The following is a 57671-nucleotide window of genomic DNA, read 5'->3' on the forward strand; positions in this document are numbered from 1 at the left end:
CCTGCCAATCCTCGCGCCGTGGATCGAGCGCTTCGGCAGCGGCGACTAGGCCCGGCGGCGGCGCGCGCGTGCCGCCGCCTTGCCTACGAAGTCCACGGTCTCAAAGCATCCCCCGCGAGCGCTGCACGCATACAAAAAGGGGCGAGCCTTGCGGCCCGCCCCCTGTTTGCCCGTGCCGGAGATCCGTCAGAACTTGACGGTGGCGCCGACTGCGAAGCGACGGCCCAGCGCGTCGTAGGTCGACGGATAGGTGTTGCCGCTGTTGAACGTGGTCGAACCGACGGTACCACCGACGACGGGCGGGTCGCGATCGAACAGGTTCATGACCGTGAAGGTCAGGTCGAAATGGTCGCCAATGGCAAAGCGCGTCGTCAGATCGAAGTAATCGTACGACGGGATCTTGCCGAAGTTGACGGCCTTGCCCGCCAGTGCGCCCGTGGCGATCGTGCCGCTGAACGTCGTGACGCCCGGCTCGACGCGCATCGAGCTGATGTGGCGCCAGTTCACCGAGAAATCGACGCGGTTGAAGGTCAGCGTGGTGCGCTGGTTCCACGTGATCTGCGGCTGGAGCGAGCCGGCCGACGACGACGGACCAGCGGAAGCGGGCGAACCGCAGTTCTGGCCGTAATAGCCTACGCAGCTGCGGACCAGCGACAAGGGTGTCGCCTGGAACTTCGACCGCGACGTCCAGTTGCCGAGGAAGCCGAGGTTCAGCTTCGCGAAACCGAGGTTGCGGCGATAGTTGACGTTGAGATCGATACCATCGGTGAGGACCGTACCGAGGTTGCTCGGAGCGATGAACAGACCGGCCGTGGTTGCGGGATCGCCGTCGAGCGCACCCGTCGCCGGATTGCGGCGGATCGACGTACACGCCACGTTCGACGCGCTGGCGGCGGTGATCCCGGCGCCCGTGCGGTTGCCGAAGCACAGATTGTAGGCGTCGCCTGCGGTCGGCTGCGAAATCGCGTTCTTGATCGAGATATTGTAGTAATCGACCGAGACCGACAGGCCGGGAACGTAGTTCGGCTGATATACGAGGCCGAGCGTGTAGGAGTCCGACTTTTCGGGCTGGAGCGCGAGATTGCCGCCGCCGGTGAAGTTGGCCTGCGCTGCGGTCGGGGTCTGGATGCTGCCGATCGAGGCCGCCGGGGCGCCCTGTGCAAGGCAGACCGCGCGGAGGTTGGCATTCGTGGTCGGCCCGGTGCCGGCGCACGCATCGTACGACAGGTTCGTCAGGCCGGTCGAAACCGGTGCGAACAGTTCGTTGATGTTCGGCGCGCGAACAGCGCGCTGATAGGTGCCACGGATGCGGATCCCGCTCGTCGGCTCCCACGTTGCGCCGCCCTTGTAGGTCAGCGTGTCATAGCCACGCGAACCCGCGGTATCGACCTTGTAGCTCGAATAGCGCAGGCCGCCTTCGAGCGTCAGGCTCTTGAAGAACGGCTTGTCGGTGACCACCGGAACGATCAACTCGCCATAGCCTTCGGTCACATGATAGCCGCCCTGGAAGGTCGGCGCAGCACCGCCTGCGCCACCGAGCTCGCCCGGCGTCTGCGACAGCGTGTCGGACGCCTGCGACGCGGTGTATTTGCGATACTCGGTACCCAGCGCGAACCCGATCGGCGTATCGGCGAAGGGCGACGTCACGCCGATGTCACCGTTGAGCAGCGCGCGCGCTTGCGCCAGCGACGCGCGGTTTGACGTCGTGCTGTTCGCGGTCAGATACGACACCTGATTCGGCGTGATCGATCCTTCAGGTCCGAACAGGTTGATCGGAACGCAGCCGGTCCCCGCCGTGATGCTGGCGGCACCGTTGGGCCCGTTGGGAAGGCAGCTCGTGGTATTGGTGGCAAACGCCGCAGCGCGAAGCCGCGAGGTCAGCACATAGTTCTGGATCGACTGGATGTTCTCGGATTCGCCGTACGAACCGTTGATGTCGAGCTTGATCGAATCGGTGATCCCGATCTTCACGCCGGCGCGGTAATCGAACAGCGTCGTGGTGTAATCCGACAGACGCGAGCCGACTTCGGTCGTGCGGCGGTTGGTCGCCACCGTGAAGTAGCGGAAGTTCGGATCGGTCGTCGCGGTTGCCGTCGCTGCGGCGGCGCACTGCGCTGCCGTCAGCTGAGCGACCTGAACGCCCGTCGCGCTGAAGGTCGGGTTGTTATCGCAGAAGGTCTGCCGTGCTGCCGCTGGCAGATACGGGTTCGAGAACGGAATCGCGAGCGACGAACCAAAGCTGCCCGACGGCGCGATGATCGTGCTCACCTGGTTCTTCGAGAACATTCCGCGCGAATAGACTTCGACATGGTCGGAGATGTCATACCGCGCCGCGCCGTAGATATTGTAGCGCTGGAACGGCGTCTGGAAGATGTTGTACGGGTTGAAGTTGAACGGCACGACCGGCGACTGCAGCGCGCCCGTGGTCGGGTTGATCTGGCGATTGCCCGAAACGCGTGCAGCTCCCGTGCCAAGACCGGCGACCGAGAAGCGCGTCGGCACCGTCGTGCCCGAACCACCGGCCGCGCCGCTGGTCGAGGTGTAGTTGTTGACCGCGATGTTGCGCGCGCCCTGATAGACCGGGTCGGAATGCTGATAGCCGACCGACAGCACCGCGTTGCCACGGCCGTCGTCGAAATTGGCGCCAATCGTCAGATCGGCGCGATAGGTGTGGCCATCGCCGCGCTCGGTGATCTGGTTCGACACCGTCGCCTCGACGCCCGAGAAATCCTGGCGCGTGATGAAGTTGATGACGCCCGACACGGCGTCGGCGCCATACGTCGTGGCAGCGCCGCCGGTCACCGTCTCGACGCGCTGGACGAGCGCGAGCGGGATGTTGTTGAGATCGACGCGACCGACGGTGTTCGACGGCGTGATGCGGTTGCCGTCGAGCAGCACGACGTTGCGGAAGTTGCCGAGGCCGCGAAGATCCGCGTAGCTGGCGCCGCCATTGCCGTTATTGACCGCCGAGCCGATGCTCGCGACCGCGCCCGGCAGATCGCGCAGGACCTGTTCGGCGGTGTTGGTCTGGCGCAGCGCCAGTTCGTCCGAACCGATCACTGCAACCGGCGTCGAGCTGACGAGATTGGGATTGCGGATAAGGCTGCCGGTGACGACGATATCGGCACCGCTTTCCGTGGGAGTCGACTGCGCTGCGGGCGCGGGTTGCGCGGTGGTGTCGGCGGGCGGCGTAGCGGGCGCGGTCTGCGCGAAGGCAGGCGCCGAGGCCAGTGCCGCGCTGGCGAAGAGAGTGGACCCAAGCAAAATGGACCGCGTCGTCGATTTCATAAAACCCCCATTCCGGCCTGTTCGGCTGGTGTAATCTGTGCCCGATCTTGGACGGATGTTGACACATGGGTATGATATCCCGAGGTAGGACCGCAACGGGCTAATACGTCGCCGTGTGAATATTGTTCGGCCTGTGATGTTTTAGATACAGATCGCAACGTTCGGACAGATTTCCGCCCGGCGGGCGCCCGCTACGACGGCTACAACCATGGGAGCACGGTCTCTTGCCCACACGCGCCACTGCCCTGATCGCCTGCCTTGCGCTAGCGCCACTCCCTGCCGCAGCGCAGACCACCGAGAGCCGGGGTGAAGGCTTGGTCTCGGCGCTCGCTGCATGTCGCACGGCAGCCGCCGACCAACGCCTGGCGTGTTACGAACAGGCCAGCGCGGCCCTTATCTCCGCGCGCGATCGCCACGAGATCAGGATCGTCGACCGCGAAGCGGTCCAGCGCGCCAAGCGCTCGCTGTTCGGGTTCTCGCTACCGCACCTCAATCTGTTCGGCACCGGCAAGGAAGATCCCCGCGCCGACTCGGACACCGACGTTCGCGAGATCACCAGCACCGTGACATCCGCCCGCCAGGCGGCCTACGGCCTGTGGGCGTTCGGGCTTGCCGAAGGCGGGGAATGGCAGTCGACGGCCGAATCGCCGACCTTCGATCCGCGCAAGGGCGACACGGTCACCATCAAGGCAGGCATGCTGGGCCGCTATACCGCGAAGATCGGCAAAGGCCGCGCGGTCGATGTGAAACGGCTCCGCTGATTCGGTCGCGGTCGCATCGCCCCCCCCCGGCGAAGGCTGGGATCGTGTGACGCGCATGCGCTGCGCCGGGTTGAAGCGATCCAGGCGTTAGCCCGGATGACGGCGGCAATCGCCGCGTCGGCACCGCACACAGCAAAACGGCGCAGCGTCGGGGCTTTCGCCACGACGCTGCGCCGTCCCGCCGGCACCCCCGAGCAGGCAAACCCGCTCGGGGAGCCGCGAGATCAGAACTTGAAGTTCGCCCCAGCGCGGAAGCTGCGACCGACGATCCCGGCCATGTGCCAGGTCGGCAGGTAGTTGGCGCCCGAATACGATGCCGGTGCCAGCGGGGCCTTCTCGCCGGTGATGTTGCCGACATAGACGTTGAAGGTGAAGCTGTCGTTCACCTTGAAGGCAGCGTTGACGTCGGCATAGACGAACCGCTTGATATAGCAGAAATTGTTGCCAGTGCCGTACAGGTTGCCGGTGTTCTCGCCCTTCGCATTGGCACAGCTCAGATCGTCGCCTTCGTCAGCGGCGACTTCCTTGATCCGCGACACGTAATAGGTCGTCGCGGTCAGCGCGAAGCGACCGAAGTCGAGCGTGTTCTGCCAGTTGCCGCGGACGCGCGGCGTGCCAGCACCCGACGACAGTTCGTAAGGCCCAAGCGTACCGGCATATTTCTGGATCTTGCCACCGGTCGCCGGATCGAGGTCGTACTGGATCACATAAGTCATATCGAGGCGGCTGGTGAACTTCACGCCGTCGGCGATCGGAACGGTCACGTTGGCGCCGAAGTCGAGGCCCGAGCTCTTGATCGAGCCGGCGTTGACGAACGGCACGTTGATGATGAGCACGCGCGGCAGCGCGTTCGGGAACAGCGGATCGGGCGAGTCGACGGCCGAAACGGTGTAGCCTGCCGGCAGCGCGGTCCCAGCGAAATAGTTCGCACGGGCAGTGAGCGCATCCGGACCGGTCACGATCACGTCGGTCTTCTTGATGTTGTAGTAATCGACCGTGAAGCTGACGTTGCGGACCGGCTCGGCCACGATCCCGGCGGTGAAGCTGCGCGACTTCTCGGGCTTCAGATTGGGGTTGCCGGTCGAGCCCGAACCAAGGCTGTAGGCCTGGGCGTAAGGGTTGGTGTTGCCACCAGTGATCAGGCCACCATGTGCCAGCTGGAAGCTCGCCGGCGGCGTTACCGTCACGAAGCCGGCATAGCTCGACGCCGGATTATTTTCGGCGAAGGTCGGCGCGCGGAAGCCGTTCGAATAGGTGCCGCGGATCGCGAGCTGCTTGATCGGTGTCCACTTGGCGCCGATCTTGGGCGAGAAGTGGCTGAAGCCTTCCGAATAATGATCGTAGCGGCCCGAAGCGTTGACCTCGAGCGTATCGAGGATCGGCGCGTTGACTTCGAAATAGCCAGCGAAGACATCATGCGTACCGAACGCCGCCGAGGTGTTGGCGTATTTGGTCAGACCCGGGTTGTTGCTGTTGTTGACTTCGGTCTCGTGGCGGAACTGCCCGCCGACCGCGACCTGCAGATTGCCACCTGGCAGGGCGAAGAGGTCCTTGGCGATCGATGCATCGACCGAGATCAGCGAGGTGTGCGACGGAGTCGTGTAGACCGGCGCGATCGTGTTGCGCACCGCCTCGGTGTTCAGCGACGGATTGACGAAGTTGTAAGCACCGGTGTTGATCGCGTTCTTCAGCCCGGCAATGTCGAGCACGCCGTGGTTCTCGATCGAGAAATTGTCGCGCGCGCCGACCGCATCGACCTTCCAGTGATAATCGCCTGCAATGTCGCCGTTGAAGCCGACTGCGCCACGGATCACTTCGTTGTTGCGGATCGAATAGACCGGGATGTCGCCGAACGCGTAATAGATGCGCGCTGCATTGCCCTCGGCCGCATACGGGTTGTTGGGGTTGAAGCGGCGATCTGCGGCGGTCAGGCAATTGATGCCGGCTGCGCACACGAAGGCCGGAAGCACGATGCCCGGGTTGCTCGACGACTGGGTCGGCGAAGCACCGTATGGCTGCGTCTGGCGGATGCCGTTGGGCGCGCGGCCGATCGTGACCTGGCTGTGCGAATAGCTGCCGGTGGCATAGCCCTCGATTGCGTCGGAAAGGCGAACGCTCAGTCGCCCGCTGAAGTTGTACCGCTCCTGCGACGGCTGGATGTCGTTATAGCGCGTGCCATATTCCTGGCCGTAATCGTGCGCGCAGCCCGTGCCCCCCGCAGCGCCCGCCACCGTGAAGGTGCCGCGCGTGCACTGCGCGGTCCCGCCGAGCAGCGTGTAGGTGCCCGAGGCGGCGCCGCCGGCGAAGGGATTGTTGGGATCGGTCTGCGTTGCGCGGCGCACGACGGCGTTGGTCGATTGGAACTGCAGCGAACTGTCGCCGCTATTGTTGTCGAGGCCACCGATCGAGCTCAGATCGTTGGTGTTGTACGGGAAGCCGCGCGTCGTCGCGCCGATCGGCTGGTCCTTCTGATATTCGCCGTTGACGTAGAAATTCCAGCCCTTGGCGTCATAGTCGCCATAGCCGGCGGTCAGGTTGGCGCGATAGCGGGCGCCGTCGCCCTTCTCGGTCACGCCGCCTTCGACCGTGCCCGAGACGCCGGTGAAGTGCTTCTTCATGATGATGTTGACGACGCCGCCGATGGCGTCTGCACCGTAGCTCGACGAAGCGCCGTCCTTGAGGACTTCGATCCGCTCGACCGCGCTGAACGGGATCGAGTTGAGATCGACATAGGCGTTGTGGCCGTCGTCGTTGAGCGGGAAGTTGGTCGAGCGCAGCCCGTCGATCAGCACCAGCGTCGACGAGACGCCGAGGCCGCGCAGCGATACCGCGGCGCCGCCGGCCGAGAAGCCGTTGGTGAAGCCGGTCGAGATCGAGCCCGCGCCATCGGCCGAGATCGAGCGCACGGCGTCGTTGATGTTGGTGATGCCGGCACGCGACAGCGTCTCGGTGGTCAGCACGGTGACCGGCGACGGCGTCTCGGTATTGGTGCGGCGGAAGATCGAGCCGGTGACGACGATGTCCTTGCCTTCTTCGCTCGCCTGGGTCGGCGCGGACTCAGGTGGCAGCGGTGCGGTGCTCTGCGCAAAGGCTGGCCCCGCCGAAAGCGCAATGAGCAATGCGACGGGCGCTGCGGTTGAACGAAGACGCGCGACTGCGCGGGCTTGCATGGACTGCATCGAAGAAAACCCCTGTTGTGCTGACGGCAGTGTTGCCGGCGACGACCACGATCCCCCGTGTCGTCGCTATGTCACGAGACTGTAAGGCAGAGACCGTATTGTAAAGGGTTCGTAACGGAACTTTTCCAAGTGTCGCCGCAATGCAACACTATTTCAAATGAAACCGGTTTGGCGTTACAAACGCCGCTTCACCGATCGCCGCTCATTCCGAACGCGGCATCGGCCCCGCAACCAGCAGCGGATCGATCTTCGCTTCGCGCCACTTCAGGCTCCAGTGCAGATGCGGCCCGGTCGCGCGCCCGGTCATCCCCGACAGCGCCACCGGCTGCCCGCGCCGGACTCGCTCGCCGACGCGCACGTCGATCCGCGCGAGGTGGAGGAACGCGGTGTTGAGGCCATTGCCGTGATCGATCATCAAGAGGTTGCCCTCGAGCGTGAAGGGGTGATCGGCGGCCAGAATGACCACGCCGTCGGCGGGCGCGAGGAGCACCGAGCCCTGCGGCTTGGCGACATCGAGGCCCGAATGGTACGACCCTGCCTCGCCATTCTGGTAGATCCGCTGCGAGCCGAACAGCGTCGAGATGCGGCCCGTCGTCGGCCACAGGAAGGTCTGCCGCCAGCCTTGCGAATCCGACTGGACGCGCCGCGCGGCGTTGATCTGCGCGAGTTCGGCGGGGCGGAGCCGGTCGAATTCGGGTTGCGGCAGCGGAATCTTGGGGAGCGTCGACAGGCGCGAAATGTCCCAGCCGCGCGGCGCGATCGTCAGCGTGTCGCGCACGACGCGGCCATCCTCGAGCGTCGCGACGAGGGTCGCGCTCGGGCCGGCATCGCGGTCGAAGCCGATCAGGAAGCGGCCATCGCTCGCCACCGGGATCGCCGCGCCGTTGAAGCTCAACAGGCTGGTGCCGGCGGGCGCGATGCCGATGACGATGCCGCCCTGGATCATCGATCCGGTGTAGCTGAGGTTTGCCGGACGGCGCGCCGGCGGCGCGGTGACGCGCTGGGGGGCCGCTTGTTGAGGGGCCGAACGCTCGGCCGCCGCCGCGCAACTGCCGAGGACGACCATTGCGGCGAAACCGGTGGTCCAGCTGGCGATGATCGAAATGCCCCCCCGGGCCTTCATGCGGGCGTCATCGCTTCGGTCGCGAGCGCCGCGCTGGCATAGGCTTCCTGCTTGGCGACGCTCCAATAGCGCAGGTCGTCGAGCGCGATGCGCGTGCCGCTGACCGCGCAGACGACGTGATCGCCGGGCGCCAGCACGCGAAACCCGTTCGCCATGAAGTGGAGCCGCGCGGGGCGATCGGTATTGGACATCAACATGGCGCGGCTCTTTTAGAGGAGGGTGGGCTGTTCGGGTGACGGGCCACCATATGCCTTGGCGCCGCTGCGCTCAACCTTGGCGTCGACCTCGCCGTCGCGGAAGTGGAGCGTGACCGTCCCTGCGCTGCGCGCCGCGCTCGCCGAGCCGACCACCGCGCCCGAGGGCCTGGCCGAGACGAAGGCATAGCCGCGGTCGAGGATCGCATTGGGCCCGAGCGATTCGACCAGCCGCCACGTCGCGCTCAGCCGGTCGCGCCCGCGTTCGAGCTGGCGGTCGAGCGTCGCGAGCCGCAAGGCGCCTGCCGAGCGATCGAGCTGCCCGCGCGCGACGACGACGCGGCGCTCGAGCCCCCGATCGAGCCGCGCGCCGAGATCGTCGGCCTTCTGCCGCTGCGGCCCCAGGAGCGCGTCGCGGCGCGGCAGCACGCGGACCAGCGCGTCGAGCCGCTCGCGGCCGCGCTCGGCATAGCGCCGCGCGCATTTCTCGGTGCGGTTGCCATAGCCCGCCAGCGTCAGGCGCAAATCGGCGAGCACCGGCACCGCCATTTCGGCCGCCGCCGTGGGGGTCGGCGCGCGCAGGTCGGCGGCGAAATCGGCGAGCGTGGTGTCGGTCTCGTGGCCGACCGCCGAGATCAAAGGGATGCTGCACTTGGCGATCGCGCGGACGACGACTTCCTCGTTGAACGCCCACAGATCCTCGATCGACCCACCACCGCGCGCGACGATGACGAGGTCTGGCCGGTCCCCGAGCGGCATCGCGTCGAACCCGGCGATCGCGCGTGCGACCTCCTCGGCGGCGCCCGCACCCTGCACCTTGACCGGCCAGACGAGCACATGCGTCGGGCAGCGATCCTCGAGCCGGTGAAGGATATCGCGGATGACGGCGCCCGTCGGCGAGGTGACGACGCCGATGCGGCGCGGCAGGAACGGCAGCGGCTTCTTGGCGGAAGGTGCGAACAGCCCCTCCCCCGCAAGCTTCGCCTTGAGCTTTTCGAGCAGCGCCATCAGCGCGCCCTCGCCCGCCAGCTCCATCCGATCGATGATGATCTGATATTTGGAGCGACCCGGATAGGTGGTGATCTTGCCCGTCGCGATCACCTCGGCGCCGTCCTGCGCGGTGAAGCCCAGTTGCGCGACATTGCCCTTCCAGATGACGCCGTCGATCACCGCGCTGTCGTCCTTGAGGCTGAGATAGGCGTGGCCAGACGACACGCGCTTGTAGCCCGAGATCTCGCCGCGCAGCCGGACGAAGCCGAATTCGGTCTCGACGACGCGCTTGAGCTTTCCGGCGAGTTCCCCGACACTCATCGGCGCGGCGTTGTCGCCGGGAGCGGGCTCGGCTACGAGGCCGCCCAATCCGGCGCCCATCCCCTCGCGCCGCGCAATCTCTAGAAAAGGGTCCGCCATTGAATGTCCTGTTGATCGGCTCGGGGGGTCGCGAACATGCGCTGAGCTGGAAGCTCGCGCAATCGCCGCGCCTGCGTACACTGTTCGCCGCACCCGGCAATCCGGGCATTGCAGCGCATGCGCAGATCGTATCGCTCGAGTTGACCGATCACGCCGCGGTGGTGGCCTTTTGCGCCGAGCAGTCGGTCGAACTGGTCGTGATCGGCCCCGAAGCCCCCTTGGTCGACGGTCTCGGCGATAGTCTCCGCGCGGCTGGTGTCGCGGTATTCGGCCCGGACAAGGCGGCGGCGCAGCTCGAAGGCTCGAAGGCGTTCACCAAGGCGCTGTGCGACCGCGCGGGCATCCCGACCGCGGGCTATGTCCATGCGACGAGCCGCGCCGAGGCGCGCCATGCGCTCGATCGCTTCGGCGTTCCCGTGGTCGTCAAGGCCGATGGCCTTGCCGCCGGCAAGGGCGTGACGGTCGCGATGACGCGTGAAGAAGCCGAGGCGGCGCTCGCCGATCTGTTCGGCGCGCGTGGCGGGGAAGCAGTGATCGAGGAATTCCTCGAAGGCGAGGAAGCCAGTCTGTTCGTGCTGACCGACGGCACGGACATCCTCAGCTTCGGCTCGGCGCAGGACCACAAGCGCGTCGGCGAAGGCGATACCGGGCCGAACACGGGCGGCATGGGCGCGTACAGCCCGGCCCGCGTGCTCACCCCCGACCTCGAAGCCCGCGCGATCGAAGATATCGTCAAGCCGACCGTCGCGGCGATGGCGGCGGCGGGGACACCGTTTTCGGGCGTGCTCTATGCCGGGCTGATGCTGACCGCGGACGGCCCCAAGCTGATCGAATACAATGCGCGCTTCGGCGACCCCGAGTGCCAGGTGCTGATGGCGCGGCTCGACGAGGATCTGCTCGAGCTGCTGCTATCGGTGGCGACCGGCACGCTCGGCGAGCGTGAGCCCACGAAGTGGGTCTCGCAGACCGCGCTGACCGTCGTGCTCGCCGCCAACGGCTATCCCGGCACACCGGCGAGCGGCGGGACGATCGACGACGTGGCAGAAGCCGAGGAGACCGGCGCGTTGGTCTTCCAGGCGGGAACGCGGCTCGACGGCGAGCAGCTCGTCGCATCGGGCGGGCGCGTGCTCGCGGTGACGGCGCTTGGCGATACCGTCGCCGCCGCGCAGCAAGCGGCGTATCACGCAGTCGACCAGATCGTCTTCCCGAGCGGTTTCTGCCGCCGCGACATCGGCTGGCGCGAGATTGCGCGCGACGCGGGCTGAGCTTGTGCGTTAGCCTTTGTAAACATCAGGAGTAGCGTCATGTCTTCCGGCCCCCAGAACCCCAATCAGGCAATCGACGTGATGGTGCCGATCACCATCTCGCACGTCATCCTGATGGTCGCGCTCGCCGCCGCAGCGATCGCGATCCTGATCTACGGCACGATCATCGCCCGCCGCCGCCGCAATGCGGCAAAGCAGGTCGAGGAGAATTTCGCGATCGCCGAGGAGCACGGCGCGACCGCCGAGCCGGGGAGCGCGTCGATCGACGGGACGCCGGCGGTGTCGTCCGACGTGCCGAAGGCGGAGCGCGCGCCCGATGCTGCGGAGATGCCGCGTCCAGCGCCTGCGGCTGCACCAGTTTCTGCTCCGGCTCCGACTCCGGCTCCGATTGCCGCACCTGTCGCGGCTCCAGCGCCGGTTGCGACCCCAGCCCCAGTTGCAGCACCTGTCCCGGCCCCAGCGCCCGTCCCCACTCCAGCCCCGGCTGCAGCGCCCGCCGCGGCGACACCGATCGCGAGCGACCTTACGCAGATCAAGGGGCTCGGCCCCAAGCTGGCGGCAACGCTCGCCGATCTCGGCATCACCCGCGTCGAGCAGATCGCCGCGCTGACCCCCGATGCCGCCGCCGCGCTCGACGCCAAGCTCGGCGTCTTCAAGGGCCGCATGACGCGCGACCGCTGGATCGAGCAGGCCACGCTGCTGAGCACGGGCGACCGCGCGGGCTATGAGGCGGCGTTCGGGAAGCTGGGCGGGTAAACAGGGCAACGGGGGACGCAGGTCGGGGGACTTTTGCTTGACTCGATTGACCCCAAGACGCGACATCTTCAGCGGCGATCGTTTCCATTTCTTGCATAATGCAGGCGGGAGCGTTCGACGATTTCAAAGAGCCTGGAGGGCATATCACAATCCCGTGATGTAGGACAGCGCGGGGTCAGCGGACGCTCCATTGCAGACGCCCGATCCCGGGCATATCCTCGGCGGCGGGCTACTCGTCGTGGCTATCTGTCGGAGACCATCGATGCGCTATCTGGCACTTCTGTTCGCGCTCGTCACCACTCCGGCGCTTTCGGCAAGCACGCCGACCGATGGTGCCGCCGCCTTGCTGGCGCAGACCGCCGGTCGCTGGCAGGGGGAGCTCGCATATCGCGATTACCAGTCGAACAGCTGGCAGGCGCTGCCCGTGACCGTGACGATCGCCGCGCAGCCCGACCAGGTGACGACGATCCGCACCGCCCAATTCGACGACGGACCCAAGACGGGGATCGTGACGATCACCACGGTAACGATGGTCGACCCCGCCGCCGCGACGGTGGCCTACGCCAGCTTCCGCCGCAGCCGCGCGCCCGATTCGGGAAGCGCCAAGATCGTCTCGGTCGTGCCGGGGGTCGATGCGGCGCACTGGACGATGGTGACGACCGAGCGGCGCGGCGACGGCAACGACATGGCGCAGGTTCGGGAAACGACCACGCGCGCGGGCGATACGATGACGACGCTGAAGGAGGTGAATCCCGATGGCGACAAGCAGGACGTCTGGCTTCCGCGCAACCGGTCTGTGCTGCGCCGGACCGGATCCTAGTCTCCAAACCGATGTCACTCTAGAGGTCGTGGGGGCGCCTCAGCCGCCGCGAAACCCGCCGGGTCAGCCCAGCCGGAACCCGGCCTCGCGCGCGCGGCTCACTAGCAGCTTGTCGATCCGTCGCCCGTCGAGATCGACCACCTCGAACTTCCAGCCCTGCTCGACGAAGCTCTCGCCCTCGCCCGGCAGATGCCGGAACACCGCGAGCGCGAGCCCCGCGACGGTCGCGTAATCGCGCCCCTCGGGCAGATCGATCCCCAGTCGCTCGGCGAGCGCGTCGACCGCCATCTGGCCCGCGACCAGCAGCGAACCGTCGTCGCGCGTCACCACCGAGGGCGCATCGTCGGGATCGGTGTCCGAGGCGAATTCGCCAGCGATCGCCGCGAGCAGATCGGCGGGCGTGACGATCCCTTCGAAATGGCCGTATTCGTCGTGGATCAACGCCATCGGCACCTCGGCCTGGCGCAGCGCATCGAGTGCGTCCATCGCGTCGATCTGGTCGAGCACGACCGGCGCCTGGCGCATCAGCGCGCGCAGGTCGAATGCCCCGCCCTCCAGCAGGGCGACCGCGATGTCGCGCGCCTGCACCACGCCGATCACGGTGTCGACCGAGCCTTCGGTTACCGGCAGCCGGCTGTGCGATGCCTGCATCAGCGCGGCGCGGATCCCGGCATCGTCCATCGTCGCGTCGATCCACTCGATGTCGGTGCGCGGTGTCATCACCTCGCGCACCGGGCGATCGGCGAGGCGGACGACCCCCGAGATGATCGAGCGTTCATGCTCCTCGATGATCCCCGACTTGCTGGCCTCGGCGACGATCAGATGGAGCTCCTCGGCGGTGACATGCTCCTCGCTCTCGCGCTTCAGGCCCATCAGCCGGAACAGCAGCCCCGACGACGAATCGAGCAGCCACACCAACGGCGCGGTAATCCGCGCGAGCAACAGCACCGGCCCCGCCATGATCGCGGCGAGCGGCTCGGGCGCGCGCAGCGCGATCTGCTTGGGGACGAGCTCGCCGATCACCAGCGAGGCGTACGTCGTGATGCCGATCACGATCGCGAAGCCGAGCGACTGCGTCGTTTCGGCGCCGAGTCCGAGGAATGCCAGCCGCGCCGCGACCGGGCCGCCGAGACTCGCGCCCGAATAGGCGCCCGAGAGGATGCCGATCAGCGTGATGCCGATCTGCGTGGTCGAGAGGATCTTGCCCGGATCGGCGGCGAGCGCGAGCGCGGTGCGCGCGCCGCGCGCGCCGACGCGCGCCATCGCCTCGAGCCGCGCCTTGCGCGCAGAAACGATGGCGAGCTCGGACATCGCGAAGACGCCGTTGACGATGATCAACACGGCGATGATCGCGACGTCGATCCAGGGAAAGGGGGGAAGCGGGTGCATGGCGCCGCGCACCTTTCGCGCGAATCGGGTCATTGCACAACCGTTCTCGCGCTCCATCGTGCAGGCGGGTATGCGTCAGGGCGTGGCTGGACATCGGTGCGCAAGCGGAACAACCGGCGCATCCGGCGGGTTTGATCAGCCCTAGCAGCGCGTACCGGCTGGAAAAGGGATAGCAGCATGACGACGACCTTCCGCACCTTGGCGACCACCGCCGCGCTCGGCGCCCTGCTCGCGACCGGCGCGTGCGCGACGCCGCAGGCGGCGCAGACGCCGCGCGTGGCGGACACCGCGGTCGGTGGGATCGGCGCGGCGCTCGGCGGCTATCTGCTCGACGACGTCATCGGCGGGCGGCGCGCCCGCACCGCGAGGATCAGCGCCGCCGGGATCGGCGGGATCGCGGGCGCCGGGATCGGCGCATACATGGACCGACAGGAAGCCGAGCTGCGCGCGCGGATCACGGGGACCGACGTTCAAGTGACGCGGCGCGGCGACGATCTGATCCTGACGATCCCGTCGGGACTGAGCTTTGCCTATAAGGATGCGAGCGTCGCGCCGGGCTTCCAGCCGACGCTCGACCAGATCGCCAGCGTGCTCAAAGCGTACGATCACGCGCTTGTCGACGTCTATGGCCACACCGATTCGGTCGGGTCGGATTCGTACAATCAGCGGCTGTCCGAACGGCGGGCGGCGTCGGTCGCGGCGTATCTCGTCTCGCATGGGGTCAACGCGGCGCGGCTCGGCACCAAGGGGTTCGGCAAGGCGCAGCCGATCGCCTCGAACGAGACGCCCGACGGCCAGGCGGCGAATCGGCGCGTCGAGATCAAGATCGTACCGATCGCCGATACCGATCTGCGCTAAGGCGCGGCAGTGCGCCCGTCACCCCAGCGAAAGCTGGGGTCTCGTGCTGCTCGCGCGGTGCCTCCAGGCCGGAGCCCCCAGCTTTCGCTGGGGTGACGGATGGGGTAACGGTCCGCGGGTCTCAGCGCCGCGCGGCGAAGAAGCCTTTCAGCAACGCCGCAGCCTCGCCCTCGCCGATCCCGGGAAAGATCTCGGGCCGGTGATGCACCGTGCTTTGCGAGAACAGCCGCGGGCCGTGCTCGACCGCGCCGCCTTTCGAATCGCTCGCGCCGTAATAGAGCCGCGCGATTCGGGCGTGGGCGATCGCGCCGGCGCACATCGCGCAGGGTTCGAGCGTGACCCACAGATCACAGTTCTGCAGCCGATCTTCGCCAATCGCGGCGGCGGCGGCGCGAATCGCCAGCATCTCGGCGTGCGCGGTCGGATCGTGCAGCGCGCGCGGAGCGTTTGCCGCGGTCGCGATGATGCGGCCGTCGAGCACCACCACCGCGCCGACCGGCACTTCACCGGCGGCACCGGCGGCGGCGGCGGCATCGAGTGCGGCACGCATGAAAAGGGGCATGGGGATCACGACCGTCCCCATGCCCCACTCAGGCGCGAATCGCTACTTACTGCGTGGTGACGCTGTTGCCGTCGGCGCCGGTCGGCTTGTTGACGCGCAGCGTCGGGACCGAGATCGTCTTGGTCGTGGTGGTCACGGTCGGGACTTCGATCTCTTTGGTCTTGCTGCCGAATTCTACGGTCGCCATGTTGGCGGTGACCTCGGGCGCCTTGCCGCCGTTGACGCTGAGCGACGGCAACGAGCCCGCCCTGGTGTCGATCTTGAGCATACCCAGCGATACGAGCGCGACCACGACAAGCGCGGCAAGGCCGACCAGAGCTAACAGAAACCGCATGATCTTCTCCAACAGGACACTCGAACACTGCGCATTCGAATCGTTACCGTAACCAACGCCGCGTCTTCCTGAAGGTTGCAAGCGGTGCCGAACACGCAGCCGAATCGCCACGCGCGGTTGACCGACTGGCTCGCGTTCGGTATGCGCCCCGCCTTCACGAGCTGCTTCACGGCTCAATCTGGTATTCAGGAATTCAAGATGTCGCGCATCTGCGAACTGACCGGCAAGGGCCGGATGGTGGGTAACAACGTTTCCCACGCGAACAACAAGACCAAGCGTACGTTCCTGCCGAACCTGCAGAACGTCACGCTGATCTCCGACGCGCTCGGCACCAGCGTCAAGCTGCGCGTCTCGGCGCACGGCCTGCGCTCGGTCGAGCATGTCGGCGGGCTCGACAACTGGCTCGTCAAGACGACCAACGACAAGCTCTCGCTGCGCGCGCGTCGCCTCAAGCGCGACGTGTCGAAGAAGCTGACGGCCGCTGCGCCGCAGGCTGCCGCCTAACCTACCCTTTGCTCCGGTCGGGCTTATGCTCGACCGGATCGAGCCTGAACTTGAACAGCAGGCTGCGCTCTAGCGCGAACTGGTTATCGTCCGAGACGAGCCAGATAATCGTCGTGCCCGCTTCGCGCGTGGCGGCGACTCCCTCGAAATTGTCGTGCAGCAGCGGTGCCGCGATCGTCGCGATGTCGCGTCCGCGCACGCTCGCGCCCGGCTTGACCTGCTGTGCGTCGACGATCGTCAGCGTGCTCGAAAAGCGCAGCTGCGCGAAGCGACGGCTGAGGATCAGCCAGCGTCCGTCGGGAAGGACCGTCATATCGGTCACGTCATACCCCTCGGGCGGAATGAAGTTGAAGCGGAAGCCGCCGCGCGGGTGCACGACCGGATCGCCATAGAAAACGATCCCGCCCCGCCCGGGCTGATCGGGCCAGGGCGTCGTCTCGTTGATCGTCGCCATCCCGCCGCCCGGCAGCAGCGTCATCGCCTCGGGCCCCTCATTCTCGGGCCAGTTCTTCATCACCGGCGGCGCGACATGCGCCAGCGCGCGATGAAAGCCCGAATCGTAGCGCCAGAACTGGTTATAGCTTTCGAACCCGACCCAGACGTCGCCGGTCTTCGGGTCGACGCTCATCGATTCGCTGTCGCGGTCGCGCTTGCTCCAGCCCTGCCCCGGTCCGTCGGGGAGCGTGGTGATACTGCGCTGATGGACACGAAAATCGCGCCCCATCGTGAAGCGCAGCACATCGCCGCCGTCGCTCAGCAGCGTGAAGCGGTCGCCCGCGACGTGCAGCGACGAAAAGCCGCCAAAGGCGGGGTCGCCGCTCGACAGCTTGATCCCGCCGAGCCACGCCAGATCCCCCACGCGCGTGCGGTGCGGATCGGCGAAGTCGAGCTCGACCGGCTCGACCTGAAAGGGATAGGCTGGGTCGAACACCTCGCGCCGCTGCGCTCCCATCCAGTCGGGAACGAGAACGACGCACAGCAGGACCGACCACAGAATTCGCATTCCCCGCCCCTGCGGGAGGCATCAAGCGCGCGCAACCGCGTTTCGACCCAGTGCTGCGATGAACGGTGGGTAACAAGCGCATTCAGGCTTACCTCAGCAGCGAGTCGCCATACCGTCAGCATTGGAACACCGCCTACCAGGAGACGCATCATGATGAAGACGCTCACGCTCGCCGCTACCGCGATTGCCATGACCGCCTCGGGCCTGGCCGCAACGCCCGCTGCCGCGCAGCGCTATGACGATCAGAGCTATGCCTACGCCCAGGCCTATCGCGACGGCTACAATCGTGACGATGGCTATCAGGACCGCCGCGCATACCGCGATGACCGCCGGTATGACGATGGGCGGCGCTATGACGACCGCCGCTATTACAACCGTTCGCGCTGCAATTCGGGCAATACGGGAACGATCCTCGGCGCGATCGCGGGCGGTCTGCTCGGCAACACCATCGCAGGGCGCGGCGACCGGACGCTCGGCACCGTGCTCGGCGCAGGCGGTGGTGCGCTGGCCGGGCGCGCGATCGAGAAGGACGGGCAGCGCTGCCGATGACGAGTGCAGGCGCGGCTACGACCGCGCCGATGCGGGCTTAGCCCGCAGCACTCGGCACGGCCGGCGGGTCGCCCCCCGGGCGAACCCGACCGACGGCGGCTTTGCCGCCGGCGCTGGAGGATTTCAGAGTTACCCTCGGCGCACGCAAAGCGAGGGTGTGAGGCCGGCTTCTCCTCGAGGAGGCCGGCCTCTTCTTTAGCTATCCGTCTGGCTGGGATCGCCGCCGGCAAAGCCGTCGGCCGGATCGGGGTGAACCCCGTCCGCCGGCCGTGCCGGGCGCTGCGCCGCAGGCGCATCGGCGCGGGCGGGGCCGCGCCTGCGCCCGTCAGTACATATGCTGCCCGCCATTGATGCTGAGCGTCGACCCAGTCACGAACCCACCCTCGTCCGAGCACAGGAACGCAACGCCGCGCGCGATCTCGCTCGCCTGGCCCAAGCGGCCGACGGGGATCTTCGCGACGATCTTCTCCAGCACATCGGCCGGCACCGCCGCCACCATGTCGGTGTCGATATACCCCGGCGCGATCGCATTGACCGTCACGCCAGCGCGCGCGCCCTCCTGCGCCAAAGCCTTGGTGAAGCCGTGGATACCCGATTTCGCTGCGGCGTAATTGACCTGGCCGTACTGCCCGGCCTGGCCGTTGATCGACCCGATATTGACGATCCGCCCCCATTTGCGGTCGCGCATCCCCGGGAACACGCCCTTGGCCATGTTGAAGCAGCCGCCGAGATTGGTGTCGATCACCTCTTTCCACGCCTGGTAGCTGAGCTTCATGATCGTGCCGTCGCGCGTGATGCCGGCATTGTTGACGAGCACATCGATCGGCCCGAGATCGGCCACGACACGTGCGCACCCGTCCTGGCAGGCGTCATAATCGGCGACGTCCCATTTGTACGCGGCGATTCCGGTGCGCTCGGTGAAGTCGCGCGCGCGGTCGTCATTGCCGGCATAGGTCGCTGCGACGGTCATCCCGTGATCCTGGAGCGCAAGGCTGATCGCCTCGCCGATCCCGCGGGTTCCGCCGGTTACGATCGCGACGCGTGCCATTCTACTCTCCTCAAAGGATCTGTGTCCGGGCGCCACGCTAAGCGGCGCTCACCCAGCCTTCAAGTTCACGCGCGAGTAAAGTGCGCAACATTTCGACACCGGTGTCGCTGGCATTAAGGCACGGGATATAGGCGAAATGCGTGCCGCCCTTCTCCTCGAAACTCTCGCGCCCGCGGATCGCCAGTTCCTCGAGCGTCTCGAGACAATCGGCCGAGAAACCGGGTGCGACGATCGCGATCTTGGTGATTCCCTTGGCCGGCAATTCCTCGAGCGTGATGTCGGTCGCCGGCTCGAGCCATTTCGCGCGCCCGAAGCGCGACTGGAACGACACGATCAGCGGCTTCCCCAGCCGCTCGCCGAGCAAGCGCCCGGTCTTCTGGCAATGGCAGTGATACGGATCGCCGAGTTCGAGCGTGCGCTGCGGCATGCCGTGGAAGCTCGCGACGATCGCCTGCGGCTCGAAATCGAGCGCCGCGACGCCCGCTTCGATCGAGGTCGCGAGCGCGTCGATATAGACGGCATCGTCATGATAGGGGGGGAGCGTGCGCAACGCGGGCTGCCAGCGCATCTTGGCCAGCGCCTCGAACGCCTTGTCGTTGGCGGTCGCGGTCGTCGCGCCGCAATATTGGGGATAGAGCGGCGCGACGAGGATCCGCTCGCAGCCCGCATCCTTCATCGCTTGCAACCGCTCGGGAATCGACGGCTTGCCGTAGCGCATCGCCCAATCGACCATCACGCCCGGCCCGAACGCGCCTTGCAGCGCTTTGTTCTGCGCCTTGGTGATCGCGGCGAGCGGCGATCCGTCCTCGCTCCACACCTGCGCATAGGCCTCGGCCGATTTCTGCGGCCGCGTGTTGAGGATGATGCCGCGCAGGATCGGCTGCCAGATCAGCGGCGGAATCTCGACCACGCGCCGGTCCGACAGGAATTCCGCCAGATAGCGTTTGACCGACTTGGTATCGGCGCCGTCGGGCGTGCCGAGATTGGTCAGCAAGATGCCGACTTTCCGCTTGGGGATGGGGGGATGATCGGCAGGCAGCATCACAGGGTTCCGGGCATTAGCGGCAAGCTCCGCAGGCGATAGCCCGTAGCGGCTTGCAGCGCATTGGCAATCGCTGGCGCGACGGGCGGCACGGCAAGTTCGCTCACCCCGCCCGGATCGGCCTCGCTCGGCACGAGCTCGACGGTAATATCGGGCGTGTCGGCGAGCCTTGGCAGCCCGAGGCCGCCGAACCCGCGAACGGTCGCAAGATTATCCTTGAAGCCCGTCGTGCAGCCCGTCGCCGCCGCCATGCCGAACAGCAGCCCGCCCTCGATCTGCTGGCGGACGAGGTCGGGGTTGATCTGCCGCCCGCAATCGACCGCGGCGACGATGCGGTCGACGCTGACCGCCTGCCCCTCGCCGACATGCGCCTCGACCAGCACCGCGATGTGGCTGCCACGAAAGCTGTGGCAGGCGATCCCCTGCCCGCTTCCCGCGACGCCGCCTTCCCAGCCGCCGAGCGAGGCGGCGGTCGAGAGACACCGCGCGAGCCGCGCGTCGCCGCCGAGCATGGCGATGCGGAACGACAAGGCCTCGGTTCCGGCGACATGCGCGAGTTCGTCGAGGAAGCATTCGGTGAAGAAACTGGTGTAGCTGTGCGCGCCCGAGCGCCAATGCCCGGTCGGCACGCCGATCTCGGCGGGATGGTGATCGATCGCGACGGCGGGGATGCGATACGCCGGCATCGCGCCCGCGACGGCATAGGGGTCGGCCGCCCCGGCGAGCGCGAGCGCGGCGCTCGTGCCCGCGTCGTGCGCGAACATCCGCCGCGCGAGGTCGTGCCCCGTCGCGGGTGCGGCGATCTTGGCGGAAAGCCCGAGGATCTGGCCGTTGGTGCCGAGCCGCGCGGTCATCCGCGCGTGCGCCGGCGGGCGATAGCGATCGTGCAGCAGATCCTCGACCCGGCTCCAGACGAGCTGGACCGGACGCTTGATCGCGTGCGCCAGCACCGCCGCCTGCGCCGCGCACTCGGTCTCGAGATTGGCGCCGAACGACCCGCCGATGAGCATCGGGTGGACGAGCACTGCATCCTCGGCAATCCCGATCGCCGCCGCTGCTGCGGCGCGCGCCACGCCTGGGGCTTGCGTCGGCAGCCACAGTTCGAGCCGGCCATGGCTGAACTGCGCAGTCGCGGTCATCGTCTCGAGCGCAGCGTGGGGCGCGAGCCCGACCTGATACGCCGCGCTGACCAGCCGCGCGCCCTTGAACGCCGCGGCGACATCGCCTTGCGCGACCATCTGCGTCCCCGGCGCTGCCAGCGCGGCGGCGAGCGCAGCGGCGATGCTCGCGCTGTTCACAATCGGCCCCCTGGTCTCGAAGCGCGGCGCGAGCGCATCGAGCGCGCGGTTGGCCGACCACCAGGTATTCCCGATCGCCGCGACCCAGCGATCGTTGGTGACGACCTGCAGCACGCCATTAACGCGGTCGGCCGCAGCACGATCGACGCGCACCACTCGGCTGTCGCCGACCGGACCCTGGCGGATGCTCGCATAGACCATGTCGGGGAGCCGGACGTCGCCGGCAAAGGTCGCCGAACCGTCGACCTTCGACGGCGCATCGAGCCGCGGCAGCGACTGTCCCGACAGCCGCCCGGCGGGATCGCTGCGCAGCGGAAGCGGATCGGGCAGCGCCGCCCTCCCGAAATCGCGCACCGCTTCGACCGCGAGCTCGCCGAAGCGCAGCCGGTCCTTGCCGTGTACGACGAAGCCCTCGCCGGTGGTGCAGGCCTGCCAATCGATCTTCCACCGCGCGGCGGCTGCCTTGCACAGCAGGACACGCGCCGCTGCCCCCGCCGCGCGCAGCGGATCCTCGAAACTGCGCACCGAGCTCGACCCTGCGGTCAGCGTCAGCCCGATCCGCACCGCATGGCCATCGCGCCAATGCTTGAGCAGGCCGTTATCGGGCTGTTCGAACAATTGCTCGGCGCCGAACGGGTTGGCGTAAAGCGGATTGCTCGGCGCCGGCTCGACCCCGACGGTGCGCCAGTCGGCGCCGAGCTCGTCGGCGACGATCTGCGGCAGCGCGGTATAGACGCCCTGGCCATGTTCGGCCTGCGGCACCGCGACGATGACGCGTCCATCGTCGCCGATCTTGAGCCACGCGCCGAAGATCGTCTCGCCAGGGTCGGCGGTGAGATTGCCGACATAATTGCGCGGCCACAGCTGCCACGCGACGACCAGACCGATCCCCGCGCCGCCCGCGATCAGCAGCGTGCGACGGTCGACCGTGGGGAGCGTGGGGGATGCCATCGCCAAGCTCTATCGCGCCGCGCGGTGCGCCGCCAGTTCGCTGTGCACCGCGCGGCGACCGGATGCAGACAGACTGCAAGGCGGCATGGCGGCATCGAAGCGCCGCGACCGCGTGTCGATGATTCGAGCCTGATCGTGCCCGGGTCCGGTGCCGCGCAGCTGCTGGCAAATGCCGGGCGTAGGGCTATCACGGGCGGATGATGTCTCTCTACGCGCTCGCGCTGGCCTCAGCATTGCAGCACGCCGACACCGCAAATGGCGGTCCCGCGAGCACATCTGAGGTCGACGCCATAAACTGCCGCCTCGATGTCCCCGGCTACACGCAGTTCGCCATGGCGATCGATGGCGAGGAGAAACTCGCGCAAACGCGCCGTTGGAAACGGATCGCCTCGCGCAATGCCTTCCTGAACGAATATGAGCTGCCGCAGGCAATCACCGTCGCCGGCGCGTACAGCACCCGCCGGATCGCGTTCACCGCGAACGCGATCCTCGCCATCCTCGACTTGCCCGAGCCAGCTACGGTCGCGCGCCCCGAGCAGGTCGAAAACGCCATGTCCAGCGACCCGATGATCGCCGCGCTCGTCGACACCGGCACCATGACCGATGCGCAGGCGGAGGCTGCGGTCCCGTTCCGCAAATTCATGGGCGAGCGCATTCTGAAAGACGTCACCGAGCCGGCGGCGGAGGGACAAAGCTACGGCAGCCATATGGTCGTCGCGCGGACCATCTCCAACGCCACGACGCATCCGGGCAAGACCTTCTACGGCTGCAGCTACCGCTTCGAGATGCTCGACAAGGACGGGGTGCCGCTGTGACGCCGCGGCCCCGCCCGGCGGCATCAGGGTGGCGCGGCCGTTTGCCGACGCCGCGGAGGATCCGCTGAGGAAACCGCGACCGCTCGAAACGCGGCCGCGGATCGGCAGCCGCGTCTAGCGCAGCGTCGCACCCGCCAGGTGCGCCGTGGCAGACAGCGTGGTCTGCGCCGCGTTCAGCCCAAGGCGGAAATCCTTGTCGTCATAGGTGCTGTAGAGGTCGCTCGGCTGGTGCCACTGGGGGTCCCAGCCGCTTCCGACCTGCGCGCCGCGGTCATTCTCGCGGAGGCTGACGGCCGGTGCCAGGTCCATGAACGGACTCGAATCGGTGTTGGTCATGTGCCGTCCGACCGCGGCCGGATAGTCTGTCGCGTACCGCTCGTTCGCCGCCTGCAGCGCCCAAGCCAATTCCTGCGATTGGCCGGCCAGTTTGGATGCAGACTGGAATTCGATGTTCACGTCGGCCTCGGGACGCTGCACCGGACTCATGCTGCCGTCGGCGCGGGGCATGCCGTGATCGAACAGCATCATATCGTGTTGCATTACGCCGAGCCATTTCGGCTCGGGGTAGCGGCCCGATCCGGCAGGCGACTCCTTGCCTTGCAGTGCCGCCCGCTGCTCGACATAGGCCTTCGCGCCGTTGAGGCCGGTCTCCTCGTTGTTCCACAGGATGAAGCGGATCGAACGATCGGTCTGCACGTCGGGGCTGCTGAACACGCGCGCCAATTCCATCACCAGCGCCGTGCCCGAGCCGTCGTCATTGGCGGCTTCGCCAAAGCCGATCCCGTCCATATGGGCGCTGACGATATACATCTCGCCAGGGTGGCCGCTCCCGATCTTGGTGCAATAGACCTCCTCGCGCGCGCCCGGGACCGCCGGGGGCGTGTCCAGCGCCCTGATCCGCGGGTCAGACTGCGCGCCAGGATCGCTGTTCACGCCGGTCTTGCGCGTGAAGCCGCGCGAGCGCCCGCCACCGACCGACCGGCCGGGTTCGTCCGACCCGGCCACTACCGCTGCCTTGGCCGGTGCGACCGTATGGACGGGCTCTTCGCCGAACGTGTACTTCAAGCGCTCGGTATTGGTGCAGCCATAGCTCTTGAGTTGCGCTTCGATCCAGTCGGTCGCGGCGCGGTTGCGCGCGGTGCCCTGGCGGCGATCGCCGAACTGGGTGAGCGCTTTGATCGTCGCCTTGTAGCGCTCCAGATCAAGCCGCTTGACCAGCACGCGGACCGGATCGACCGGCTGCGCCGTCGGCTGGGCGAGGACCGGGGCGGTCAGGACGGGGGCGGTCAGGACGAGGGCCATCGCCGCGGAAAGGGCGCGAAGGACGCTCTGGGGCGTCGGTTGGATCGGGCGGTGGTTCAAGGCGTCCCCTTCTCGCCGCCATAATCCGTAAAGGATCAGCGGCATGTGTCTCCATCGTAGCCGAGGATCGGCTGGGCGCCATACCCGAAATGGCGCCGCGTCAGCCGATCACGGCTTTGCGTTCGAGATCCGCTTCGAGCCCGAACACGCCATTCTCCCCGCCGATACCGGAGTGCTTGATGCCACCGAACGCAGCGGACATCGCCAGCGTCTGCGCCGTGCGGATGGCAGGCGCCTTCCGGCCGGTGCGCTGCATGCGCTGATCCAAGCGCTCAAGGTCAAGGGAGTCGCGCGGCCAAGCCGTGCCCCATGCTGGGTATTTTCCGAGGCTGACGCGCGGCCCGCGGTGCGCCGATCAGGCGGCATTCTCCCGCCCCTTGATCAGAGGTATTGCGATGCACGACCGGACCCACGCCGCTGCAGCCATTGCGCATGCGGCATCCACCGAGCGCGATGGCGAGACCCCGTCGTCCGCCGCGCGATCGCCCAAATGGGCGAAATACCACGCCAAGATGGCAGGCGAATTTCCCTCGCCCTTTCGCGGCGATGACGATCCGCTCGCGCGCCAGATCAACACATTCGTCGAGAAGCTCGACATGCTGCGCCCCGAAAAGGGCGGCCCGGCCTTTCTCGGCAAGAACCCGGCGCTCACGTATGCCTATCCCGACGTCAAGAACATCACCGTGCCGCAGGCGATGGGCGATCTCGACCAAGTGCTCGACGATGTCGTCAAGCTGTTCGAGGGCGCGCCCAATTGGGGCAACCCGCTGACGATGTGCAACGTCATCCCGCAGTCGAATACCGCGGCCGTCGTCGCGTCGATGCTGTCGCAGGTGTTCTCCGCCAACATCCTCGAGGGCGAATATGCGTGGAACGTCCACCGTGCCGAGCTCGAGACCGCGGGCATGGTCGCCAACATGTTCGGCTGGACCCCGGTCAACAGCGGCGCGATCTACACCTATGGCGGTGGCGGTTGCTGGACCTACGGGCTGAAATACGGGCTGACGCGCGTCCTGAAGGACTCCCGCGACAAGGGCGTGCGAACCGACGCCAAGGTCATCTGTTCGCAGCAAGCGCATTACGTCCAGCAGAACGCGACCGACTGGCTCGGCCTCGGCATGGACAATATCGTCCATGTCCGCACCGATGTCGCGACCAACCAGATGGACCTCGGCCATCTCGAGGAGCTGCTGACCGATTTCGCGGCGCGCGGCATTCCGGTCGCGACCGTCGTCTGCACGATGGGGACGACCGATGCGAGCGCGTTCGATCCGATCGCGCTGGTCCGCGAAGTGATGGATCGTCACCCCAATCCCGCAGGCTTTGGCAAGGCGGTGCTCTATGCCGATGCGGTCGTCGGATGGTCGTGGGTCTATTTCAAGGATTATGATTTCGACGCCAATCCGCTCGAATTCTCCGAGCGGATCCTGCCCGTGCTGCGCCGTAATGGCGAAGCGATGCGCGCGCTCGATCATGCCGATTGCGTCGGGATCGATTTCCACAAGGTCGGCTGGGCGCCCTATGTCAGCAGCTGCTTCCTGTACCGCGACGCGACCGAGTTCGAGTCGATCCACCGCCGCGGCGCGGACGCCTATCTGCAGGCGCGCACGCCGTACAATCCGATGTATTATACGCTCGAAGTCTCGCGCACCGCATCGGGCTCGCTCGCGGGTTGGGCGACGCTCAAATATTTCGGCAAGGAAGGGATGCAGGCGATCCTCGGCGGCATCCTCGAGACCAAATACTACCTCTACGACCTGATCCGCAGCCATCCCGACATGGTGTGCGTCAACCCCGACGACACCGGACTGATCACGCTGTTCCGGGTCTATCCCGAGGATATCGACGCGCAGGTCCAGTTCGGTCGCGAGCTGAGCGACCCGGCGCTGCGCAGCGACCTGATCAAGCATAACCATTTGACCGAAGCGGTCGGCAACAAACTGTTCGAATGGTTCCGTAGCGGCAAGCAGATCGACGGCAAGTACACGCCGTACATGAGCTTCAGCACGGGCTTTCGCGCCACGACCTACAATCGCGACGGGACCGACGACGAAGCCGTCGTCTACGCGCTGAAATCGTTTCCGATGAACGTCTTCATCACGCCCGAGACGATGCAATGGGCGCTGCACTGCGTCGCGGCAGCGCGCGACGAAGTGCTCGAGCGCTAAACACTTGGTCCGACGTCTGCGCCGCCGGCAACAGTCGGCGGCGCGCTTTTTCAAGGCTGTTCCCATGACCGAGCCCTCGCCCGCCGCCGCCATGCCCGGCGGCACGCCCAAGCCCGCGGGGTGGCTCGCGCATGGCGGCCAGACCAAGCCACAACCCAAGATCGTGATCGGCATGCTGGCGTTCGCGGTCATGAACGTGACGACGATCGTCAGCCTGCGCGGCATGCCCGCCCAGGCCGAATACGGCATGGCGTCGATCTTCTATTACCTGTTCGCCGCGATCGTGTTCCTGGTACCTGTGACGCTGGTCGCTGCCGAACTCGCCGCGACCTTCCCCAAGCAAGGCGGCGTGTTCCGCTGGATCGGCGAGGCGTTCGGCCCGCGCTGGGGCTTTGCCGCGATCTATTATCAATGGCAGGCGGTGGTGATCTGGTTCCCGACCGTGCTGATCTTCGCCGCCGCCGCGCTCGCCTATATCTGGTGGCCGCCCGCGTTCGACCAGGCGCTGGCCGACAACAAGGTCTACACGATCACCGTCCTGCTCGCGGTCTATTGGTTCGTGACGCTGGTCACCTTCCGCGGCATGGCGGCATCGACCCGGCTGAGCTGGCTCGGCGGTCTGTTCGGGACGATCATCCCCGGCGCGATCCTGATCGCGCTCGGCGTCGCCTATGTCGCGGCGGGCAAGCCGATGCACCTCGACCTGCACGCCAGCCTGATCCCCGACTTCAGCGATTTCCACAACATGGTGCTGGCGGCGAGCGTCTTCCTCTATTTCGCGGGCATGGAGATGCAGGCGGTCCATGTGCAGGACCTCAAGAACCCGACGCGCAATTATCCGCTGTCGGTGCTGATCGCGACGGTCATGGTCGTGGTGATCTTCGTGCTCGGCACGCTCGCGGTCGGTGCGGTGATCCCGCGCGAGGCGATCGACATCAACCGCGGGCTGCTCGTCGCCTATAACGAACTGTGGGCGGCGTTCGGGCTGCCGTGGCTCGGCAACGTGATGGCGGCGATGCTGGCGTTTGGCGTGCTGGGGCAAGTCAGCGTGATCGTCGCGGGGCCCTCGACCGGGCTGCTCGCGGTGGGCAAGGCGGGGTATTTGCCGCATGCCCTGCAGAAGACCAACGCGCACGGCATTCCGGTCGCGATCCTGATCCTGCAGGGTCTGCTCGTCACGCTGCTGTGCGTCGCGTTCACCGTGCTGCCGTCGGTCGAATCGGCCTATCAACTGCTCAGCCAGATGGCGACGATCATCTATCTGGTGATGTACGTCCTGCTGTACGTCGCCGCGATCCGGCTGCGCTACACCCAGCCGGACCGCGAGCGGCCGTTCCGCATTCCCGGCGGGAATGTCGGGATGTGGCTGGTCGGCCTGCTGGGGCTCGCCGGGGCGCTCGTCGCGCTGGGGTTCAGCTTCATCCCGCCGGCGCAGATCAGCACGGGCAGCCCGGTGCTCTATGTCGGCGCGCTGGTGGTCGGGTCGGCGGTCTTCCTCGCCATTCCCTTCGTGATCTACGCCTTTCACAAGCCCGACTGGAAGGCGGCGGAGTCGGACTTCGAACCGTTCGAAACCGCGGCGTGACGGCACTCGACACCAGCGCGCTGGTGACGATGACCGTCGGCCTGTTCGCGATCACCGCGCCGATCGCGGTCCTGCCGTTGTTCATCGCTGCTACCGCTGGCCAGACACAAGGGGACCAGCGTCGCACCGCGCTGATGGCGGCGGCGACCTATGTCGTCGCGGGGCTGCTCGCGCTGTTCGTCGGCAATGCCGCGCTCGGCGTCTTCGGTGTCAGCATCGCCGCATTGCGCGTGGCGGGAATGGCGGTGATCGGCGTGATCGGCTGGCAGATGCTCAACGCCCCGACCCCGAGCGAAGCGACGCCCGTCCGCAGCCACCACCACCGCGCGTCCAACACGCATGTGCCGGTCGCCGCGCACGATGCCGTCGCCCCCTCCCCCGCATCGGTCGGAATCCTGCCGCTGGGCTTCCCGATCTATGCCGGCCCCGGGGTCTTGTCGGTCATCATCGCCTGGGGCAGCGGCAGTCGCCCGGTCTATCTCGCCGCGATGGCCGCGATCCTGGCGAATGCGGCGGTCATCGTCGCGCTCGATTTCCTGGCCGCGCCGATCACGCGGGTGATCGGGGAGAAGGCCTTGCTGATCACCGAAAAGATCTTCGGCCTGCTCGTCGTCGCGATCGCGGTCGGCGGGATGGCGAGCGCGCTGGTCGTGCTGTTTCCCGGGCTCGGCGGGCGATGAAGACGGTGTGCGCCGCGGTCGCCCTGTGCGCGCTGGGATCGCCTGGCGCAGCGCTGGCGCAGGACGGCGACCTCGCGGTTCGCAATCAATGGTTCACCGGCTCGCTCGAGGCGTCGTCGCCAGCCTTGTCGACGGCGGGGACGCTCGCGATCGAACCCTATCTCATCTACAAGATCGATACCGGCGCCTATGACGATCGGGGCCATCGCCACTCCGGCGGAGACGGCGTGCAGCAGACGCAGTCGGTGACGGTCGTGAAATATGCGCTCACCGACCGGGTGAGCTTTCAGGCGCTGCCGACGGTCGTCCGCGTGACCGATGGGCATGACGCGCGGGGCCTGGGGATCGCCGATCTGCCGATCGAGCTGGAATATCGCCTGACGGATGAGAATGGCCGAACCGGATCGCCCTCGATCACCGCGAGCGCCGGCCTCGTGCTGCCGATCGGCCGCTACGACCGCCTGACGACCGTGCTCGACGGGCTCGGCACCGGCGCGCTGCTGGCAAAACAGGGGATCGTCGTCGAATCGCTGTTTGACACCGCGGGCGGCCACCCGGTTCGTCTCCGGCTCTTCGCCTCAATGACCGAGGCGCTGGCGTCGGCGGGCGTTCGCGATCTGAGCGTCTATGGCACGACGGACGGCTTCGTCGGCCACGCCATGCCGGGCGTGTCCGCGCAGGTCGGTGTGGCCGCCGGCTATGCGCTCGACCAGCGCTGGGTGATTGCGCTCGATCTTGTCCGGAGCGATGCCGGTGGTTCGCGGCTGACGGGCGTGGATGCCAGCGGGACAGTGCGACGGACCACGGGCCGGCGGGCAAGCCGAACGACCTTGGCGCCGGCGCTGGAATATAATTGGTCGGCTCGCGCCGGGCTCATTGCGGGGGTCGAAGTGACCGTCGCGGGCCGCAATACACCGTCCTACGCCGCACCCCAGATAGCATTTGCCGTGGCGTTCTAGCGTTCGTCGCGTCGAGCGATACCCCGATGGTGTGCGTAATTTCCGACGCTGCTCGCGCCGGGGGAACGGGACTACCGCGGGATCCTTGGGACAAGAGGATCAACGCATGAGCAGCTATACTCTCGTCAGCAGCGGAATTGCCGCGCTTGCCGGGGCGGTCATCCTGCTGCGGGATGGAGAAGTCGCGGGCGCGGACATCACGATCCTCGAGGAACGTCACCAGAGCGGCGGCGCGGTCGATGCGCACGGTAGCGCCGAGGACCGATATTTCCTGAGCGGCAGCCATATGCTCGAAGCGATGTACCAGTGCACCGTCGACGTGCTCGACGACATTTCTTCGGCGAGCGACCCGACGATCTCGGTGCCCGAGGAAGCCAACCCAGCCGCTGCGGAATGGCGGTGGGACAATGAGGTGCGGCTCGCCAATCTGGACGGCTCTCGCCCGGATGCGCACGCTATGGGATTCACCGAGCACGACCGGATCGACCTGCTCGCGCTGATCGGTGGATCCGAGCGCAGGCTCGACGACAAGCGCATCACCGACTGCTTCGCGGCCCATTTCTTCGAGACCACCTTCTGGCTGGAATGGGGCGCGCTGTTCGCGTTCGAGCCGTGGCACAGCGCAATCGAATTCCGCCGCTACTTGCGACGCTTCATCGATCATTTCTCGGCGATCGATGTCTAGGACGACATCTGTCGTACCATTTACACCCAGCATGACGGCATGATCGTGGCGTTCAGGTCCGCCATCGCATCTGTCTCGAGGATCTCGGCTTTGCTGCACGCAGCACCGCGATCACCGTGAGCGGCATCTCACTGGCCGCCCCGAACACGCGTTGCCGTGTCCATCGCAGTCGTGAGCGCATGCAGGGTGAAAGGCTTGGCGAGCACCACGGCGTCCGGCACCGCCTTCAAGAGCTGGATCGTATCCCCGCTCATATAGAAATGCGCGACGAAGCCGCGGGCAAGGATCCGCCGCATCGCGGATACTCCGCTGCCCTCGGCAAGATTGCCGTCGACGATCAGCAGATCGGGCGCCAAGCGCTGCGCCGCCGCCACGGCATCGCTCTCGGTCGATGCGATGTGACACACATCGTGCCCCATCGCGATCAGCAGGTCGGCAAGATCCATCGCGATCAGGACGTCATCCTCGACGAGGAGGATTCTGCGTCCAGGGCTCACAGCCGCGCACGCCTTGCCTCATCCGCGCGACGTCCACGCCGGGGCACACCGTGGTGCACCGCCGGTGGCTGCGCGCGCACGATCTTGGGCAAGCTGTTCGGGTTCGGGTACACTGTCTAGCCTCCAGGCCACCCCGTCGGCGATAGACATGAACCCGGGCACGATCGTGAACGGCGTTGTCATCAGGGTCGTCCGCGGTACTGCCTCAGAAAAATGCGCGCAGTCAGTCTCGGAAAATACTCAAGCTCATGGTGCGCACCGGCGATTTATTTTTCAGCGTAACTATGCGTAGGATGGATGGGACCAGACAGTGCTACGTCCATTTCATGACCGTAAATAAAACACCATCGGTGGGGGCAAGCGACCAGCCTCTGCCCCATCCGGCGTCGCCGATGCCGCAAAAAGCTACCCCCAAAGTCGCTGGGCCGCGGCTTGCGGAGTCGGTCCCGATCGTCGCGATAGGCGCTTCGTCGGGGGGACTTAAGGCGGCATCCAGACTGCTCGACGCGATCTCACCCACCACGGGCATGGCGTTCATCGTCGTTCAGCATCTCGATCCGACGCACAAGAGCATGATGGTCGACCTGTTGGCCGATCATACCACGATGGACATCGGCGAAGCGATCGATGGCTGCGTGATCCGCCGCGACCATATCTACGTCATTCCCCCCGGCCGATATCTTTCGGTCGAAGACGGCGCGCTGGCCCTTTCCCCGCAACAGGCGCACCATGGCGCGCGCCTGCCGTTCGATTGTCTGCTGGCGTCGCTGGCGGAAGAATGCGGTGACCGGACGATTGCCGTAATCCTGTCGGGAACGGGCGCAGACGGCAGTGGCGGGCTTGCCGCGCTGAAAGCCGCAGGCGGCTATGCGATCGCGCAAAAGCCCGAACAGGCCGATTATGACGGTATGCCGCGGAGCGCGATCGAAACGGGGCTGGTCGATCAGACCCTTGCGCTGGAAGACATCCCCCAGGCCCTGGCGGACCGCAAAGTCGCGATCGCGCAGTCCGCCGCCGCACCGAGCGTGCCCGCCCCGCCGAGCATGCCCGCCCCGCCCGCATCGACCGACCTGAACGCGATCATCGCCTTCCTCAACGACAACACGGCGCACGACTTCCGCCAGTACAAGTCGGGGACGCTGGAACGGCGGATCGAGCGGCGGATCGTGCTACGCACGCTCGCGCCCGGCAATCTTGCCGGCTATCTCGATCTGCTGCGCACAGAGCCGGCCGAGCGCGACCTGCTCGCCAAGGACCTGCTGATCAACGTGACGCGCTTCTTCCGGGATCCGGCGATCTTCGATGCGTTGGCGCAGACGATCCTTCCCGACCTCGTCCGGCTCCTCCCCGAGCAAACACCGCTCAGGATCTGGGTCGCGGGATGCAGCACCGGTGAAGAGGCCTATTCGATCGCGATGCTCTGCCGCGACGCGATCAAGGCGTCGGGACGCGACATCAAACTCAAGCTCTTCGCCTCCGACGTCGACCCGGACGCGATCGCGACCGCACGCGAGGGGCTGTATCCGTTCGATATCGAGAACACGGTCCCCGCGGACCTGCTCGCGCGCTTTTTTGTTCGGGACGAGGCCGGCTACCGGGTGGCGACCGCGCTGCGGGACACTGTCGTCTTCACCGTCCAGGACGTACTGTCGGACCCGCCCTTCTCGAAGATCGATCTCGTCTCTTGCCGCAACCTGCTGATCTATCTGAACCCCGAGGCGCAGGCCAAGGTCATATCGCTGTTCCATTTCGCGCTCCGCGAAGGCGGCATCCTGCTGCTCGGATCGTCCGAGACGGTGGGCAGCGCCGGAGACCGGTTCGAAGTGATCGCCAAGTCGGAACGCATCTACCGGCACGTTGCGCACGGCCGGACCGGCACCGCGGGCTTTCCCGTCAGCTTCGGCGACGCGCTGCCGATGCCGGGGACGACGGGCCGGTCCGCCTCGTCGCAGCGCCAGGCCACGCTGGCGGACATTTGCCGCCGGGCCGTCATCGCCACCCACGCGCCCGCCGCCATCCTGATCAATCGCAAGCGGCAGTGTCTCTATTCGATCGGGCCGACCGATCGCTATCTGCGGATCCCGCCGGGCTATGCCACGCTCGACTTGCTTGCGATGGCGTCCCCGACGCTCCGCACCAAGTTGCGGCTCGCGATCGACAAGGTCAGCGAAGCGACGCCGCGCGTCGATGGCGGCCGGACGCGCGTGATGCAGGACGGCATCGCCATCTGGTTTCGGATCGATGTCATGGCGGTGGTCGACGGGCAGGACGACATGCTGCTCGTCTGCTTCGTCGAGGAACCGGGCGAGAGCGCAGGTGCGACGGCATCCCCCAATCGCGGTGACGCCGCGCGCGTCACCGAGCTCGAGCAGGAACTGGAGGCAACCCAGGCGGAATTGCAGACGTCGATCCTGAACCAGGAAACGTCGAGCCAGGAACAGAAGACGATCAACGAGGAAGCGCTCTCGGTCAACGAGGAGTTCCAGTCGACCAACGAGGAATTGCTGACGTCCAAGGAAGAGTTGCAGTCGCTCAACGAGGAACTGACCGCGCTCAACAGCCAGTTGCAGGAGACGCTGGAACGACAGCGCCTGACCTCGGACGATCTGCAGAACGTGCTCTACAGCACGAATGTCGCGACGCTCTTTCTCGACATCGACTTGAAGATCCGGTTCTATACGCCCGCGATCAAGTCGGTCTTCAACATCATCGCCAGCGACATCGGACGACCGATCACCGACCTGCGCTCGATCGCGACCGATCCCGACCTGCTGGGGGATGCGCGCAAGGTGCTGGCGGATCACGGCTTGATCGACCGCGAGATCAGCGCGCCGAACGATACGTGGTTTCTGCGCCGCGTATTTCCCTATCGCACGCATGACGATGCCGTCGAAGGCGTCGTCATCACCTTCGCCGACACCACCGACCGAAAGATGACCGCCAAGGCGCTCGAGGCCGCCAAGATCGAGGCGGACCGCGCCAATCTTGCCAAGTCGCGTTTCCTTGCGGCAGCAAGCCACGATCTGCGCCAGCCGCTTCAGTCGCTGACGCTGCTGCAGGAACTGCTGAGCCAGACCGTCGAGGGCGAGAAGCCCAGAAAACTCGTCTCCCGCCAAGGCCAGACGCTGGCCGCGATGTCCGGCATGCTCAATGCACTGCTCGACATAAACCAGATCGAAGCCGGCGTGGTGGAGGCAAGGCCGGTGGTCTTTCCGATCTCCGACGTGCTCGATCTGCTGCGCGACGAGTTTGGTTATCTCGCACAGGCCCGTAACTTGTCGCTGCACATCCTGCCCAGTGCGGCGTTGGTTCACAGCGACGCCACGCTGCTCACGCAGATGCTTCGCAACCTGCTGGGGAACGCGATCAAATATACCAAGCAGGGCAAGATCCTGCTCGGCTGTCGACGGCGCGGCGACACGCTTCGAATCGAAGTTTGGGATACCGGGATCGGGATCGCCGCCGATCAGTTGCACGCGATTTTCGAGGAATTTCACCAGATCGACAACGCCGCGCGCGAACGCAGCCTCGGTCTGGGTCTTGGCCTGTCGATCGTGCAACGCCTCGGCCATTTGCTCGGACATGCCATCGACGTTCGCTCGCGCCCGAACGCGGGCTCGGTCTTCACGATCACGCTTCCCTGCCCGGCCGCCGATCCGCCAGGCGCCGTCGCCAAACCACCCGAACCCGATGCGGCCCCGGACGGGCACCGGCGCACCTGCAAGATCGTCGTCGTCGACGACGACCCGGATGTCGTCGAATTGCTGGAGCAACTCCTCAAACGCGAGGGGCATATCGTCAAGACCGCGGCCGATGCAGCATCCGCGATCAAGCTGGTTGCGGGCAGTGCGATCAAGCCGGAACTGCTGTTGACCGACTATAACCTGCCCGGCGGCCGGGATGGCCTCGATCTCCTGCGCAGCCTTCGCGCGACCCTGCCGCACGGGCTCCCGGCAATCGTCCTCACCGGAGACATATCGAGCGCGGCGCTGGCGCGGATCGCGGCAGAAGACTGCGTGCAACTGAGCAAGCCGGTGAAGGCGCGCGACCTGCTCGCGGCGATCGAACTCCTGTTGGCCCGGGCACTGCCGTCGGCGTTGCACCCGGCCGGAGCTGTTGCGATTGCGGGCCCATCGATCACCTATGTCGTCGACGACGACCCGTACATTCTGGCGACGATCCGCGATGTGCTGGAGGGCGATGGACGCAGTGTCCAGGATTTCCCAAATGCAGAGGCGTTTCTTGCAGCCTATGCGCCGGGCAATGACGGGTGCCTGCTGGTCGACGCGCACTTGCCGGGGATGAGCGGCGTGGCGCTGATCGAGCAACTGCGCGCCCGCGCAAACCATCTCCCCGCGATCTTGATCACGGGCAGCGGCGATATCGGGCTCGCGGTCAAAGCAATGCGAAGCGGCGCCTGCGACTTCATCGAAAAGCCGGTCGGCCGGGTCGAATTGCTTGCGAGCGTCGCGCGTGCAATCGATCAGTCACACGACCTTCGGCTGCGGGATGACGCGCACCAGAAAGCGGCCGCGCATGTCGGCGAATTGACCGACCGCCAGCGTGAAGTCATGGACCTGGTTTTGGCGGGCCATCCCAACAAGAACATCGCCGCCGATCTCGGGATTAGCCAGCGCACCGTGGAAAACCATCGCGCTACGGTCATGCACAAGATGCAAGCCAAGTCGCTTCCCGAACTCGCGCGGATCGCGCAAGCCGCCGCCGACGGGAATGCGGCACGGCCGCGTTCGGCTCTGCCCCCGACCGAAAGCGCGGCGGTCTGAGGCAGGGCGTTGCAGCGGTCGAGCGGAGCATAGCGCCGCTGCACCGCGCTATCCGGCCGATATCAGGGTCCGGCAGTCCGCCTGCATATAGCAATCGCAGCACGCCGCGGCCTCTCCCACCGTGTCGATACACCGCGCACGGTAGAGGCGCGCGAGATGGGCGTGCGACCATGCGGCGGGGCCACAGTCGGTCGCCGCCGCGATCAGGTCTTCGGTGCGTGCCCGGTCGCGCAAAAACGCTCTGGTTTCGATTGACATGGCGCTGGTCTTTCTGGCCGACCGCGGCGGGGTGGAGCGGTCCTCGGGCCAGATGCTATGGTGACGAACAGGGCCGCCCAAGGATCGGAAACTACGCACGGAACAACCATCGCGAGCCGACGGACGCCTACTCGCTATCCGATCCGAGGATTTCTCCAATTTTAGCGGCGATATCTTCGGGACCTAGGATAAAATCGACGCAGCCACTGGCAATGGCGCTGTCGGGCATGTCCGCCTGAATCGCGGACGCTGGCAATTGGGCGATCGTGACCCCGCCGCACGCGCGAATCCCGCACAGCGCGTCCGCACCGTCGCCGTCATAGCCCGACACGATCACCGCGATGAGCCGGCCATGCCAATATTGCGTCAGCGATTGCAGGAAGACGGTGATGACGTCCGGCCATCCCCGCGGTTTGGAGATCGCTGCGAGGCGAAATGCCCCGTCCAGCACGTGCAGGTCGCGTTGCGCGGGGATGATGAAGACGTGGTTCGGTCGGATATCGAGCCCTTCGGTAATGAGCTCGACCGGCATCGCGGTATGCCGCGGGAGGATTTCGTGGAGCAGGGTCGAGACGGTTCGCAAATGGTTCACGATCACGATCGCCGCCCCGAGATCACTCGGCAAATTGTCGAGCAAGCGCTTGTACGCATCAAGGCCACCCGCTGATCCGCCGACGCAGATGATCGGTATATCCCGAGCTGTCATTGAACGAACGCTCCTTTGCGTGAATGCGCCAAGCTACGTCCTGCGTCGGCACGCGCGACGGGCGGCGGTGATCGACCATAGGTATTTCTGCGCGGAACCCCGTACGCTTTCTGGTGCGGTGCCGGCATTCGGTCGGCATCGCTCGGAGTTGCCGCTCCGCTCGAGCAGCGTGACGGCGGCGGCGCAGCGGTTGCCCCGGGCGCCAACGCACGCTCCCGCGTTCACAGGGCCGAAGTGATGGCCGGCGCGTTGTGCGTCATGAACCAGACCGGCTCCGGGCTTGACCCTGACACGGTGTCAGACCCTATCTGGGTTCGCATGGAGACCCAGATGACCAGCGATGTTCCCGTGCACGGCCTCGATGCCGACAGTCCTCGAGCGGACGGGATGGTGACCGATCCCGTCTGCGGCATGACCGTGGACGCGACAAAGACCGCACATCACGCCGACCATGAAGGTCACCGCTATTCCTTTTGCAGTGCGCGCTGCCGGAGCAAATTTATCGCAGCCCCCGAGACCTACCGCGCCGGCAAACCCGTACCCGCGCCCAAAGCGGGCCCCGGTGGAGTATGGACATGCCCCATGCATCCCCAGATCCGGAACGACGGTCCGGGAACGTGCCCCCTCTGCGGCATGGCGCTCGAGCCCGAAGATCCGACGCTCGATACGGGGCCAAACCCTGAACTCACCGATTTTACCCGACGAGCCTGGATGGCCGGGGTATTGAGCGTTCCGTTGCTCGCGATTTCCATGGTGGCCGAGATGCTCGGCATCACGCTCGTGCCGCCGACATATTCGCCGTGGATCCAGCTCGCGCTCACCGCACCGATCGTCCTGTGGGCGGGTGCGCCATTCTTTCAGCGCGGCTGGACGTCGATCCGCACGCGACACCTCAACATGTTTACGTTGGTCTCGCTCGGCGTCGGCGCGGCATTCAGCTATAGTCTCGTCGCGACGATCGCGCCCGGCGTGTTCCCGCCCTCGTTCCGCATGCACAAGGTCATTCCGGTCTATTACGAGGCGGCTGGCGTCGTCGTGACGCTGGTGCTGCTCGGGCAGGTCCTCGAACTGCGCGCGCGCGCGGCGACGGGTCGAGCCATCCGCGCGTTGATGGATCTCGCGCCGAAGACAGCACGGCGATTGCGCGAGGATGGCAGCGAGGAAGAAATCCCCCTCTCCGACGTCGCCACCGGCGATACGCTGCGGGTGCGGCCCGGCGAGGCAGTGCCGGTTGATGGCATCGTGGTCGATGGCCGGTCGTCGGTCGACGAAGCGATGCTGACCGGCGAACCGGCAGCGGTGCTCAAGCAGAAGGGTGCTTCCGTCACCGGCGGGACGATCAACGGCACCGGCTCGCTGGCGATCGAGGCGCGTGCCGTCGGCGCCGACACGGTCTTGGCGCGGATCGTCAAGATGGTCGCCGAGGCGCAGCGCAGCCGCGCCCCCATCCAGGCGATCGCCGACCGTGTGTCGGGCTGGTTCGTGCCGCTGGTGGTGGGGGTCGCGATCCTTACCTTCGTCGTCTGGAATATGGTGGGGCCGGAGCCGCGCTTCGGTCACGCGTTGCTCAACGCCATCGCGGTGCTGATCATCGCCTGCCCGTGTGCGTTGGGGCTCGCGACGCCGATGTCGATCATGGTCGGCACCGGGCGTGGTGCGCGCGGCGGCGTGCTGATCAAGGATGCCGAGGCGCTTCAGATGATGGCCGTTGTCGACACGCTGGTGATCGACAAGACCGGCACGCTGACCGAGGGCCGCCCGAAGGTGACCGCGATCGAGCCTGGTGACGGCTTCGATCGCGATACGGTGCTCGCGGCGGCGGCGGCCGTGGAGGGCCAGTCGGAGCACCCGCTGGCCGCTGCCATCCTGCGTGCCGCGCAGGACGCAAAACTGAAGCTCGGGTCGCTTGCGCAGTTTGCATCGCAGACCGGATTGGGTGTCAGCGGTCATGTCGATGGCAAGGCGGTCGTGGTGGGCAATGCGGCGCAGATGCACCGAATCGGAGTCGATGCGGGGTCCCTCGCGGAGGCAGCGGAACGCTATCGCCGTGACGGCGCGGGCGTGATGCTCGTCGCAATCGCGGGCAAGCCGGCCGGATTGATCGCGGTCGCCGATCCCATTCGGGACTCCGCGCGCGACGCCATTGCCGCTCTCAAGGCGGAAGGGTTGCGGATCGTCATGCTCACCGGCGATGCCGAGGCAACCGCGCAAGCCGTTTCCACGGCAATCGGCGGGATCGACGAGGTCCATGCCGGGCTCAAACCCGAAGACAAGGCGCGGATCATCGGCGAGCTCCAGGCAAAGGGTGCCAAGGTCGCGATGGCAGGCGACGGCATCAACGATGCGCCCGCGCTCGCCGCGGCAGACGTGGGTGTGGCAATGGGCACCGGCACCGACGTCGCGATCGAGAGCGCGGGCATGACGCTGACCAAGGGCGATCTGGCGGCGATGGTGCGCGCGCGCCGTCTGGCCCGCGCGACGATGCGCAATATCCGCCAGAACCTGTTCTTCTCGTTCGTGTTCAACGGCATCGGAGTCCCGATAGCAGCCGGCGTGCTCTATCCCGTCACGGGTTTGCTGCTGTCACCGATGATCGCGGGCGCGGCAATGGCGCTGTCGAGCTTCACCGTGGTGACCAACGCGTTGCGATTGAACCGGGCCAAGCTGTGAAAATCGGGCCAGCATCGCAGGCGAGCGGCGTCTCGCAGCGGATGATCCGCCATTATGAGACGATCGGCCTGATCCCGGCGCCTCTCCGCCGCGACAGCGGGTATCGCGATTATGCCGATGCCGATGTGCACCGCCTCCGCTTCATCGCGAACGCGCGCGATCTGGGCTTCCCGATCGAGGACATCCGCTCGCTGCTGGGATTGTGGAACGATCGCGACCGCCAGAGCATCGACGTCAAGCGCCTCGCTTTGGCGCGCGCCGACGACCTTCACCGCAAGGCCCTTGCACTGGAGGCGATGCGAAATACGCTGCTCGATCTCGCCGAACGATGCCATGGTGACGGGCGGCCGGATTGCCCCATCATCGCCGCCCTCGATACCGCATAGGGTCGCCACGACGTCAGTCCGTGCGATGCCCCGGCGCGCGCCGATGATCCGCCTTACACCTCGGCGTGGCGATGGCTCCACGAGCGCGCAGTCCGCTCAGCGCGCGTCGGCACCACTGCCCAATGACAGGCGTTCGGGCCGAAGTCGCGTTGGGCATCGTCGCGCCTGAGCGTCATTCCGAGCGGGCGTTCGCCCATATCCGCCAGGAATGCGGGAAAATCGTCTCGCCACCGCGCAGCCACCGCAATCCCTCGGCCGCCGCATTGCGGATAGCCGCTGACCTTTGGATTGTCGCACAGGCTCTTCATCGCCTGCCAAGCGCGGTAGGTCGGCGCATGCCGTTTGTCAGCGCGCTCGCCATGCGTGCGCAGCCGCGCGGCGCTGATCTCGCGGTGTCTGCAGCCACAGCTCGTGGTGCTTCCTGCCCGTACGTTGCCGCCATGCGCCACGATCATGGTGCCGCAATCACAGGCGAACAGCCAATGACAATGGCCGTGCCGATCTGTGTGCGAAAAATCCACCCCCAGAAGCCGCGCATAGCGCTGCCCGGCCATATCGATCCGAACCTTGCGCATCTCCCCCGTCAACCGTGCTTGTCGGCTGCAGGCTTTGGTTGCACCGACCAGGCGGCCGGTTCGTCGCCCTGGTCGGCCTTGGCCGCCGCTGCCGTGGCCTGCACGGTATCTGGCCTGTGATGCGCGGGGGCGTAGACGGTATAGAGTTGCATCGGCGTCGTGCCGGTGTTGGTGATGTTGTGCCACGTTCCCGCCGGAACGAGCACGCACCAGCCGTCCGAAACGTCTTTCTCGAAGCTCAGCGCGTCCTTGGCAGCACCCATCTGCACGCGCCCATGGCCGGCATCAAGGCGCAGGAACTGATCGGTCTCGGGATGCGCCTCGAGACCGACATCGCCACCGACCGGGATCGACATCAACGTCACCTGCAGATAGCGACCGCTCCACGCGACGGACCGATACTCGGCATTGTCCCTAGTCGCGCGTTCGAGGTCGAACGACTGCGGCTGTGGCCCGACGTCTTTGATGCGTGAGTCGGTGCCGGCCATCATTCGTCTCCTCGAAAGCGTCGACCGGGCGGGGACTGCTTCACCCATTCTGAAGCGCACGCCGTGTCGCGATGGCGCTATCTAGCAGGCCGCTGCGACGGAACAGCGTCGGAAACTACGCACGCCACAGGACGCTGCGCCGCCGGTATGCATCACCATCGGAGAAACGCGCGAGATCGTCAGAACTTGAACCGAACACCCGCCTCGTAGCTTTGGTCGTAGAATTCGCGTTGCGTCGTGGGATATTTGACGATGTCCTCGGCGGACTGGACGTTGATGAGATGGGAGGCCGCCTTTTTTTCTCGGCGCGCGCGGTTTTTGCCGCGCGCGTGGCTGTGCCGACGATCGTTGAACAAAGTTCGACGATCGCAAAACCGCACCTTCAACGCGCAGGTTTGACCACCAGAATGTGAAAGGAGCCCGGCACCATCGCGGGACGTCCGCCGCCCGCTGCAGCCGCGCCGAACTTCGCGGTTGGCAGATACAGCGCGCCCGTTTTGGGGGCGAGCGCGCCGGTGCGCGCGCCGACTTCGGTCGTCACGACGCCCACGGCTTCCACCCGGACACCTTTCAGCGAAAGGATGTCGAGCACCCCGTCTTTCCCGCACGGGATGAACGCGAGCCCGCGCGCCTCGTCCATAATCACGGCGTCGGGCCCCGCGCCGATATCGACGAGCGCGCTCAGCTGCCGCCGACGGGCGTCGACGATGGCGGCCTTGCCGTTGGCGCACGACGCGATCAGGCGGTCGTGCGCGCTGTCATAGCCGAGCCCGGTCGGTGCCTTGCAGCCCGGCAGCGCGATCGCCTTGCCGGCGACCCCGCGCGCGACGTCGACCGTTTCGATCTGGTCCGCCTCCTCGTTGTTGACGAACAGCGTCCCGTCCGCGCCGAACGCGGCATATTCGAGCGCGGGCTTGACCGGGATCGTGCGAGACACCTTTCTGGTGGCGAGGTCGATCACCGACACGGTACCGCTATCGGCATTCATGACATAGGCATGGGCCTTCTGCGGATCGAGAATGGCAGCGTCGGGTTTCTTGCCGACGGCGATGCTCGCGGTTTCGGCACCCGACCGCAGATCGTACAACCGCACGGTGCCATCGGTCCCGCTCGTTACCAGCAGCTTGCCGCCGGACAGCGGCACGACCGCATGGCCGCGCTGCACGCTGCCGAGCGAGGTGACCTTGCCGGTCGCCACTTCCAGCACCGTGACGGCGTTGCTGCGCGCGACATACACGAACGTGCCGTCGTCGTCGGTGCGGGCATAGTCCCACGATCCGTCGGGCCCAGCGATCGATTGGGTGACGGCATAGATCGGCGCGGGCGTCGCCGCGAGACCGGACGGCGTGGCGGCAGCTGCAGCGAGCAGGACGAGAAGCGAAGGGCGGCGCATGGCGGTCTCCACGAAGATGAGGGCTGCCTTTTGCCCCAGCGCCCCACCGCGGTCACGTTAGGGATCGCTAATCCAGCGCTGCGACCCCGGTCTCGACCACGCGTGTGGGCTGCGCGAAGGTCAGGCGAACCCGCAAGCCAGGGCGATTGTCGAGCAGTTCGAGACGGACGCGATGGAGCGCCGCAATCGCCGCGGCCAGCGCCATGCCGAGCCCAGCGCCCGGCAAGTTTCGGCTGCGGTCGAGGCGGTAGAAGCGAGTCAGCACGGCGTCGCGTTCATGCGGCGGAATGCCAGGTCCGTCATCGCTGACGCTCGCGACGATCGCGCCGTCGATCTGCTCTAGCCGGCTGACGATGGTGCTTCCGGCCGGCGTATGGCGGATCGCATTGTCGACCAGATTGGTCATCATCTGCGCCAGCAATTCGGCATCGCCCTCGATCAGCAGGCCGTCGGCATGCGCCGCGATCAAGGTTTTCCCATCGTCCTCGGCAACGGGCTGATACGCGGCGATCACTCGCCCGACCAGTTCGCTCAAATCGAGCGGAGCGAAATATTGGCGCCCGTCGCCCCCCTCGAGCGTCCCGATCCGCAACAACGCCCGGAAGATCGCGAGAATCTCGTCGGTCTGCGCGATGGCGGTGTCGATGCTGGCGTCGAACCGCTCCGGGTCACGCGCATCGCGCGTTTGCTCGAGCTGCTGGCGAAGCCGCCCGAGCGGAGTGCGCAGATCGTGGGCGATGTCGGTGGTGACCTGGCGCAGGCCGTCCATCAGCGCGCCGATCCGGTCGAGCATCGCGTTGAGGTTCGCCGAGAGCTGGTCGAATTCGCGGCTGATACCGATCGGCGGCAGACGTTCGGCCGTATTGCCCGCCATCACCCGCGCGATCGCAGCGTTCACGCGGTCGAGGCGGCGCATGAACAGCGCGCCGATGAGATAGCCACCGACCAGCGCAAGCACGGTGATGACCGCTCCCGCGACGACCAGGAAGCGGTCGAGCGCACGCCGCAATTCCTGGATGTCGTAAGTGTCGGTGGCGACGACCAGCGTCCCGCCGTTGGGGAGAGCAACCCCGAGGCTCCGCAAGGTTTCGGCGGCGGGGTCCTGCGGGTCGTCGTGCACCGCGACCTGCCCCCAGCCGAGCCTGACCGTCGGCGTGCCGATATCGTCGACCAGCAGGCGTCCGGCGCGGTCGATCACCTGGTATCGGAACGCTTCCGCGCCGCTGGCGCGCCGATGCCGGGCGATCGCCCCGATCAGGCTTGCTCGCCCCTCTTCCCGGTCCTCGCCGGCAAGGATCGCGGCCTCGCTGGTCAAGCCGCCTTCGGTGGCATCGACCGCATAATGCGCGATGGACCGCTCGACGACGACCAAGACGAGCGCGGAGCCTGCCGCGAAGGCAAGCGCGAGCAGGCAGGCAAAGCGGAACGCGCCGCTCCGGAAACCGCTAAGCCAGGCCATCGCACCGATAGCCCGCGCCGCGCACCGTATGGATCAGTTCCTGATCGAAGCCGCGATCGACCTTCGAGCGCAAGCGACTCATGTGGCTTTCGATGATATTGGTCTGCGGGTCGAAATGGAACGACCACACGTTTTCGAGCAGCATCGTCCTTGTGACGATCTCGCCTGCGTGCCGCATCAAATATTCGAGCAGCTTGAACTCCTGCGCCTGCAACGGGATCGCCCGGCCGCCACGCCGCACGCTGCGCTTGATCAAATCGATTTCGAGATCGGCGACGCGCAGCACGGTCGCCACATCTCGAGCCGCCTGGCGGCGCAACAAGGCGTTGACCCGCGCGAGAAACTCGATCGCGGCGAACGGCTTGACCAGATAATCGTCGGCGCCCGCGTCGAGCCCCTCGACGCGGTCATGGACTCCGTCGATCGCGGTGAGGAAGATCGCGGGGGCGCGAACACCGGCCGCGCGAAGCGCCTTGAGCACGCCAAGCCCATCGACTCCGGGCACCATGCGATCGAGGATGAGGACAGCATAATCGTTGGTGGACCCGAGGACGATCGCGTCGCTACCGTTGCTGCAAGCGTCGACGACATGCCCTGCCGCAACCAACGTGTGCTCCAGATGGGTGCGGGTCGCTTCGTCATCCTCGAGCAGCAGCAGGTTCACCGCATCACCTCCACCAGCTGCGTAGCACGATCGCCTAGCCGGACGTCCCGCGTCGCGCGCAAGTTGGGAATAAACAATATCCGGATCATCATCCGCCTATGCCATATCGCACGACGGTCGCGCGTTCTTTCCGCGGCTCGGCTTCCGGAGTTGACCGCGTTGAGACGTACCCTTCCGCGCCGCGCCATGGCTGCGCTCGCCGCACTGAGCGGCGTGACCGGGTGCGCGCGCTACACCCCGCTCCCGCTGGCGACCGCGCCACCGCTGGCGGCCGACGTGCGATCGTTGGCGCGGGCGGAAACGATCGTCGCGACAGAACCGCTGTCGGTCGCGCAGGTGGTCGACCTCGCCCTCGCCAACAATCCCGACCTCAAGGCGGCACGGCTGCGGCGCGCGATCGCCGCGGGCCAGACGCGGCAGGCCGGTGTCCTGCCCAATCCGTCGCTGACCGGCGCCTTCCTCCCGCTGCTGTCGGGTGGCGGGGCGGTGCCCGCGTGGAACATCGGCCTCAGCCAGGACATCAAGGCGCTGCTCACCTACCGCACGCGCCGCCGCGCCGCTGTCGACAGCGAACGCCAGGTCGCCGCGGATATCGTCTGGCAGGAATGGCAAGTCGCGGGGCAGGCGCGGCAAGTCGCAGGCGACCTGATCCTCGGCGCAGCCAGTCGGCAAAGCTATGTCGCGGCCTATCGGTTGCTGGCCGCGCGCAACGCCAAGCTCGAACAGGCACTCGCCGCGCGCAACGTCACGCTGGTGACGGTCGCGCCCGACCGGGTCGCGCTGCAGGCCGCGCGGACCGCGCTCGATGCGCTCGATCAGCGGCAATTGGCGTTGATGCATCAGCTCGACGCATTGCTCGGGCTCGCGCCCGACGTCGTCGTCCCGCTCGCGACGCAGATCGATCTGCCGCGGTTCGACCCCGCCGCGATCCGCGCCGGGCTCGCGACGTTGCCCGACCGCCGCCCCGATCTGATCGCGCTGCGGATGGGCTATGCCGCCGCCGACGAACAGCTGCGCCAGGCCATCGTCGCGCAATTCCCCGACGTCGTTCTCGGCGGCAGCGTCAGCAGCGACAGCTCGAAGGTCATCAATGCCGGCCCCAATGTCGCGATCGGCCTGCCGATCTTTGATCGCAACCAGGGCAATGTCGCGATCACGCGCGCGACTCGTGCGCAACTCCAGGCCGACTATGCCGCGCGCCTTGCGACGGCGGTTGGCACGGTCGGTGCGTTGCTGCGTGAGATGGAGCGACTGTCCGCGCAGCTTGCGGTCGCGCGCCGCGACCTACCCGCGGCGCGGTCCGCCGCCAACCGCGCGCAGGCCGCGTTCGGCGCCTCCAACATCGACGAGCGGGGCTATGTCGACCTCGTCTACAACCGCTTTGCCAAGGAACAGGAGATTATGACGCTGGAACTGGGATTGCTCGACCGACAGGTCGCGATCCAGACGCTTGTCGGCGATGGCCTGCCGACCGTGGATTTGCGCGCCGACGACGCCCGGGCGGTGTCGCGATGAGGGTGCCGCTCGGTCTGTCGATCGCGCTGGCGCTGTCGGGCTGCGGTGCGGGGGGCACCCCAGATTCCGCACAAACCGCAGTACCGAGCGCGCTCGTTTCCACAGTCGCTCCGATCCAGGGATCCTTGCCCCAAACGGTCATCGGCTATGGCACCGTTGCGCCCGCGCTCAACGGAACGCGTAGCTTCAACGAAGCGCAGCCGGGCCAGATCACGCGGCTGATGGTCGCCCCCGGCACGGCGGTCCGGCGCGGGCAGCCGCTCGCCAGCTTCGCCACCGCGCCCGCGTCGCGGAGCTTGTACCGCCAGGCGGTCGATGCGCTGAGCGCGGCACGCAAGCAACGCACGACCACCGCGCAGCTGCTGTCGCAACAACTCGCGACGCAGGATCAGTTGGTCCAGGCGGAAAAGGCGGTGTCCGACGCGCAGACCGCGCTTGCGGCGTTGCAGGCGGATGGGGCGGGGAACGGCGAACAGACGCTGACCGCCCCGTTCGACGGCGTCGTCACCACCGTGAGCGTCGCCCAGGGTGACCGGACGCAAGCGGGCGCCCCGATCCTGACGGTCGCCAAGGGAACGGGTATCATCGTGACCGCCGGCGTCGACCCTGCCGAGCGCGGTCGCGTCGCGGTCGGGCAATCCGCGTCGCTCGTCCGGCTGTCGGGCGGAACGTCGCTGACCGGACGCGTGCTACGGGTCAGCAATGCGCTCAATGCCAAGACCCGGCTGGTCGACGTCGACGTTGCGTTTCCGGTCGGAAGCCTGTTGCCGGGCGAAGCTATGCAGGTCGCGATCGCCACTGGGCAGGTCGCCGGCTGGGTGGTGCCGCATCGCTCCGTCGTCACCGCGGGCGGGCCGGCGCACGTCTTTCAGGTCAGCGGCGGCAAGGCGGTCGCCGTCCCCGTCACGGTGGCGCTCGCCTCTGATGCGGGCGATGTCGTCAGCGGGGCGATCGACCCCCGGCGTCGCCTGATCGTCGATGGTGCCTATCAGGTCAGCGACGGTGCCGCCGTGCGGTGGACGCGCTGATGCTCGAGCGGTTGCTGCGCGAGCAATCGCGCGCCTTCGTCCTGATCGCCATCGCACTGGCAGTGGCGGGGCTGGTCGCCGCGCTGTCGCTGCCGATCGGACTGTTTCCGCAAGTGTCCTTCCCGCGCGTCGTGGTCGATCTCGATGCCGGCAGCCGCCCCGCCGATCAGACCGCGCTGACCGTCACCCGCCCGGTCGAGGAAGCGCTCCGCGCGATTCCCGGGGTGCAGGACGTCCGTTCCGCGACCAGCCGCGGGGCGGCGCAGATCTCGATCGATTTCGGCTGGGGCCGCGACATGGTCGCGAGCACGCTGCTGGTCGATTCGGCGATCGCGCGGACGATCGCGTCGCTTCCGAGTGGCACCCAATACACCGTCCGGCGGATGGACCCGACGGTGTTCCCGATCATTTCCTACGCGCTCGTCTCGACCGCCGCCGATCCGGTCGCGCTGCAGGATATCGCAAAATACCAGATCACGCCGTTGCTCTCCTCGGTCCCAGGGCTCGCGCGCGTCGGCGTGCAGGGGGGCGACACCGCCGAGGTGCAAGTGCTCGCTGATCCGCACCGGCTCGCCGATCACGCTCTGTCGATGGCCGACCTCACCACCGCGATCCGCAACGGCAATGTGCTGAGCGCGGTCGGACAGGTGCAGGATCGCGGGCGCCTGTCGCTCGTCATCGCCGATCGCAGCGTGACGACCGCGGCGCAGATCGGTGCAATCATCGTCTCTGCCGATCCGCAGGGCGTCGTCCGCGTTCGCGACGTAGCGACCGTGCAGAATGGTGCCGTCCCGGTGTGGCAGCGCATCGTCGAGGATGGCACGCCCGCGGTGCTGTTCAACATCTACGAACAGCCCGACGGCAATGCGGTGCGGATCGCGCAGGGCGTGCAGCAGAAGCTCGCCACGCTCGCGCTCCCGCCCGGCGTCAAGCTGGTCTGCTGGTACGACCAGAGCGAGCTCGTCACGCAATCGGTCGCCAGTGTGCGCGACGCAGTGCTGATCGGGCTCGTGCTCGCAGCGGTGGTGCTGTTGGGCTTTCTGCGCAGCTGGCGGGTGACGCTGGTCGCGGTCATCGTCGTGCCCGCGACGCTTGCGGCAACGGTGCTCGTCCTCAGCATGCTGGGGATGAGCTTCAACATCATGACGCTCGGCGGGATCGCCGCTGCCGTCGGGCTGCTGATCGACGACGTCATCGTGATGGTCGAGCATATCGCACGCCGCGCCGGCGCGATCGGCGCTGACGGCCGACCCGCCGGGGACGCCGCGGTGATCCCGGCGGCGCGCGAGTTCCTCGCGCCGCTCACCGGATCGAGTCTTGCAACGCTGATCGTGTTCGTGCCGCTGTCGTTCCTCACCGGGGTGACCGGCGCCTTCTCCAAGGCACTGTCGCTGACGATGGCGGCGGCGCTTGCGATCTCCTGGGCGATGACCGCGTTCGTCGTGCCGGTGCTGGTGCGCTGGCTGGTCGATTTCAGCGCGTGGCATGACCCCGGCACGCCCGGAGTCGGGCGTATGGCGCGGCTCCACGATGGCATTCTCGACCGCCTGTCGGCACGCCCCTGGCTGCTCGCCATCGCCGCGGTTCCCCTGCTGGCGATCGGCTATGTCAGCTACGAAAACGTGCCGAGCGGCTTCATGCCCAAGGTCGACGAAGGCGGGTTCGTGATGGACTATTACACTGCGCCCGGCACGTCGCTCGATGAAACGGGGCGGCAGGTCGGCCAGATCGACGCGATGTTGAAGGCCAACGCGGCCGTGCTGACCTTCTCGCGCCGGCTCGGCACCGGGCTCGGCGGCGATCTCGGGCAGAGCTATCACGGCGACTATTTCGTGCGGCTCAAGCCCGGTCATGCCGCCCCGACCGAGGAGATCGCGGCGGCGGTGGCGGAGCGGATCACCGCGGAGGTACCCGGCGTCCAGGTCGAAGTCGCGCAGCTGATCGAGGATCTGATCGGCGACTTGACCGCAGTGCCGCAGCCGATCGAGGTGAAGCTCTATGCCGCCGACCCTTCGGTCCTGCAGGGCGAGGCGCGCAAGGTCGCTGCGCTGATCGGTAAGATCGACGGCGTGGTCGAGGTGAAGGATGGCGTGCAGCTCGCGGGCGATGCGCTCGACGTGCATGTCGATCCGGTCCGCGCAGGGATCGAGGGTGTCGCTCCCGCCGATATCGAGGCGCAGTTGAGCGCCGCGTTGACCGGGAGCGTTGCAACCACGCTCGCCCAGCCGAGCAAGGCGGTCGACGTGCGGGTGCGCTTGCCCAACGCACCGACGCTCAGCGAAGCCGGGCTCGCCCAATTGCCGATCCGCGCGAGCGACGGACACGTCTTCGCGCTGTCGCGCGTCGCCACGATTGAGGCGGTGACCGGACAGCCGCAGATCAGCCGCGAAAATCTCGAACCGATGATCGCGGTGACCGGGCGAATCCAAGGCCGCGGGATCGGTGCTGCGGTCGGCGACGTGCGGGCGGTGCTCGACCGGCCAAGCGTTCTCGGCCCCGGCGTGCGGTATGAACTGGGCGGCCTCTACCAGCAGCAACAGATCGCTTTTTCCGGGTTGATCAAAGTGTTCGGGGCGGCGCTGGTGGCAGAGCTGGTCTTGCTGCTGATCCTCTATCGCCGCTTCTGGTTGCCGGTGATCATCATCGGCTGTTCGCTGCTGTCGACCACCGCTGTGTTCACCGCGCTGTGGGCGGCGGGGGTCGATCTCAACATCACGGCGCTGATGGGAATGACGATGATCATCGGCATCGGCACCGAGATGGCGATCTTCTACGTCTCGGAATTCGAAGAGCTGGCGCGGACCATGCCGCCCGCGGCGGCGACGCGCGAGGCGAGCCGCAACCGTCTGCGCCCGATCACGATGACGACACTCGCGGCGATCTTCACGCTGCTGCCACTTGCGCTGGCTATCGGTCAGGGCTCGGGGATCCAGCAACCGCTCGCGATTGCGATCATCGCCGGTCTGATCTTGCAATACCCCTTGGTATTGCTCGCGATGCCGGTCCTGGTACGGCTTACGTTGCCAAAGGGCGAGCGTGTCCTCGACACCGTACGCCAATCCTGATCGATCGGACCGACGAGAAGGTGTAGGCGATGCCAGACCGACCATCGCTTTCCGCAGAAATACTGGCGGCTGCGCTCGGACCACCATCGCGGTATTATGAGGGGGAATTCCGGCAACTCGCAACGATTGGCCGCTTGTGAGATTGGCATGCGCGATGACGTGCCCCTCGAAATACCCCAAAAAAGCGGGGCATCACGGGCCAGAATGGCACCAAAGCGCGCGCAGCAAGCGGCGATGAATCGGCGACAAGCCACCGAAAGCAGACACAAAACCCGCCTCGGGAATTTCTGAGACGGTTTGGTATGTCGGTGTGTGGTTGCGGAAACCTGCATTCAGCTTGGCTTGTTTACGTCGACCACGTGGTCGACCCAACCGCGTCGTAATTAAAATTTCGGAAGAAGTATGGCAGCATCAGAATACTACCGAGGAATGGCGTCCGTTCTGAGACATCGATAAACATTAACATTGTTTGGAACTCTCGCGCTCCGCTTGAAGAGGGCATCGGGCGAACGAAGCGACGCGTCCCTCGCACCACGGTGATTGCCTTAACGCTCGGATCGATGTCGACCGGGCCGATGGATTTGCGGCGAGGCAACTTAAGGACGCTCACTTGTCTCCGCATGAGGATTTCCGCGCGGTCGAGATTTCTCTCAATGCCGAGTCGATAGCACCACCGGCCCTATCAGGCCGGAGGTCCGCAATGGCGCATCGGCGCGATACGTCGGTAGGGTGGTGAAGGTCACTTTCTCCGCGTTCGGCTGCGCATCGCCGATCAGGCGGTTGACCCAAAGGTTGGCAACTCGCACTTCGATCGTATTGCGGCCGGCGCGGACAGCGCTGCCAATATCGACGCGGTACGGTGGGTGCCACAGCGTACCGACGCTCAGCCCGTTGATCCGCACCTCCGCCACGTCCCCGACGCTGCCAAGGTCCAACACCACCGATTTTGCCGCGCTTGCCCGCGGCAGGTCGAACCCACTGCGGTACGTCGCAATTCCCGAGAAATAGCGGATGCCCGGATCGGCGCTTTTATCGAGCGGCTGCAGCACGGTCATCGTGGTTTTGGCAGGCGCCCCGCGCCCCGGCTCGAATGTCACGGACCATGGCGCGTTCAGCGTTGCAAGGAGCGTCTCGACGGTCGGTGCGACAGTCTCGCTGCCTAGCGCTGTGTGCTTGCGAAATACGACGAACACGGACTCATGCGCCTTTAGCGTAAGCGGGGTCACGGTTGACCCGCCGAACCGTCGCCAGGAGATCGGCTCGCTTTGGCCGGTCTCGGCATGCCACAGTTCCGGGATCCTACCGCTTACCGAAAAGGTGGCATCGATCTGCGCGACTCGATTTCCGCGGTTGTCGATCCAATAGATGTCCGCGCCAGCGGTGCGCCGATGCACGAACGCCAACTCGGCGTCGGCTGGTCCGCTATGCTGAAAATCGGGGGCGATCTTGGCGCGCGCCAGCCCTTGCGCGACGCTGTCGACAGCGATCACGCGGCCGGCCCCTACGCGCGTCTCTTGCCCCCCGGCCCACAACCGCGTGACGAGCGTTGCAAACGCCGCGGGATCGTCGGCAAGGCTCGGGCTGCTATCTGGCGCCTTGCCGATCACGGTCGCCCCCGCCTCGGCGAGCGCGGCAATGCGGCGCAGCGTCGGCAGCGTCATCCGGCGGGAGGTGCCACCGAGATAAAGCGCCTTGTAGCGCGCACCGCCCTTCGCGACGATCAGCCCGTGCTCGACCGTTACCGCATCGGTCAGCGCGGGTGCATTGATATAATCCCAGCCCCAGACAGGCGGCACGTCGGCCAACGGTGTGACCGCGTTGAGTGCAGTGATCGGCGCTTCCTCACCATAGAAGTAAGCCAGATCGGCAACATTGCGCCCCTGCTGCAGCAGGAAGCTGGTGCGTGCGATATAGTCGATCCAGGGTCGTGCCAGCTCGGCCCAGGTCTCGTGCCGCGTGAAATACTGCCCGATCATCGCCAGGCTGAGCCCCGGCGCCCGGTCGAGCGGCTGATGGACCGAGGTGTGGATCACGGGCCGATTGATGCCGTTCGCGAATTCCAGGTCGATCATCGGCCGCAAATCGGCCGGCGCGAACGCCCACGGCCAGAAAGCGGCGGTCAGGGACTCGGCCGCGACCAAATTCTGCCCATAAATGTGCGCGACCGACGCCGCGCCGCGATCATCGCCGATCAGCGTCGCGCGTGGTCCGTCCGCGCCATACGTCCACATCGCCGCCATCGGAATGTCGGTATGCGCCCGCATCGCCATATCGTCGCCGAGCACCGGACGCTTGTCTTCGAGCGCTTCGCCATAGACTTTCAGCCCATGCTCATGCGCCACCGCAGCGAGCGTTCCGTAATGCGCATCGGCGAGCAGGTCGGCGAGCGTCTGGCGATAGTCGTACAGAAACGCGTCGCTCCGTGTCGCCGAGCCGATCACCGCCCCGGTCAGCGTGGGCAGCCAAGGTATAGGGTCGTAGCCCCGGAGCCGCTTGAACGCAGATACCATGTCCGGCGTCCAGTTCGATGCGCCGACCTCGATCGAATCGGTCAGCAGCGCGCCGAGACTCTTGCCGATCGCGTCCTTGCCCGCGGCGTCGCGATAAAGGTGGAGATAGGTTTCGAGATACCGCCGAACCGCTGCGGCATCATATTTGTCGACCTCGAGCCCGGTCGCCTCGGGGGGCGCGGGATGGTTGGTCTTGCCGAGCAGCGTCGAACCCAGCCGCACTATCCGCCAACGCCCCGGCGGCGGGCTCCAGTCGAGCGTGCCGTCGGGGTGCAGCCGGGTGGTGAGGTCGATCACGCGCGCGGGATCGACCCCCGGGCTCGCGGGCGCGTCGAGCGCATAATAGTCGAGCGCGATGTCGAACCCCGCCTTGGTCTCGGCGCGATGGACTCGCGCGGCATCGCTTACGCGAAACATGCCAAGGCGGACTGTTGGGCCCTGCGGGGCTTTCGGGAATATGTCGATGATCTCGGCACCCGGCGCGCCGATGCTCATCGGCCTTGGCCCCGACATGGCGGTCGGGACGAGCACCAGCCGTACCGCGCGCGTGCGGACGGGTGCGAACGACACCGTCGTCGGTACGACCCCGAGCGGAACGTCGGCGAGCTTGCGCCAGCGGCCATCGACCTCTGCCTCGATGATCGGACGCAGCACCGGCGCGGAAAACGTCGATTTGGCATCGCTGATGAATACCGTCGCTGCGCGGATGGTGCGCGGGGCGGCGAACCGCAGGATGGCCAGTCCCGGCGCGGCGGCCGTTCCCCTTGCGACATCGACGGCGGAGACCAGCGATGCATCCGAGAGCGCCGCGGCGTCGAGGGGCGTTCCGATAGCGTCGTTCGCCGTCACGCGCGGCGCGGCACCCTCGGGGATCGGGTACGCCAGAACTGCGACGTCGGTGTAGAAACTCGGCTTTGGCGACGCGACGGGCGCGCCGCCCGGTTCGTCATTCTTGAACGCGATATCCTGGAACGGTCCGGTCGTTACGGGCGGCGGCCCGAGCACACCGCGGAACCGCGTTCCGCCCAAGACGTCGGTTTCGCTCCAGACAAGCTTCTTCATCGCATCGCGCGGCGCGACCCACGGACCACCTGTCTCGCTCCAGCCGGGCGAGGCCGCGATCGCGAATTCGAGCCCGAGCCGATCGGCGGTCGCCACGGCGTGCGCGAAGGCATGTTTCCAGGGCCGCGTCATATAGGGCAGCCGCCGCTCGACGATTTGCGGCGTACCGAGCGTCGCGTCGAAGGTCTGCACCCCGCCGATGCCGATCCGGTGCATCCATTCGAGATCCTTGGTGATCCCGTCCTCGGTAATGTTGCCATTCAACCAGTGCCACCAGACGCGCGGTCGCGCGCTGGCGGGGGGATCGCGAAAGCCATCGACCAAAGGATCGGCCGCGGCAACCGTCTGGGCGTTCGCCGCGGTCGTACTCAGCAGCGCCGCGAGCAAAAGGAGGGCACGCGCGCGCATCATATCGGAAGCCTTTCCAGCATGGTTGGCCGCTGCCTGGACGCGACGGCCATGACCAGATCCAGACGGGCAGCGACAGCGCGGACGCCGGCGCTGCCCGCGACGATCAGTATTTGAAGCTCAGCCGCATGCCGTAAGTCCGCGGCGGCTGGAACTGATAGGTGTTGATCGACGGGATCGCCGTGAAGTTGCGCGTCGCGTTCGCGAACACCGCCTTGTCGGTGAAGTTGCGAACGAACGCCGAGATCTGCAGGTGCCCGCCCGCCGGTGCATAGGTCAGTTGCGCATTGCCCGTCGCATACGCCGTCTGGCGCGTGTCGGCGTCGTTGAACACGCTGTAATAATAGGCCGTCGAATATTTCCCATCGACCCGCGGCGTCAGCGTCGCGCCATTGGCGAAGTCGAAGCGATATTCGAGCCCACCGGTCAGCGCGAAGCGCGGCGCGTTGGGCAGATCGTTGCCCGAGACGTTGCGCGACACCGCCGCACCGGTCACCGGATCGGTGCTGCTCACCGTGCCGATATTCTTGTCGAACTGCGCGTGCAGGTAGGTTCCGTTGAGGTCGAGGCGCGCGGCACCGAACAAGGCGATGAACTGCGCCTCGGCGCCGTAGATCTTGGCGCTGCCGATGTTGAACACGCCAGACCCCGACGAGACCACGGGCGAAGCCTGCGACGCCTGATAGCCCTTGTAGTTCTGGTAGAAGATATCGGCGTTGAGCTGCAGCTTGCGATCCGCGAAACGGTTCTTGGTGCCGATCTCCCACGAATAGACGTTCTCGGGGCCGTAATCGACCGACGGCGCCGAACCGTTGGAATTGAAGCCACCCGATTTGTAGCCGGACGAATATTTCGCATAGACGAGATTGCGATCGGTCGGCGTCCAGTCGATCCCGCCAAGGAAGGTCGGACGCTGCTGGCGCAAGGTGCCGTTGCCCAGCCCCGGAAGGATCGGCGGGTTCCCCAGGCAGCCGATGATCGGATAGAGGAACGCCGGGATATGCGCGATGTCGCAGCGCAGCTGCGAGGTCCCAGTGCGGTCCTTCTTGTCCCAGGTGTAGCGCGCGCCCGCGGTCAGCTTGAGCGTGTCGGTCACGCGCAGGCTCGCCTGGCCGAAGACGGCGTCGGAGCTGGTCTTGGTGTTGTAGCGGAAGCGGACCAGATATTGCCCGGCATATTGCCCCGACAGCTGCAGCAATCCGCTGTCGAGCGAGTTGCTCTCGTCGAAGTGGAAATAGCCGACCTGCGCCGAGAATGCGCGGCCCTGCGGCGTGGCGAGGCGGACTTCGTGGTTCCACGTGTCGGGATTTTCGGCCTGACGGAAGTTGACCGGGTTGGCCGCGTTGCCGCTTGCGTCGAGCGCATGGCGCCACTGCTGCGAGTCGTACCCACCAGCATAGGTCAGCGTCAGACCGAGCGGGAGGCGATCATAGCTGAATTCCCAGCGGATGCGGTTGCCATTGATGCGATTGAAGGTCGGCGCGTAATTGACGAACTGCTTCTCATCAAAGCTTGTCGGAAGGATCGTCGCAATCGGACGGATCGCCGCGACATCGCCGACATTGTTGATGTCGTCATGCTGATACTGGATCATGCCGTCGAACCCGGCAAAGGGCTGCACCGCCAGGGTGACGCGACCCGACGTCGTCTGATCGTCATCGCCGCGACCGCCGACGCCGAGCAGCTCGCGATACCCGTCGTGCCGGCGCGCGACGCCCGAGAGGCGCAGCTGCGCCCAGCTCGCGAGCGGAATATCGATACCCGCTTCAGCGTTGACCGTCTTGTAATTGCCGGCCTCGAGCGAGAAATTGCCCCCAAGATCCTTGCCCGGCCGCCGCGTGATCAGGCTGATCAGGCCGCCGGTCGAATTGCGCCCGAACAACGTCCCCTGCGGCCCTTTCAGCACTTCGACGCGCTGCAGATCGTAGATCGAGGTGGCGATGCTGAACGAGCGGTTGGTGAAGAACCCATCGCGCGCAATCGGCACCGACGGATCGCCGATCTCGGTGACGTCGGTCGAGGCGATGCCGCGGATCGCGACATAGGCAGCGCCGGTCGAGGAGACGATGTTCACGCTCGGATCGATGCGCTGCAAGTTGGTGACGTTGGTCACGCCCGCGGCGGCGAGGTCGGCGCCGCTATAGACCGTCAGCGCCGTGGCGGTCTTCTGCGCGCTCGATTCGACGCGGTTGGCGGTGACGATGATATCCTGCAGCTGGTCGGCAGGGGCTTGGTCGCCCGTGGCCGCGGCAACTGCCGGAGCGCCCGGTTGCGTGGTCGGCGCGGGCGCCGGCTCGGTCTGCGCCATCGCCGGCAGCGCGGTGGTGATCAGCGCCGTCGTGGCCATGAGCCGCAGGAAATCGGATGTATTCATGCTGTCCTCCCCTTCATCCGCGGGTCGGTCGCCATCCGGCACCGCCCGCATTTCATGATCGACACCATCGTCGAATTATAATTAGCGTTCTAATACCAATATGGCTATGCCGTCAAGACGGTCGGAACGGTCTTCATCGTAATGACGAGCGGAAGATCGTCCGACGCTTGTCCGACGTGCAGCGACAGCGGCCCGGCGATCGCCATCCAGCCGTCCGCGCGCCAGACGCGCAGCATTCTCGGCTCGATATCGATGGCGATCTGACGTTGCGCACCGGCCGCGACGAAGACCTTCGCGAACCCGACCAGCGCGCGCTCGGGCGCGGAGCGATAGACCTGGACGACGGTGCCGCCGTCGCGTTCGCTCAGATTGCGCACCGTCACGCCGACCTGCGCGCCGTCGATCGTCGGCTGTTCGATCGCGAAGCGGGCATAGCCCATGCCGCTGCCGAACGCGTAGGCAGGCGTCTCCATACCGCGCCAGCCGACGGCAAGTCGCTCCGAATACGCAAGTTTACCGTCAGCGTCGGGCGTGAGCCCCAGCGCGGGATAGTCGGCCTCGTCGCGCGCGATCGACACCGGCATCCGCCCGCCCGGCTCGCGATCCCCGGCAAGCACTTCGGCCAAGGCGCGACCGAACGCCTGCCCCGGATACCAGGCGACCAGCACGGCGCCGGCGCGCTCGGCCCAGGCGGCATCGAACGCATGGCCGACATTGGCGACGATCACGGTGCGCGGGTTCGCCGCCGTCACCGCTTCGATCAATGCGATCTGCTCGGGAGCGAGCCGCGTATCGACACGGTCCTTGCTCTCGACGCTCGAATCCGATGTCTCGCCGACCACCAGGATCACCGCATCGGCGCTGCGCGCGAGGTCCACCGCGCGATCGTGCATCGCCTGCGCCGAATCGGGCGTGCGAACGCCGAACCACAATCCCTGGACCCGCGCGGGCGTGTGCCGGAAGACGATCTCGACGAGGACGTCGCGGCCCGCCACGAGCGGCACGATCGAACAATCGGCATCGCCGCGCTTGAGCGTACCCATCACGTCCGACGCCGCTACGGCCTCGTCGCGGCGCAGCACCTCGGTTCCATCGACCGTCATCGCCACCGCGCCGGTGCCACCGAGATAGAAACGATAGTCGCCGTCGCGCTCGGGCGTGAACCAGCCGCGCGCACGGATCGCAGCCGGGCGGTCCCATGCACCCTGCTCGTGGACGCCGACGAACCAGACGAGCGAATT

Annotated in this window: 45 protein-coding genes (2 of these 45 running past the window's edge); 20 read left to right on the top strand and 25 right to left on the bottom strand. The window is 66.6% G+C overall.

Annotated features, from left to right (window positions below; translation table 11 throughout):
* Positions 1–49, top strand: the 3' end of a protein-coding gene (locus tag ABIB28_RS12745) for a tetratricopeptide repeat-containing sulfotransferase family protein (RefSeq protein ID WP_354288467.1). 1511 nt of this gene lie to the left of the window's left edge; the window shows 49 of its 1560 coding nt (coding positions 1512–1560); its start codon lies beyond the left edge, outside the window; its stop codon occupies positions 47–49.
* A gap of 137 nt (positions 50–186) precedes the next feature.
* On the opposite strand, the gene ABIB28_RS12750 is transcribed toward ABIB28_RS12745, so the two are convergent.
* Positions 187–3288, bottom strand: coding sequence for a TonB-dependent receptor domain-containing protein (locus ABIB28_RS12750; protein WP_354288468.1), 3102 nt, complete (start codon positions 3286–3288; stop codon positions 187–189).
* Between the two features lie 224 nt (positions 3289–3512).
* On the opposite strand from ABIB28_RS12750, the gene ABIB28_RS12755 reads away from it, so the two are divergent.
* Positions 3513–4049: a hypothetical protein gene (locus ABIB28_RS12755; RefSeq protein WP_133190827.1), complete on the top strand. Its 537-nt coding sequence runs from the start codon at positions 3513–3515 to the stop codon at positions 4047–4049.
* 224 nt (positions 4050–4273) lie between these two features.
* Here ABIB28_RS12755 and ABIB28_RS12760 read toward each other — a convergent pair whose 3' ends face one another.
* The 4 genes from ABIB28_RS12760 to xseA form a co-directional block, all read right to left on the bottom strand.
* The gene (locus ABIB28_RS12760) at positions 4274–7228 is read right to left on the bottom strand and encodes a TonB-dependent receptor plug domain-containing protein (RefSeq protein WP_133190829.1); all 2955 of its coding nucleotides are present in this window, start codon (positions 7226–7228) and stop codon (positions 4274–4276) included.
* A gap of 202 nt (positions 7229–7430) precedes the next feature.
* Positions 7431–8351, bottom strand: coding sequence for a M23 family metallopeptidase (locus tag ABIB28_RS12765; RefSeq protein ID WP_354288469.1), 921 nt, complete (start codon positions 8349–8351; stop codon positions 7431–7433).
* A complete protein-coding gene (locus tag ABIB28_RS12770) occupies positions 8348–8548 on the bottom strand; it encodes a DUF2093 domain-containing protein (protein WP_189676148.1) in 201 nt (66 codons plus the stop codon). The genes ABIB28_RS12765 and ABIB28_RS12770 overlap by 4 nt, the downstream gene beginning before the upstream one ends.
* Before the next feature lie 12 nt (positions 8549–8560).
* Positions 8561–9955, bottom strand: coding sequence for an exodeoxyribonuclease VII large subunit (gene xseA, locus ABIB28_RS12775; protein WP_354288471.1), 1395 nt, complete (start codon positions 9953–9955; stop codon positions 8561–8563).
* Between xseA and purD the strand changes: the two genes are divergently transcribed.
* From purD to ABIB28_RS12790, 3 genes are all read left to right on the top strand, one after another.
* Positions 9955–11220: a phosphoribosylamine--glycine ligase gene (gene purD, locus ABIB28_RS12780; protein ID WP_354288472.1), complete on the top strand. Its 1266-nt coding sequence runs from the start codon at positions 9955–9957 to the stop codon at positions 11218–11220. The two genes, xseA and purD, sit on opposite strands and share 1 nt — an antisense overlap.
* 39 nt (positions 11221–11259) lie before the next feature.
* Positions 11260–11976 carry a helix-hairpin-helix domain-containing protein gene (locus ABIB28_RS12785; protein WP_354288474.1) on the top strand — a complete coding sequence of 239 codons (717 nt, stop codon included), beginning with the start codon at positions 11260–11262 and terminating at the stop codon, positions 11974–11976.
* A gap of 262 nt (positions 11977–12238) precedes the next feature.
* Positions 12239–12796, top strand: coding sequence for a hypothetical protein (locus tag ABIB28_RS12790; RefSeq protein ID WP_354288475.1), 558 nt, complete (start codon positions 12239–12241; stop codon positions 12794–12796).
* Positions 12797–12859: 63 nt separating this feature from the next.
* On the opposite strand, the gene ABIB28_RS12795 is transcribed toward ABIB28_RS12790, so the two are convergent.
* A complete protein-coding gene (locus ABIB28_RS12795) occupies positions 12860–14185 on the bottom strand; it encodes a hemolysin family protein (RefSeq protein ID WP_354288476.1) in 1326 nt (441 codons plus the stop codon).
* Positions 14186–14362: 177 nt separating this feature from the next.
* On the opposite strand from ABIB28_RS12795, the gene ABIB28_RS12800 reads away from it, so the two are divergent.
* Positions 14363–15043: a YiaD family glycine zipper/OmpA-like lipoprotein gene (locus tag ABIB28_RS12800; protein WP_354288478.1), complete on the top strand. Its 681-nt coding sequence runs from the start codon at positions 14363–14365 to the stop codon at positions 15041–15043.
* Positions 15044–15164: 121 nt separating this feature from the next.
* Here ABIB28_RS12800 and ABIB28_RS12805 read toward each other — a convergent pair whose 3' ends face one another.
* Positions 15165–15593, bottom strand: a complete 429-nt coding sequence (locus ABIB28_RS12805; protein WP_133190843.1) for a nucleoside deaminase — start codon at positions 15591–15593, stop codon at positions 15165–15167.
* Positions 15594–15651: 58 nt separating this feature from the next.
* Positions 15652–15939, bottom strand: coding sequence for a hypothetical protein (locus tag ABIB28_RS12810; protein ID WP_133190845.1), 288 nt, complete (start codon positions 15937–15939; stop codon positions 15652–15654).
* Between the two features lie 198 nt (positions 15940–16137).
* On the opposite strand from ABIB28_RS12810, the gene rpmB reads away from it, so the two are divergent.
* Positions 16138–16443 (top strand): 50S ribosomal protein L28, encoded by a 306-nt coding sequence (gene rpmB / locus ABIB28_RS12815; RefSeq protein WP_133192112.1) that lies wholly within the window; start codon positions 16138–16140, stop codon positions 16441–16443.
* Position 16444: 1 nt separating this feature from the next.
* Here the strand turns inward: rpmB and ABIB28_RS12820 are convergent, their stop codons facing one another.
* A complete protein-coding gene (locus ABIB28_RS12820) occupies positions 16445–17446 on the bottom strand; it encodes an esterase-like activity of phytase family protein (RefSeq protein ID WP_354288479.1) in 1002 nt (333 codons plus the stop codon).
* Between the two features lie 150 nt (positions 17447–17596).
* Here ABIB28_RS12820 and ABIB28_RS12825 point away from each other — a divergent pair, with 150 nt between their 5' ends.
* Entirely contained in the window at positions 17597–17995 is a 399-nt protein-coding gene (locus tag ABIB28_RS12825; protein WP_189676154.1) for a glycine zipper 2TM domain-containing protein, read from the top strand.
* A gap of 325 nt (positions 17996–18320) precedes the next feature.
* Here the strand turns inward: ABIB28_RS12825 and phbB are convergent, their stop codons facing one another.
* From phbB to ABIB28_RS12840, 3 genes are read right to left on the bottom strand one after another with little or no spacing between them, the layout of a single operon-like run.
* A complete protein-coding gene (gene phbB / locus ABIB28_RS12830; RefSeq protein ID WP_354288480.1) occupies positions 18321–19043 on the bottom strand; it encodes an acetoacetyl-CoA reductase in 723 nt (240 codons plus the stop codon).
* Positions 19044–19080: 37 nt separating this feature from the next.
* Positions 19081–20085, bottom strand: a complete 1005-nt coding sequence (hemH, locus tag ABIB28_RS12835) for a ferrochelatase (protein WP_354288481.1) — start codon at positions 20083–20085, stop codon at positions 19081–19083.
* Entirely contained in the window at positions 20085–22334 is a 2250-nt protein-coding gene (locus ABIB28_RS12840) for a xanthine dehydrogenase family protein molybdopterin-binding subunit (protein ID WP_354288482.1), read from the bottom strand. The genes hemH and ABIB28_RS12840 overlap by 1 nt, the downstream gene beginning before the upstream one ends.
* A 200-nt stretch (positions 22335–22534) precedes the next feature.
* Between ABIB28_RS12840 and ABIB28_RS12845 the strand changes: the two genes are divergently transcribed.
* Positions 22535–23149 carry a hypothetical protein gene (locus ABIB28_RS12845; RefSeq protein WP_354288483.1) on the top strand — a complete coding sequence of 205 codons (615 nt, stop codon included), beginning with the start codon at positions 22535–22537 and terminating at the stop codon, positions 23147–23149.
* Positions 23150–23263: 114 nt separating this feature from the next.
* On the opposite strand, the gene ABIB28_RS12850 is transcribed toward ABIB28_RS12845, so the two are convergent.
* A complete protein-coding gene (locus tag ABIB28_RS12850; protein ID WP_354288484.1) occupies positions 23264–24451 on the bottom strand; it encodes a M20/M25/M40 family metallo-hydrolase in 1188 nt (395 codons plus the stop codon).
* 160 nt (positions 24452–24611) lie between these two features.
* Positions 24612–24767, bottom strand: a complete 156-nt coding sequence (locus ABIB28_RS12855; protein ID WP_354288485.1) for a hypothetical protein — start codon at positions 24765–24767, stop codon at positions 24612–24614.
* Positions 24768–24906: 139 nt separating this feature from the next.
* On the opposite strand from ABIB28_RS12855, the gene ABIB28_RS12860 reads away from it, so the two are divergent.
* From ABIB28_RS12860 to ABIB28_RS12880, 5 genes are all read left to right on the top strand, one after another.
* A complete protein-coding gene (locus tag ABIB28_RS12860) occupies positions 24907–26679 on the top strand; it encodes a pyridoxal phosphate-dependent decarboxylase family protein (RefSeq protein ID WP_354288486.1) in 1773 nt (590 codons plus the stop codon).
* 64 nt (positions 26680–26743) lie between these two features.
* On the top strand, positions 26744–28264 hold the full coding sequence (gadC, locus tag ABIB28_RS12865; protein WP_354288487.1) for a glutamine/gamma-aminobutyrate antiporter GadC: 1521 nt from the start codon (positions 26744–26746) through the stop codon (positions 28262–28264).
* Positions 28261–28944, top strand: coding sequence for a MarC family protein (locus tag ABIB28_RS12870; protein WP_354288488.1), 684 nt, complete (start codon positions 28261–28263; stop codon positions 28942–28944). Before gadC ends, ABIB28_RS12870 begins: the two co-directional genes overlap by 4 nt.
* A 5-nt stretch (positions 28945–28949) precedes the next feature.
* Positions 28950–29903: a transporter family protein gene (locus tag ABIB28_RS12875; RefSeq protein ID WP_354288489.1), complete on the top strand. Its 954-nt coding sequence runs from the start codon at positions 28950–28952 to the stop codon at positions 29901–29903.
* Positions 29904–30009: 106 nt separating this feature from the next.
* The gene (locus ABIB28_RS12880) at positions 30010–30588 is read left to right on the top strand and encodes an oleate hydratase (RefSeq protein ID WP_354288490.1); all 579 of its coding nucleotides are present in this window, start codon (positions 30010–30012) and stop codon (positions 30586–30588) included.
* A 128-nt stretch (positions 30589–30716) separates the two neighbouring features.
* On the opposite strand, the gene ABIB28_RS12885 is transcribed toward ABIB28_RS12880, so the two are convergent.
* Positions 30717–31085, bottom strand: coding sequence for a response regulator (locus tag ABIB28_RS12885; protein WP_322161284.1), 369 nt, complete (start codon positions 31083–31085; stop codon positions 30717–30719).
* A 392-nt stretch (positions 31086–31477) separates the two neighbouring features.
* On the opposite strand from ABIB28_RS12885, the gene ABIB28_RS12890 reads away from it, so the two are divergent.
* Positions 31478–35869, top strand: a complete 4392-nt coding sequence (locus tag ABIB28_RS12890) for a chemotaxis protein CheB (RefSeq protein WP_354288492.1) — start codon at positions 31478–31480, stop codon at positions 35867–35869.
* Between the two features lie 385 nt (positions 35870–36254).
* Here the strand turns inward: ABIB28_RS12890 and ABIB28_RS12895 are convergent, their stop codons facing one another.
* Positions 36255–36833, bottom strand: coding sequence for a chemotaxis protein CheB (locus tag ABIB28_RS12895; RefSeq protein ID WP_354288493.1), 579 nt, complete (start codon positions 36831–36833; stop codon positions 36255–36257).
* A gap of 387 nt (positions 36834–37220) precedes the next feature.
* On the opposite strand from ABIB28_RS12895, the gene ABIB28_RS12900 reads away from it, so the two are divergent.
* Together ABIB28_RS12900 and cueR are read left to right on the top strand one after the other, a co-directional pair.
* The gene (locus tag ABIB28_RS12900) at positions 37221–39503 is read left to right on the top strand and encodes a heavy metal translocating P-type ATPase (protein WP_354288527.1); all 2283 of its coding nucleotides are present in this window, start codon (positions 37221–37223) and stop codon (positions 39501–39503) included.
* Positions 39500–39889: a Cu(I)-responsive transcriptional regulator gene (cueR, locus tag ABIB28_RS12905; RefSeq protein ID WP_133190876.1), complete on the top strand. Its 390-nt coding sequence runs from the start codon at positions 39500–39502 to the stop codon at positions 39887–39889. Before ABIB28_RS12900 ends, cueR begins: the two co-directional genes overlap by 4 nt.
* Before the next feature lie 53 nt (positions 39890–39942).
* Here cueR and ABIB28_RS12910 read toward each other — a convergent pair whose 3' ends face one another.
* The 6 genes from ABIB28_RS12910 to ABIB28_RS12935 all read right to left on the bottom strand — a co-directional run bounded on the left by ABIB28_RS12910 (position 39943) and on the right by ABIB28_RS12935 (position 44468).
* Positions 39943–40464, bottom strand: coding sequence for a hypothetical protein (locus ABIB28_RS12910; RefSeq protein ID WP_354288494.1), 522 nt, complete (start codon positions 40462–40464; stop codon positions 39943–39945).
* 8 nt (positions 40465–40472) lie between these two features.
* Complete coding sequence (locus ABIB28_RS12915) at positions 40473–40952, bottom strand: cupin domain-containing protein (RefSeq protein ID WP_133190880.1); 480 nt, start codon at positions 40950–40952, stop codon at positions 40473–40475.
* A gap of 179 nt (positions 40953–41131) precedes the next feature.
* Positions 41132–41308, bottom strand: coding sequence for a hypothetical protein (locus tag ABIB28_RS12920; RefSeq protein ID WP_354288496.1), 177 nt, complete (start codon positions 41306–41308; stop codon positions 41132–41134).
* Positions 41309–41334: 26 nt separating this feature from the next.
* On the bottom strand, positions 41335–42345 hold the full coding sequence (locus tag ABIB28_RS12925; RefSeq protein WP_354288497.1) for a YncE family protein: 1011 nt from the start codon (positions 42343–42345) through the stop codon (positions 41335–41337).
* A 67-nt stretch (positions 42346–42412) separates the two neighbouring features.
* Positions 42413–43804 (bottom strand): sensor histidine kinase, encoded by a 1392-nt coding sequence (locus ABIB28_RS12930; RefSeq protein ID WP_354288498.1) that lies wholly within the window; start codon positions 43802–43804, stop codon positions 42413–42415.
* Positions 43791–44468 (bottom strand): winged helix-turn-helix domain-containing protein, encoded by a 678-nt coding sequence (locus tag ABIB28_RS12935; protein WP_354288500.1) that lies wholly within the window; start codon positions 44466–44468, stop codon positions 43791–43793. The genes ABIB28_RS12930 and ABIB28_RS12935 overlap by 14 nt, the downstream gene beginning before the upstream one ends.
* A 186-nt stretch (positions 44469–44654) precedes the next feature.
* Between ABIB28_RS12935 and ABIB28_RS12940 the strand changes: the two genes are divergently transcribed.
* Genes ABIB28_RS12940 through ABIB28_RS12950 form a run of 3 tightly spaced genes read left to right on the top strand, consistent with a single transcriptional unit; the run spans position 44655 to position 50076 of the window.
* Positions 44655–45983, top strand: coding sequence for a TolC family protein (locus tag ABIB28_RS12940; protein ID WP_354288501.1), 1329 nt, complete (start codon positions 44655–44657; stop codon positions 45981–45983).
* Positions 45980–47011 carry an efflux RND transporter periplasmic adaptor subunit gene (locus tag ABIB28_RS12945; RefSeq protein ID WP_354288502.1) on the top strand — a complete coding sequence of 344 codons (1032 nt, stop codon included), beginning with the start codon at positions 45980–45982 and terminating at the stop codon, positions 47009–47011. The genes ABIB28_RS12940 and ABIB28_RS12945 overlap by 4 nt, the downstream gene beginning before the upstream one ends.
* Entirely contained in the window at positions 47011–50076 is a 3066-nt protein-coding gene (locus tag ABIB28_RS12950) for an efflux RND transporter permease subunit (protein ID WP_354288529.1), read from the top strand. Before ABIB28_RS12945 ends, ABIB28_RS12950 begins: the two co-directional genes overlap by 1 nt.
* Before the next feature lie 650 nt (positions 50077–50726).
* Here the strand turns inward: ABIB28_RS12950 and ABIB28_RS12955 are convergent.
* From ABIB28_RS12955 to ABIB28_RS12965, 3 genes are all read right to left on the bottom strand, one after another.
* A complete protein-coding gene (locus tag ABIB28_RS12955; RefSeq protein ID WP_354288503.1) occupies positions 50727–54056 on the bottom strand; it encodes a glycosyl hydrolase in 3330 nt (1109 codons plus the stop codon).
* A gap of 106 nt (positions 54057–54162) precedes the next feature.
* Positions 54163–56430, bottom strand: a complete 2268-nt coding sequence (locus ABIB28_RS12960; protein ID WP_354288504.1) for a TonB-dependent receptor — start codon at positions 56428–56430, stop codon at positions 54163–54165.
* A 104-nt stretch (positions 56431–56534) separates the two neighbouring features.
* Positions 56535–57671 carry the 3' end of a glycoside hydrolase family 3 protein gene (locus tag ABIB28_RS12965; protein ID WP_354288505.1) on the bottom strand. Its footprint extends 1245 nt past the window's final position, so the window shows 1137 of its 2382 coding nt (coding positions 1246–2382); the start codon falls outside the window, past its right edge — the gene reads right to left on this strand; it ends in the stop codon at positions 56535–56537.

This window comes from Sphingomonas sp. UYEF23 (assembly GCF_040546165.1).
In the GTDB taxonomy this organism is placed as follows: Bacteria; Pseudomonadota; Alphaproteobacteria; order Sphingomonadales; family Sphingomonadaceae; genus Sphingomonas; species Sphingomonas glacialis.

Excerpts from the sequence above, each read along its gene's own strand:
- ABIB28_RS12750 (WP_354288468.1), bottom strand. The coding sequence starts at position 3,288 with ATGAAATCGACGACGCGGTCCATTTTGCTTGGGTCCACTCTCTTCGCC.
- ABIB28_RS12760 (WP_133190829.1), bottom strand. The coding sequence starts at position 7,228 with ATGCAGTCCATGCAAGCCCGCGCAGTCGCGCGTCTTCGTTCAACCGCA.
- ABIB28_RS12765 (WP_354288469.1), bottom strand. The coding sequence starts at position 8,351 with ATGAAGGCCCGGGGGGGCATTTCGATCATCGCCAGCTGGACCACCGGT.
- ABIB28_RS12770 (WP_189676148.1), bottom strand. The coding sequence starts at position 8,548 with ATGTTGATGTCCAATACCGATCGCCCCGCGCGGCTCCACTTCATGGCG.
- xseA (WP_354288471.1), bottom strand. The coding sequence starts at position 9,955 with ATGGCGGACCCTTTTCTAGAGATTGCGCGGCGCGAGGGGATGGGCGCC.
- ABIB28_RS12785 (WP_354288474.1), top strand. The coding sequence starts at position 11,260 with ATGTCTTCCGGCCCCCAGAACCCCAATCAGGCAATCGACGTGATGGTG.
- ABIB28_RS12790 (WP_354288475.1), top strand. The coding sequence starts at position 12,239 with ATGCGCTATCTGGCACTTCTGTTCGCGCTCGTCACCACTCCGGCGCTT.
- ABIB28_RS12795 (WP_354288476.1), bottom strand. The coding sequence starts at position 14,185 with ATGCACCCGCTTCCCCCCTTTCCCTGGATCGACGTCGCGATCATCGCC.
- ABIB28_RS12800 (WP_354288478.1), top strand. The coding sequence starts at position 14,363 with ATGACGACGACCTTCCGCACCTTGGCGACCACCGCCGCGCTCGGCGCC.
- ABIB28_RS12805 (WP_133190843.1), bottom strand. The coding sequence starts at position 15,593 with ATGCGTGCCGCACTCGATGCCGCCGCCGCCGCCGGTGCCGCCGGTGAA.
- ABIB28_RS12810 (WP_133190845.1), bottom strand. The coding sequence starts at position 15,939 with ATGCGGTTTCTGTTAGCTCTGGTCGGCCTTGCCGCGCTTGTCGTGGTC.
- rpmB (WP_133192112.1), top strand. The coding sequence starts at position 16,138 with ATGTCGCGCATCTGCGAACTGACCGGCAAGGGCCGGATGGTGGGTAAC.
- ABIB28_RS12820 (WP_354288479.1), bottom strand. The coding sequence starts at position 17,446 with ATGCGAATTCTGTGGTCGGTCCTGCTGTGCGTCGTTCTCGTTCCCGAC.
- ABIB28_RS12825 (WP_189676154.1), top strand. The coding sequence starts at position 17,597 with ATGATGAAGACGCTCACGCTCGCCGCTACCGCGATTGCCATGACCGCC.
- phbB (WP_354288480.1), bottom strand. The coding sequence starts at position 19,043 with ATGGCACGCGTCGCGATCGTAACCGGCGGAACCCGCGGGATCGGCGAG.
- hemH (WP_354288481.1), bottom strand. The coding sequence starts at position 20,085 with ATGCTGCCTGCCGATCATCCCCCCATCCCCAAGCGGAAAGTCGGCATC.
- ABIB28_RS12840 (WP_354288482.1), bottom strand. The coding sequence starts at position 22,334 with ATGGCATCCCCCACGCTCCCCACGGTCGACCGTCGCACGCTGCTGATC.
- ABIB28_RS12845 (WP_354288483.1), top strand. The coding sequence starts at position 22,535 with ATGTCTCTCTACGCGCTCGCGCTGGCCTCAGCATTGCAGCACGCCGAC.
- ABIB28_RS12850 (WP_354288484.1), bottom strand. The coding sequence starts at position 24,451 with ATGGCCCTCGTCCTGACCGCCCCCGTCCTGACCGCCCCGGTCCTCGCC.
- ABIB28_RS12855 (WP_354288485.1), bottom strand. The coding sequence starts at position 24,767 with ATGCAGCGCACCGGCCGGAAGGCGCCTGCCATCCGCACGGCGCAGACG.
- ABIB28_RS12860 (WP_354288486.1), top strand. The coding sequence starts at position 24,907 with ATGCACGACCGGACCCACGCCGCTGCAGCCATTGCGCATGCGGCATCC.
- gadC (WP_354288487.1), top strand. The coding sequence starts at position 26,744 with ATGACCGAGCCCTCGCCCGCCGCCGCCATGCCCGGCGGCACGCCCAAG.
- ABIB28_RS12880 (WP_354288490.1), top strand. The coding sequence starts at position 30,010 with ATGAGCAGCTATACTCTCGTCAGCAGCGGAATTGCCGCGCTTGCCGGG.
- ABIB28_RS12890 (WP_354288492.1), top strand. The coding sequence starts at position 31,478 with ATGCCGCAAAAAGCTACCCCCAAAGTCGCTGGGCCGCGGCTTGCGGAG.
- ABIB28_RS12895 (WP_354288493.1), bottom strand. The coding sequence starts at position 36,833 with ATGACAGCTCGGGATATACCGATCATCTGCGTCGGCGGATCAGCGGGT.
- ABIB28_RS12900 (WP_354288527.1), top strand. The coding sequence starts at position 37,221 with ATGGTGACCGATCCCGTCTGCGGCATGACCGTGGACGCGACAAAGACC.
- ABIB28_RS12910 (WP_354288494.1), bottom strand. The coding sequence starts at position 40,464 with ATGCGCAAGGTTCGGATCGATATGGCCGGGCAGCGCTATGCGCGGCTT.
- ABIB28_RS12915 (WP_133190880.1), bottom strand. The coding sequence starts at position 40,952 with ATGGCCGGCACCGACTCACGCATCAAAGACGTCGGGCCACAGCCGCAG.
- ABIB28_RS12925 (WP_354288497.1), bottom strand. The coding sequence starts at position 42,345 with ATGCGCCGCCCTTCGCTTCTCGTCCTGCTCGCTGCAGCTGCCGCCACG.
- ABIB28_RS12930 (WP_354288498.1), bottom strand. The coding sequence starts at position 43,804 with ATGGCCTGGCTTAGCGGTTTCCGGAGCGGCGCGTTCCGCTTTGCCTGC.
- ABIB28_RS12940 (WP_354288501.1), top strand. The coding sequence starts at position 44,655 with ATGGCTGCGCTCGCCGCACTGAGCGGCGTGACCGGGTGCGCGCGCTAC.
- ABIB28_RS12945 (WP_354288502.1), top strand. The coding sequence starts at position 45,980 with ATGAGGGTGCCGCTCGGTCTGTCGATCGCGCTGGCGCTGTCGGGCTGC.
- ABIB28_RS12950 (WP_354288529.1), top strand. The coding sequence starts at position 47,011 with ATGCTCGAGCGGTTGCTGCGCGAGCAATCGCGCGCCTTCGTCCTGATC.
- ABIB28_RS12955 (WP_354288503.1), bottom strand. The coding sequence starts at position 54,056 with ATGCGCGCGCGTGCCCTCCTTTTGCTCGCGGCGCTGCTGAGTACGACC.
- ABIB28_RS12960 (WP_354288504.1), bottom strand. The coding sequence starts at position 56,430 with ATGAATACATCCGATTTCCTGCGGCTCATGGCCACGACGGCGCTGATC.